This is a genomic window from Kitasatospora brasiliensis, assembly GCF_032654805.1.
GTDB classification, from domain to species: domain Bacteria; phylum Actinomycetota; class Actinomycetes; order Streptomycetales; family Streptomycetaceae; genus Kitasatospora; species Kitasatospora brasiliensis.
Map to the genome: position 1 here is coordinate 114,689 of NZ_JAUOOW010000005.1, position 57,671 is coordinate 172,359.

Below are 57,671 nucleotides of genomic sequence, written 5' to 3' on the forward strand. Positions count from 1 at the left end.
AGCCAGTCGGGGTACGGCTCGATGCTCATGGTTCCTCCCATACAGGCATCCTGGCGGCGCTCTCAGGCTACTCGGCGAAGCTTCCTCGGACGCCACCCTTTCGAGGGAGCGTGAGTGACCTGGTGGGGCGCAGGGGCGTGCATAGGCTGAAGGGTTCGGCGGATCGCGTGGAGCGGGGTGCGGAGTGGGCGAGCGGCGGCTGGAGGGGCTGGTCTGCGGGGGTGCGGCGGGGCTGGCGATGGGCGGGTACGCGCTGGCGGCGGGGCTGCGCGGGCGGTGGCCGGCCGGGGCGGAGGCGGTGGCCGTGCCGTACCACGCCCACCTGTGGGACCTGCTGCACGGGCGGGCCGCCGGGGACCTGCTGGTCAACTGGAACAGCGGCTACGGCTCCCCGTTCCTGGCGGACTTCTTCGCCTACCTGATGAACCCCTTCTCCTGGCTCACCGCGCTGCTCCCCCGCGATCAGGGCCGGCTCGCCGTCTTCCTGGTCACCCTGGCCACCATCGGCCTCGGCACCGCCCTGATGACCCGCCTGCTCGGCCGCCTCCACCCCGGTCCGGCCCGGCTGCGGGCGCTCGCCGCCGTCGGGTACGGGCTGTGCGCCTGGGTGCTGGACGTGGGCGGGGCCGCCCCGATGTGGCTCTGGGGCCTGGTCTCGCTGCCGCTGCTGGGTCTGGCCGCCGACTGGTGCCTGCGGGAGCGGCACTGGGTGGCCGGCGTGCTGTGCGTCGCCCTGGCCTGGGCGGGCAACCTGTACACCGCCGCGCTGGCCACCCTGGCGGCCGGGCTGCTGTTCGCCGTCCGGCTGTTCGCCGCCCCGCGCCCGCTGCGCCTGCGGGTCCGGGCCACCGGCCGGGCCGTCACCATGGCCACCGCCGGGGTGGCGCTCGCCTCCCCGGTGCTGTTCGTCGCGGTGTCGGCCGCCCGCCGGGCCCAGCCGGAGTCCCCGGTCGAGCCGCTCGGCCCGTCCGGCCTCGGCGGCCATCTCGCCCGGCTGCTGCCCGCCACCCACGGCGGGCAGCAGCTGCCGGACGTGGCGATCGGTGTGTTCGGGCTGCTGGTGGTGTGCGGGCTGCCGTTCAACCGGCGGGTGCGGCCGCGCGAGCGCGCGCTCTGGTGCGCGGCGCTGGTGCTGGTGGCGGCGGGCTTCCTGTGGACCCCGACCGTGCTGGTCTGGCACGGCCTGGCGATCCCGGCCGGCGGGCCGTACCGGGTGGCCTTCGTGCTCAGCGGGCTGCTGGTGCTGGCCGGCTGGGTCTCGCTGGCGCACCGCCCGGACCGGCTCACCGTGCTGGGCGGCGCCGCCGTGGTAGCGGTGATCGCGGCCGTGGCGGCGGGCCGCACCTCGGTGCGCCCGGCCACCTGGGTGCTGCTGGCGGTCGGCGGCGCCGTGCTGTCGGCCGCGCTGTGGCTGCTGGACCGCCGGCACCCCGACCGGCGGGCGACCGCCCTCGCCACCTGGGTGATCGCCGGCGCGGTGCTGGGCAACGCCGTCTGGTCGGGGTACGCGGCGTTCGGCGCGGCCCCCGCCGACGACGTCTCCCCGGCGGCCGTGCGGGCCGGGCACGCGGAGCTGCGCGCGGCCGCCGACTGGCCGCGGGGCCGCAGCGACCCCGGCCCGCACGCGTTCACCCCCAACGACCCGCTGTTGCTGAACGGCCAGGGCGGCGGCTACTTCAGCAGCTACCTGCCGACCGTCACCGCCCTGCTGCTGCACGACCTCGGCGCGGGCTGGACGGCCGGCGGGCGGCAGACCGGGAGCGTCACCGACCCGGTCGGGCAGGCGCTGTTCGGCATCCACACCCACCTGGACGAAGGGCCACCCCCGTACGGCTTCGCCCCGGTGCACGCCGCCGCCCCGCCGCTGGTCACCGTGCTGCCCCCGGGCGCCCGGCCGGAGACCTCCTCGGTCTGGTCCCGGCAGGAGTCGCTGCTCGGCAGCCAGGTGTACGACGCCCCGCTGCCCGTCCCGGCCGGCGGTCCGGCGCCCACCCTGCACGGCACCAGCGGCTGGTCGGTGCCGGGCGGCGCGGAAGGCGCGGAGGGCACGGTGTTCACCGCCGCCTGCACCCCGGGCGGCACCGCCTTCTTCCACGGGCTCTGGTACCGGGGCACGGTCAGCGGCCTGGGGACGAGCTTCCGCAGCGACGGCGAGCAGCCCACCACCGCCGTGCCGATCCACCGGCTGGGGCCCGTCCCGGCGGACGGGGTGGTCCGGGTGACCCTGCGGTCGGACGTGGTGAGCCAGGTCCCCGCCCGCCCGATCGGCTGCCTGCGGGCCGGCGCCCTGGAGGCCGCCGTGGCCCGGCTCACCGCCACCGGTGCCACCCGGGTCGAGGCCGGCGGGCACACCCTCACCGCGGTCCTCCCGGCCGGCTCCACCGGCACCGCGCTGCTCTCCGTCCCGGCCACCGAGGGCTGGACCTGCGCCGTCGACGGCGGCCGTGCCACCGCCCCCACCCCGGTCCTCGGCATGATCGGCGTCCCGCTGGGCGACGGCGCCTCCCGGGTCGCCTGCGCCTTCCGCCCGCCCGGTCTCACCGAGGGCCTCACCCTCGCCTCGGCCACCGCCGCCGTCCTCGCCCTGGCGGCCCTCTTCGCCCGTCTCTCCCGCCGCCACTCCGGCCCCTCGCGCCGCGAACGCCGCCGGGCGGCCCGGGGGGCCTGAACGCGATGGGGCGGCCCGCCGAAGTCGGCGGGCCGCCCCTCTCACCGGCGGGTCACGGCAGGTCGAGCACCTGCGCCCGTCGCTCGGCCGGGTTGAGGTGGTGCAGCAGCAGGAGCCGCGAGGTGTCGCCCTCGGCCCGGTGCACGGCGAGGACGCTGCCCGGCCCGGCCGGGGCCATCACCGCGGCCGGACCGGCCGGACCTTCCGGACCGGTGAGGCCGGACCGTACGGTGAGCGCCGGGTGCAGGACGTCCAGCGGGACGGTCGGGGTGGCGTCGTTCAGCCCGATGGTGGAGAGGGCCTCGGCCACGTCCGGGGTGCCGCCCCCGGCGTAGCCGGTCCAGACCCCGTAGCGGACGGTGCTGTGCCCGGGCGCGATGCCGGGCAGGGCGCTCAGCCGGACGGGCAGCACCAGCACGTCGCTGTCCAGCAGCCCGGTGTCGGTGTCGCCCCAGCGGGCGTTCAACGGCTGGACGTCGAGTTCCTCCCCGGTACGGGCGTCCAGGGCGCGGGAGACCAGCACGTCGCCGCCGCGCTGCCGGTCGGCCTTGAGGATGACGTCGGTGCTGCCGTCCCCGTCGGTGTCCAGCGCCACCCGCACCCCGTACAGCCCCACCGGGGTGGTCGCGGGCGCCCACAACCGCACTCCCACGTAGAGGAGTTCGGAGTCGACGGCGGCCCCGGCCGCACGCAGGTCGGCGGACCGCTCGCCGGGGTGCTCGACGCAGACCTCGTCGTCCGGGGCATCCGGCTCCCCCGCCTCCTTGGGCCGGATGCCCGCGCCAGGACCGGCCGCCGCGCCGCTGGTGCCGGGCGGGCAGTCGGGCCAGCGCGCCCCCTCGCCGCCGAGCGCGAACGCGCTGACCAGGCCGGGCTGTTCGCCGGGCGCGGCCCGGCCGCCGAGCGGGACGAGGATGCCGTCGCGGGCGGTGCGGACGGCGGCCGTCGCCGCGAGGTCGCCGACCGGGCGCGGCGCGGCGAGCACCGGGACGCGCAGCTGCGGCAGTCCGCCGTCCCCGACCGGGGTGAGCAGCACCCGCCCGGAGAGCTCGCCCCGGTAGCTGCGGGCCTGGCCGCCCTGCACGGTGTCGATGGTCGGGTCGGGCGCGCGCCCCAACTGCCCTGGTACGGACAGCGTCACCCGCACCCGGGCGGTCCCGCCCGCCGGGACGTTCACCCGGGCCGGCGCCACCCGGTAGGCGGCGCCCGGCACTTCGGTGGCCGCCGCGTACGAGGTGCGGTAACTCAGCGGTGTGGACGAGGTGTTGCGCACCTCGATCTCGCGGGTCAGCGCCGTCGGCCCGGCGATGTCGACCGGCCCGAAGGAGACCCCGACGCCGCCCTCCACCGCGCCCTCCCCCGCCGCGTAGGCGACGGCGGGGGTGCGGACCGCCCCGTCCACCCGGACCCGCCCGGCCCCGGTGCGCTCGGGCCCGTAGACCGGCCCGGTGCGATCGTCGCCGAGGTAGGTGTCCACGGTGGTGTTCATCAGCGCGGCCTTGACCTGCTCGGCCGTCCAGTCCGGGTGCGCGGCCCGGACCAGCGCGGCGAGCCCGGCCACGTGCGGGGTGGCCATCGAGGTGCCGCTCTCGCGCTGGCCGCCGGTGCCGCTGCCGACGAGGCTGGACCAGATGCTCTCGCCGGGGGCCGCCAGGTCGGGCTTGACCACGCCGGGCACGCCGATGCCGCGCGAGGTGAAGTCCGTCAGGGTGTCGACGCGGCCCGGCTGGTCCTGCGCGACGGAGCCGTGCAGCGGGTTGCCGGGCGTGGCGAGCCGGACCCGCACCGGCCCGGCGGCCAGGGCCTGCCGCAGTCGGTCGCCGTCCTCCCGGGCCAGCAGCGCGGCCGGAACGCGGTCGTTGCCGGAGATCTCGGCGAGGTGGTCGGAGTCGGCGGCGTACAGCGCGCCGATCGCGCCCGCGTCGGCCGCGTGGTCGGCGCGCGGGCCGGAGTTGCACGGCCGGTCGGCCTCCCGGGTGCGCCAGGTGAGCAGCGCGATCCGCCCCTTCAGCCGCTGCCGGTCGGCCTCGCTGAAGTCGGCGCAGCCGTCCGGCTGGTCGACGGGCAGGGCGAGTTCGCCGCTGACCTCGGCGGTGGACCAGCCCTGGTAGCGCTCGCTCCAGTGGGCCGGGACGACCCGGGCCTCGGCGGCGGGGGCGAGCACGGTGATGCCGTCCACGTCGGCGTGCCCGTGCACCGAGGCGGCGACGGTGATCGCCCGGGCGGCGGTGCCGGGGCTGCCGCCGATGGCGTACACGTCGCCGTCGTTGCCGGCCGCCGCGACCACGACGGTGCCCAGTTCGGCGAGCCGGTCGACGGCCAGCGCGTCGGTGTCGTCGGTGCTGCCGAAGTGGCTGCCGAGCGAGAGGTTGACGACGTCCAGGCGGTCGCTGAGGTCGCCGTCCCCGTTCGGGTCGGCGGCCAGGTCGAGCGCCTCGGCGACCCGGTCGGTGGAGCCGTCGCAGCCGAACACCCGGATCCCGTACAGCTGGGCGCCCGGGGCGGTGCCGGGGCCGATCCGGAAGCCGGCCGGGTCCAGCCCCGGTCCGTACGGACCGGTGTAGGTACGGCCGTCGGCGGTGACCCCGTAGCCGGCCGCGGTGCCGGCCACGTGGGTGCCGTGCCCGTTGCGCACGCAGTCGATCGGGTTGTCGCTGGGGTGCGGCACGGGCTGGTGGTGGGGGGAGGCCGGGTCGGGGTCGTAGTCGTCGCCGACCAGGTCCTTGCCGCCGACCACCTTGGCGTTGGGGAACAGCGCGGGTGGCGCGGGCTTGCCGCGCTCGACCGAGCGGAAGGCCTCCTCGGTGCCGGGGCCGCCGAAGTCGGCGTGGGTGTAGTCGATGCCGCTGTCGATGATCCCGATCCGCACGCCCCGGCCGGTGCCGCCGGCCGGGTCCCCGGCCCAGACCTGCGGGGCGCCGGTCAGCGGGACGGAGTGGGCGTTGTCGCGCCGCTTGTTGACGATCGGGTGGACGGCCCGGACGCCGGGCAGCGCCCGCAGGGCGGGCAGCCGGTCGGCGGGCACGCTGACCGCGAGGCCGGCCAGTACGGTGCGGGTGCGGTAGAGCTCGCGGGCGGCGGGTGCCGCCCGGTGGACGGCCCCGGCGAGCCGGTCGAGCGCGTCCCCGGCGCGGGCCCGCTGGGCCGCGCCGGCCCGGGCGGCCTCCCGGTGGACGGCCTCCGGGGAGCGCCGGGCCCGCCGGGCACCGTCGGCGGCGCGCCGCCAGGCGGGGCCGGCCGCCTCGGTGGTGAGTTCGAGCAGGACGGAGGCCGTTCGCCCCGGCCCCGGGGGGCCTGCGGACGGCGGCCCCGCGGCCGGTGGCCCCGCGGCCGGTGGGCTGCCCGCCGCCGGGGTGGCGGTGAGGGCGGCGCTTCCGGCCAGCAGGGCCAGGGTGAGGCCGATCCGGGCGGCGGGTCGACGGACGGATGGCAGGCGCACTGGGCCCTCTCCCCCGGCAGGGGGACTGATCCGCACACCGTGTCGCTGACGCCCGCCCACGCGAACGTCGATCACCCCTCCGAGGGCCCCTAAATTAGGATGATCGCGCCGCCGAGGACGAGCAACTTCCCTCGGACGGACCGAGGTTGCACTCTACTGGGTGACGTGACGCCAGCCCGTTCGGCCCATTCGACGGATGAACGCCACCGATCGGCGAATGATCGTCGGCGACGGCCCGCCCGGCACCGGAGCCGGTCAGTGGTGGCCGGTCTCGCCGCCGTTGTCCCGACGGTCCAGCGCCCGCTGGAGCGCGGCGGCCGCGAAGGGGTTCCGCTCGGCGGCCCGGCGGCGGCGCGGGGCACGGGCGGAGGCGGCGGCGGGGGCGGACGTGGCGTGGCGGTCGGCGGTCGGAGACATACCGGGCTCCTTGGAAAACGGCGCTGCGAGGAACCAGCGCGAGGAAGGTGAGGGGAGCGCGGGAGCAGGGATCGCCTGCTCGTGAAGGCGCACGCACACACGGGCCGCGAAGCCCTGGCTACAGGGGCGGCACACCGTATGGCCCTTCCAACGGTACGGCCCCGCCCGGGCCGTGTCTGCACGAATACTTGGATTTCCTACTATCTGAGACAGGAGTCACCCGGGAGCACGCAGCAGGGCCCGGACCGCCGCGCGAACGGCGGTCCGGGCCCTGCTCAGGCCTGGGGACATCAGCCCAGGGAAATCAGCCCAGGTCGACCGAGCGCGCGAAGCGGGCGCCGATCTCGGCGGCGATGGCCGAGAGCACCTCCTGCGGGATCTCGGTGTCCACGGTGATGGAGGCCAGCGCGTTGCTGCCGTCCCGGGCGACCTGCATGCCGGCGATGTTGATGCCCGCGTCGCCGAGGTGGCGGCCGAGCACGCCGACCACGCCGGGGCGGTCCTCGTACTTGAAGAAGGCCATGTGGTCGGTGAGCGCCACGTCCACGTCGAAGGCGTCCACGCCGACGATCTTCTGGGTCAGCTTGGGGCCGGCCAGCGTGCCGGAGATGGCGATCTCCTCGCCACCGGAGAGCGTGCCGCGGACGGTGATCACGTTGCGGTGATCGGGGCTCTCGCTGGAGGTGGTCAGGCGGACCTCCACGCCGCGCTCCTGGGCGAACAGCGGGGCGTTGACGTACGACACCGTCTCCGCCACGACGTCCTCGAACACGCCCTTCAGCGCGGACAGTTCGAGCACCTTCACGTCGTGCTGAGTGATCTCGCCGCGGACCTCGACGTCGAGGCGGACGGCCACCTCGCCGGCCAGCGCGGTGAAGATCCGGCCGAGCTTCTCGGCCAGCGGCAGGCCCGGACGGACGTCCTCGGCGATCACGCCGCCCTGGACGTTCACCGCGTCCGGCACCAGCTCGCCGGCCAGCGCGAGGCGCACCGACTTGGCGACCGCGATGCCGGCCTTCTCCTGCGCCTCGTCGGTGGAGGCGCCCAGGTGCGGGGTGGCGACCACGTTGTCGAAGGCGAACAGCGGGGAGTCGGTGCACGGCTCCTTGGCGTAGACGTCCAGGCCGGCGCCGGCCACCCGGCCCTCGCGCAGCGCGTCGGCGAGCGCCGCCTCGTCCACGATGCCGCCGCGGGCGGCGTTCACGATGCGGACGCTCGGCTTGACCTTGTGCAGCGCCTCGTCGCCGATCAGGCCGATGGTCTCCGGGGTCTTGGGGAGGTGGACGGTGATGAAGTCCGAGACCTCCAGCAGCTCCTCCAGGGTGACCAGCTTGACGCCCATCTGCGCGGCGCGGGCGGCCTGGATGTAGGGGTCGTACGCGACGATCTTCATCCCGAACGCGGACATCCGCTGGGCGACCAGGACGCCGATCCGGCCGAGGCCGACGACGCCGAGGGTCTTCTCGCTCAGCTCGACACCGGTGTACTTGTTGCGCTTCCACTCGCCCTGCTTGAGCGCGGAGTTGGCCGGCGCGATGTTGCGAGCGACGGAGATCAGCAGGCCGCAGGCGAGCTCGGCGGCGGTGACGATGTTGGAGGTCGGCGCGTTGACGACCATCACGCCGGCCTTGGTGGCGGCGGCGACGTCCACGTTGTCCAGGCCGACGCCGGCCCGCGCGACCACCTTGAGCTTGCGGGCGGCGGCCAGCGCCTCCGCGTCGACCTTGGTGGCGGAGCGGATCAGGATCGCGTCGACGTCGGCGATCGCGGTCAGCAGCTCGGTGCGGTCGGCGCCGTTGCAGTGGCGGATCTCGAAGTCGGGTCCGAGGGCGTCCACGGTGGCGGGCGACAGCTCTTCGGCGATCAGAACGACAGATTTGCTCACGACAGTGTTGTCCTTAACTGTCCGGCTCCCCAGCGCACGTGGCCGGCGCGTGAGGGCGGGGGGAAGGTGGCATGCCGCGTAGGTAGACGCACGACGCTGTGGGCCTGACGCGCACTCGGAGTGTATCGACGGGCTGGGTAGCGGGCTGCTCCCGTCCGGCGAAATCACCCGGACGGGAGCAGCCTACTTGTACAAGGCGCTTACGAAATCAGAAGGATCAGGCGTTCTCGTTGACCCAGCTCATCAGCGAGCGCAGCTTCTTGCCGGTGGTCTCCAGCAGGTGGTCCTCGTCGGCCTTCTTGTACTCGTTGTACTTGGGCAGACCGGCCTTGTACTCGGCGATCCAGGTGTTGGCGAAGGTGCCGTCCTGGATCTCGGCGAGGACCTGCTTCATCGCGGCCTTGGTGTCCGCGGTGATGATCCGCGGGCCGGTGACGTAGTCGCCCCACTCGGCGGTCTCGGAGACCGACCAGCGCATCTTCTCCAGGCCGCCCTCGTACATCAGGTCGACGATGAGCTTCAGCTCGTGCAGGCACTCGAAGTAGGCGATCTCCGGCTGGTAGCCGGCCTCGACCAGGGTCTCGAACCCGGCCTTCACCAGGGCGGCGGTGCCACCGCAGAGGACGGCCTGCTCACCGAACAGGTCGGTCTCGGTCTCCTCGGTGAAGGTGGTCTTGATGACGCCGGCCTTGGTGGCGCCCAGGCCCTTGGCGTACGACAGCGCCAGGGCGAAGGCATTGCCCGAGGCGTCCTGCTCGACCGCGACGATCGCGGGGACGCCGCGGCCCTCCTCGTACTGGCGGCGGACCAGGTGGCCCGGGCCCTTCGGGGCGACCATGCAGACGTCGACGTCCGCCGGGGGCTTGATGAAGCCGAAGCGGATGTTCAGGCCGTGGCCGAAGAACAGGGCGTCGCCGGCCTTCAGGTGCGGGGCGATGTCCGCCTCGTAGACGTCGGCCTGGATCGGGTCCGGCACCAGGATCATGATGACGTCGGCCTCGGCCGCCGCCTCGGCCGGGGTGACGACGCGCAGGCCGGCCTCCTCCGCCTTGGCGCGGGACTTGGACTCCGGCTTCAGGCCGACGCGGACGTCGGCACCCGAGTCACGCAGCGACAGCGCGTGGGCGTGGCCCTGGCTGCCGTAGCCGATGACCGCGACCTTGCGGCCCTGGATGATGGACAGGTCGGCGTCGTCTTCGTAGAACAGCTCGGCCACGGGGGCACATCTCCTTGCGTGATGGTTGCCGGGTACGCGGTACTCACCGTAATTCGTACCGGCTTGGGTGTGGGTCTTTGCTCAGGGGGGTGCCGCGCGCCAACGCGCCGTTGGAAGGGCGGTGGTGGGCGACGGGAGGGCGAGATGACGCCGATCAGGCGCTGCGGTCCAGGGCGCGCAGCGAGCGGTCCGTGATGGAACGCGCGCCGCGGCCGATGGCGACCAGGCCGGACTGGACCAACTCCTTGATGCCGTAAGGCTCCAGCATCTTGAGCATGGCCTCCAGCTTGTCCGAGCTTCCGGTGGCCTCGATGGTCACCGCTTCCGGCGACACGTCGACGGTCTTGGCACGGAACAGCTGGACGATCTCGACGATCTGCGACCGGGTCTCGTTGTCGGCGCGGACCTTCACCAGGACCAGTTCCCGCTGGATCGCAGCGGACTGGTCGAGTTCGACGATCTTTATCACGTTCACGAGCTTGTTGAGCTGCTTGGTGACCTGTTCCAGCGGGAGGTCCTCGACGTTGACCACGATCGTCATCCGGGACACGTCCGGATGCTCGGTCGAGCCGACGGCGAGGGAGTCGATGTTGAAACCCCGACGGGAGAACAGCGCGGCGATGCGGGCGAGCACGCCGGGCTTGTTCTCGACCAGGACGGAGAGGGTGTGCTTGGACATGGAGTTCCTCAGTCGTTCCGGGCGGGCAGGGGCTGTCAGTCGAGGTCGTCGCCGAAGTCGGGGCGCACGCCCCGGGCGAACTGGATCTCGTCGTTGCTGGTGCCGGCCGCGACCATGGGCCAGACCATGGCGTCCTGATGGACGATGAAGTCGATGACGACCGGGCGGTCGTTGATCTCCATCGCCTGCCGGATGACCGCGTCCAGGTCCTCGGGGCGCTCGCAGCGCAGGCCGACGCAGCCCATCGCCTCGGACAGCAGGACGAAGTCGGGGATCCGGGTGCCCTGGGCCGGCGGCTCGATGCCGTCGTGGCCGGGGCCGGAGTGCAGCACGGTGTTGGAGTAGCGCTGGTTGTAGAACAGCGTCTGCCACTGCCGGACCATGCCCAGCGAGCCGTTGTTGATGACCGCGACCTTGATCGGGATGTCGTTCAGGGCGCAGGTGACCAGCTCCTGGTTGGTCATCTGGAAGCAGCCGTCACCGTCGATGGCCCAGACCGCGGTCTCCGGCCGGCCGGCCTTGGCGCCCATCGCGGCGGGGACGGCGTAGCCCATCGTCCCGGCGCCGCCCGAGTTCAGCCAGGTGCCCGGCTTCTCGAAGCGGATGAACTGCGAGCTCCACATCTGGTGCTGGCCCACGCCCGCGGCGTAGATCGCCTCGGGGCCGACCAGCTTGCCGATCCGCTCGATGACCTGCTGGGGCGACAGCTTCCCGCCGGGAGCCTGCTCGTAGCCGAGCGGGTAGGTCTTCTTCCACTCGTCGAGCCGCTCCCACCACTCGGTGTAGTCGCCCTTGTGGCCGGCGTCGAACTCGGCCTGGACGGCGACGATCAGATCGGCCAGCACCTCGCGGGCGTCGCCGACGATCGGCACGTCCGCCGGGCGGTTCTTGCCGATCTCGGCCGGGTCGATGTCGGCGTGGACGACCTTGGCGTTGGGCGCGAAGCCGTCCAGCTTGCCGGTGACGCGGTCGTCGAAGCGGGCGCCGAGGGTGAACAGCAGGTCGGACTTCTGGAGCGCGGTGACGGCCGGGACGGAGCCGTGCATGCCGGGCATGCCCAGGTGCTGCGGGTGGCTGTCGGGGAAGGCGCCGAGCGCCATCAGGGTGGTGACCACCGGGGCGCCGGTCAGCTCGGCGAGGATCCGCAGCTCGGCGGTGGCCTGCGCCTTGATCACGCCGCCGCCGACGTACAGCACCGGGCGCTTGGCGCTGACCAGCATCTTCGCGGCCTCGCGGATCTGCTTGGCGTGCGGCTTGGTGACCGGGCGGTAGCCGGGCAGCGCGGGCTCGACCGGCCAGCGGAAGGTGGTGGTCGCCTGGAGGGCGTCCTTGGCGATGTCGACCAAGACCGGGCCGGGGCGGCCGGTGGCGGCGATGTGGAAGGCCTCGGCGATCACCCGGGGGATCTCGGCCGGGTCGGTGACCAGGTAGTTGTGCTTGGTGATCGGCATCGTGATGCCGCAGATGTCCGCCTCCTGGAAGGCGTCGGTCCCGATCGCCTTGGAGGAGACCTGGCCGGTGATCGCGACGATCGGCACCGAGTCCATGTAGGCGTCGGCGATCGGGGTGACCAGGTTGGTCGCGCCCGGACCGGAGGTCGCCATGCAGACCCCGACCCGGCCGGTGGCCTGGGCGTACCCGGTGGCGGCGTGGCCGGCGCCCTGCTCGTGCCGGACGAGGATGTGGCGGACCTTGACGGAGTCCATCAGGGGGTCGTACGCGGGAAGGATGGCCCCGCCCGGGATGCCGAAGACGGTGTCCGCGCCCACGGCCTCCAGCGAGCGGATGAGCGACTGGGCGCCGGTCATGGTCTCGACGACGTGCTGGGGAGCGGGAGCGTTGGCGGCCGGGTTGTCCCCGCGGCGGGGGGAAGCGGCGTGCTCGGTCATCTGCCTGTCTCTTCTCGGATTTTGCCGACCCGGTGCTGCGGGCCCCGGTGCTGCGAGGGTGGGGTCCCGGTCCGGGTCGATCGCCGGCTCTGCCTCAATCGTCCCGCTTGAGCCGACAAGTCGGACTTGCTCGGGCGGTCGAGGCCAGGGGTCTTGCGGAGGTGGAACAGCGTCAGTGCAACAAAAAACCCCTCGTGCCCAAGGGCATGCGAGGGGTGGCGCGTCGGTCTGTCACGAGCAGGGCGTAAGAGCCCACTCAGCCGACGCGCCCGCCAAGTACGAGAATTCGGGTGCGCATGGCAATGACCTTCCTCCCGTGCGGGGCGGCATGTCAAGCAGGTGGGACGGCCGTCTCGCCATGCGGACCACCCGACGGACCAGTAACGGCACGGTGTCCGGGCAGGTCAGAGCCGCCTTGGTGATCTACGCCACGTCCCGGCGTGGCGCCCGCCGGGCCGCTCGCGCGGCCACTCGTCCGGGTGTCGGCGGCGGCCGGGCACGGGCGGTGGGAGCCGGGCGCCGTGGCCGACGGGTAGCCGCGGCGGGCCAGCGCCCGACGCAGCCGGGGCTCGTCCAGCGGCGGGGCGAAGACCGAGCCCTGGGCCTGCCCGCAGCCCAGCTCCTGGAGGGCGGCGGCCTGCCGGGGCAGGTCCACCCCCTCGGCGGCGGTGGTCATCCCGAGGTCGCGGCCGAGCCGCAGCGCGTGCCCGGCCAGGGTGCGGCTGAGCGGGGAGTCGCCGAGGTCCTGGACGAGTGTGCGGTCCAGTTTGAGTCCGTCCAGCGGGAGCCGGGCGAGGGCGCCGAGCGAGCCGCCGCCGGCGCCGTACCCGGCGAGCCAGGTGGAGACGCCGAGGCCGCGCAGGGCGGAGAGCCGGCGGCCGAGCTCGTCGGCGAGCGAGTCCGGGCCCATCCGGGCCACCTCGATCACCAGCTCGTCGGCCGGCAGCCCGCTGTCCCGCAGCGCCGCGGCCACCGTCTCGTACAGGCCGGGTGAGCAGAGCCGCTCGACGGTGAGCCGCACCGACACCGGGACGGGCTCCGGCACGGCGCGGCCCCGGCCGGTCAGGCCGCGCCGCTCGGCGGCCGCGGTGACGGCCTCCATGACCAGCCAGCGGGAGAACCGGGTGGCCGCGTCGCCGTGGTCGGTGGAGCGCAGGAACTCCGCCGGGGTGAGCAGCAGGCCGCCCACCGAGCGCCAGCGGGCCTGCGCCTCGACGCTGGTCACGGCGCCGCTGTCGAGGTCCACCACGGGCTGGTGGAGCAGCGTGAAGCCGCCCTCCCGGACGGCCAGGCGCAGCCGCTCCTCCAGCTCGGTGCGGCGCTCCAGGTCGGCCCGCATCGCGGGGGTGTAGAGCACCACCCGGCCCTTGCCCTCGGACTTGGCCCGGTACATCGCCAGGTCGGCGTTGCGCATCAGCTCGTCGGCGGCGGCTCTCGGGTCGGCCGCCGGGCCGCGTTCGGGGGTGCCGAAGGCGATGCCGATGCTGGCGGCGACGCTGAGTTCGGCGCCGCCGATCCAGTACGGCTCGGAGAGCGCGAGTCGCAGCCGCTCGGCCAGCTCCTGGACCTGGAGGCGGCCGAGCGGGCCGCAGACCAGCGCGGCGAACTCGTCGCCGCCGAACCGGGCGACGGTGTCCCCGCTGCGGACGGCCGCCTGGAGCCGTCGGGCGGCCTGCACCAGCAGTTCGTCGCCGACCTGGTGCCCGGCGGTGTCGTTGACCGCCTTGAAGCCGTCCAGGTCGAGGAAGAGCACCGCGATCCCGGCGCCCGTCTCGCCCTGCTGCCCACGGGCGCCGAGGGCGCCGCGCAGCCGCTGGGTGAACAGCGCCCGGTTGGGCAGGTCGGTGAGCGGGTCGTGGAACGCGTTGTGCTGCAACTGGGCCTGGAGCATGACGCGTTCGGTGACGTCCCGACTGTTGAGCAGCAGGCCGTCACGGTGCCGGCTGACGGTCGACTCCACGTGCAGCCACTCGCCGGCGCCGGAGCTGATCCGGCACTCGACCCTGGTGGAGGGCTCGGCGGTACCGGGGTTGCGGTGGGTGGCGAGCCTGACCCTGGCGAGGTAGCGGCGGACCTCGGAGAGCACCCGGCCGACGTCCTCGGGGTGGACCAGGTCCAGCAGGTTGCCGCCGACCAGCCCCTCCGGGTCCCGCCCGTAGACGCCGAGCGCGGCCGGGGAGACGTAGGAGAGCACGCCGTTGCCGCCGGCGATCATGATGACGTCGCTGGAGCCCTGCACCAGGGAGCGGAAGTGCGCCTCCTTGTGGGCGAGTTCCTGGGCCAGCGACAGGTTGTCAAGCAGCATCACGCCCTGCCGCAGGATCAGCGCCAGCCCGACGGTGCAGGCGGCCGCGGCCACCACCCGGTCCAACTCCCGCCCGCCGAGGGCGTTGTAGAGGATTCCGGCGGTGCAGACCGCGGCGGCCGCGTACGGGGTCAGCGCGCTGAAGGTGGTGGCCACCCGGCGGCGCGGCAGGCCGCCGGCCGAGGGGTGCTCGCGGGTCGGGCGGCGCCAGCGCGGCGACCACGGCGCCCAGGCCAGCAGCAGGCTGCCGGCGAACCAGCCGGCGTCCAGGAGCTCGCCCGAGTGGTAGCTGCTGCGCAGCTCCGGGGTGGTGAACAGGGCGTCGCAGGTGACGGTGACGGCGAGCGCCACCATCGCGGTGTGCACGGCGGCCCGGTTGCCGTCCCGGCCGCCGAAGCGCAGCCCGACCACCAGGCTGACCAGCAGGATGTCCAGCACCGGGTAGGCCAGGTTGAGGGCCAGCCGCAGCGGGGATCCGTCCTCGCCGGCCGCGATCCGGCCGAGCGCCAGGCTCCAGCTGAGGGTGAACAGCGAGCCGGCGATCAGCCATCCGTCGAGCAGCAGGCAGAGCCAGCCGGCCGCCGTGCGCGGGTGTTTGGCGAGCACCAGGACGCCGGTGATGGAGAGCGGGGCGAACAGCAGGAAGGCGTACTCGGCGAGCGACTCCTGGGGCAGCGGGGTGCGCACCACCAGCTCGTACCAGCCCCAGGTGCCGTTGCCGAAGGCGACCATGAGCGAGGAGAGGCCGAACAGCAGCCAGGCCGGGCGGGCGTGCCCGCCGACCGTGCAGCCGTACACCAGACAGGACAGCGCGGCCGCCAGGGCCGCCGCGGCCAGGCCGAAGTCGCCCATGAAGACGGACAGTTGGCGCGATCCCCAGCCGACGGCGGCGCCGGCGGCGTAGGCCAGGCAGAGCACCCCCAGGACCGCGCAGGGCAGCGCGCGGCTCTCCCGGAGCCGGCGCAGCACACAGCAGCGCTCGACGGCGGGCACGTCGACGGCGGACGTGTCGGTGTGCGGCGCCCCCGGGCGTCCGGTTCCGGGCAGCACCGTTTCGGTGGAGCTCACTCGGCCTCTCCCCCTCCGGCCCGGGGCCTCGCGCCCCGGCCACGGGCCACCGGTCGCGCACCTCTCGGACGTACGCGGTGACCTGGCGCCCCGTCAGGACGGCGGCCCAGGAGGTGGGCGGCCAGCCGACCGCCACACCGTACCGATGCTCCCAAAAGGGACCCTACACCAATTCCGTCACTCAATGACACGCACACTCAACTTAGAGTAATGGCGAAAGGGTGGGGAAATGCCCACGATTCCTATGGATCGGCCCGATTGGCGGCGGCGCGCGGGTGGGGGCTCACGCGGCGCGCACGGGAGCACGCGGCGGCGCCCGAACACCGGTCGCAGGGTGGACGAACGATCGACCCGGACCGGTCGGGCCGGTCCGGGTCGATGGAGCGCAGGTGGGGCGCCGTTCGGCGCCGATTCAGCGGCGTCCGGCGGCGTTTCGGCGGGCTCCGGCGGCGCTCAGCGGCCCGAGGGGGCCAGGTCGTCCGGGAACAGCCGCAGCCGGTGGGCCAGCGCGGCCGCCTCGCCCCGGCCGCCGACCGCGAGCTTGCCGAGGATGTTGGAAACGTGCACGCTCGCGGTCTTCGGAGAGATGTACAGTTCCTCGGCGATCTGCCGGTTGGTCCAGCCGCGGGCGAGCAGCCGGAGCACGTCCCGCTCACGGGGGGTGAGGTTGAACGACTCCCCGGCGGTCGGGGCGGGCGCCGTCGCGGCGGCCGCCTTGCCGGCCGGGGCGAGGCTCAGCCCGGCCCGCTCGGCCAGCGCGGCGATCTGCCCGCCGAGCGGCCGGTCCTGCCGGACGGCCGCCAGTTCGGCCGCCTCGCGCAGCAGTTCGGCACCGGCCTCGCGCCGCCCGGCCTGCACCTCGGCCTCGCCGGCCCGCAGCAGGGCGAGCGCCAACGGGTACGGCAGACCGGTCGGCCGCAACGCCTCGACCGCGGCGGCCCACTGCTCGGGGGTGTCGGCGGCCTCGGCGCGGGCCAGTTCGGCCTCCAGCAGTCGGGCCCAGCCGTGCTGGAGCGGCGCCCGCGGTCGCAGCCCGGCGGCCGCCTCGGCGATCGCGGCCAGCGCCTGCGGCCGGCCCGCCTCGGCCTGCGGCAGGCCCCGGCTGTCCGCCTCCACCCCGGCGGCCTCGGCCAGCAGCGGGTAGACGTCGGACTCGGAGCCGGTCCGCCCCTCGTCGGCGAGGACGGCGAGCAGTTCGGCCCGGGCGTCCAGCGGCCGCCCGGCGTACGCGGCGGTCCGTACCGCCAGCCGGCTGATCGGCACGCTGTACTGCACCTGGCCGATCCGGTTGGCCGCCCGAGCCTGCGCCAGCATGGTGCTCGCGGCGTGCAAGTCCCCCTGGAGCAGGGCGAGTTCGCCGCGCATCCGGTCCAGGAACTCGGCGTGGGTGCCACCCGGGCTGGTCAGCTCGCAGGCGGCGAGCACCTCGGCGGCCTCCCCCACCCGCCCGAGGTCGGTCAGCGACTCGGCCAGGTTGCCGGTGAGGATGGTGCCGATGTTGCGCAGCAGGCCCTTGCCGTCCGCGAAGTCCAGTCCCTCCCGGCTCAGTCGGACGGCCTCCTCGGCCCGGCCCAGCCCGCGCTGCATGCTGGCCAGGTTGTTGATGCCACGCAGCAGCAGGTCGGGCACGCCGAGCAGGCGGGCCCGCTCGACCGCGCCGGTGAGTTCGGCCAGCCCGCCCTCGGCGTCGGCCTGCACGTCGTAGCGCAGGCTGCCGAGGGTCATCCGGGCGTGCACCTCGACCGAGGCCGCGCCGACCTCCTGGGCGATCCGGATCGCCCGCTCGGCCAGCTCGATGTGCTCGGGGCCGGGGTTCTTGAGCATCGCGGAGTTGGCGCTGAGCGCGAACACCTCGGCCTGCACGGCGGACGGCGGCAGGTGCTCCACCAGCCGGTGCGCGTGGGCGATCTCCTCGTCGTCCCCGGAGCGGCGCAGGTTGCCCAGCATCCGGGCCCGGTTGATCCGGAACCAGGCCGCGCGCACCGGGTGTTCGGCCTCGTCGACCAGCCGGATGCCGCGCTTGGCCAGGCTCAGGCCGCGCTCGCGGTCGCCGCAGCGCCGGGCCGCGACCACCGCCTCGGCCAGCACGTCGACCAGCTGGATCCGGCCGCTGTCCTCGCCGGGGCCGCCCTGCTCGTCGCAGGAGCCGGGCGGGTAGGTCTCGGCCCAGTCGTACGGGCGCAGGGTGTGCGCCAGCACCTCCTCGGAGACCTGGTCCCACAGCTCCAGGGCCCGCTCCAGCATGCCGAGTTGCTCGGCGAAGGCGTTGCGGCGACGGGCCGCGCGGGCGGCGTCCAGGGCGGTCGGCAGGGCGCGGGCCGGATCGTGCGCGTGGTACCAGTAGTTGGCCAGCCGGGCGGCCAGCGCGTCGGCCGGGACCAGCTGCGGCCGGGCCTCCACGGCGAGCGCGAACTTGCGGTTGATCCGGTGCCGTTCGCCGGGCAGCAGGTCGTCCGAGACGGCCTCGCGGACCAGCGCGTGCCGGAACCGGTAGCCCTCCCCCTCGCTGTCCGGGCGCAGGATGTTGGCGCCGACGGCCGCGCGCAGCGCCTCGATCAGCGCCTCCTCGTCGTCGGCCAGGACGGCGGCCAGCAGGGCGTGTTCGACGTGCGAGCCACCCTCGGCGGCGATCCGCACCACCCGCTGGGCCTCCTCGTCCAGGCCCTCGACCCGGACCAGCAGGATGTCCCGCAGCGAGTCGGTCAGCCCGGCGCCGCAGCCGTCCTGGAAGGAGGTGGCCAACTCCTCGACGAAGAACGGGTTCCCCTCCGAGCGGCGGTGGATGCGGTCCACCAGCTGGCGGTCGGGGGCGGCGGTGCCGAGGATGCCGGCCAGCTGGGCGGCCACCTCGCGGCGGTCGAACCGGGCCAGCTCCAGCCGCTGGACGGTGCGCAGCCGTTCGAGCTCGGCCAGGAAGGGGCGCAGCGGGTGCCGGCGGTGCAGGTCGTCGGTGCGGTAGGTGGCGACCAGCAGCACCCGGGAGCGGTGCAGGGTGCGCACCAGGAAGGCGAGCAGTTCGCGGGTGGAGCGGTCGGACCAGTGGAGGTCCTCGACGGCGAGGACGAGGGTACGTTCCGCGCCGAGCCGCTCGAACAGCCTCGCGGTGTGCTCGAACAGCCGGGCCCGGCCGTACTCGTCGTTGGGTTCGCCGTCCTCCTCGCCGAACTCGGATATCAGCTGGGCGAGGTGACTCTCGCTGCCGGCCGCGGCGGCCTCCAGTTCGGCGCCCAGCGAGCGGTGCAGTCGGCGCAGCGCGGCGGCCAGCGGCGCGTACGGCAGGCCCTCGGCGCCGACCTCCAGACAGCTGCCGAGCGCGGTGACCGCCCCCTGGGCGGCGGCCCGCTCCAGGAACTCCTCCAGCAGCCGGGTCTTGCCGACCCCCGCCTCGCCGCCGATCAGGACGGCCTGCGGGCTGCCGGTGCCCGCACGGCGCAGCGCGTCGGTCAGCTCGGTGATCTCGCTGCCACGGCCGACGAAGACGGGGCTGACCGATATCTGCTGCATGGAGGCGAGCATGCCATAGCCGGTGGGGCCCGGCCGAGGGGTTATCTCCCCTGGCGAACGGGTCGAAGGGCCCGAATGCCCGGAGGGGGAGACGCCCGTTCGCGGCGTCTCCCCCTCCGTGGCTCCGTCGGCACCGTCCTGGTGCCGAACCGTCAGCATTCGGTCTGACGCGCGGGGCGCCGCTGGAAGCGGGCGGCGACCGGACGCTGCCGCAGTCGGCGGGCCTCCTTCGCGGCGCGCACCAGGCGCTCGTGTTCGGCGCGGGCCGCGAGCTCGTGGGCCTGTTGCTGGAAGGTCTGGTACTCGATCACTTCGGTTCCCCCTGTGGGTCTCACTGCCTTGTCTCCCTGACGAGTAAGAGCCTCCTCTCCCAGTGGGGGGTGCCGCATCGGGAGCCTGCCGCATCTTCCGGGGCCGAGATGCCTTAGATCGGGCCCCAGGAAAGGTTTAAGGCCCGACCTCACCCCATTACAGAGGTGAGATCGGGCCTTAGGCCTTACTTAGAGGGCCTTAGATGCCTTAGATGCCTTAGGAAGACAGGCTCAGTAGCTTAGGCAGCGCCCAGCCGCTCCAGGCTGTGCTCACTGCCCTTCCACGGCAAGCCGCTCCAGGCTGTGCTCACTGCCCTTCCACGGCAAGCCGCTCCAGGATCAGGTCCTTCACGCGGGCGGCGTCCGCCTGACCGCGGGTGGCCTTCATGACCGCGCCGACCAGCGCGCCCACGGCCTGGACCTTGCCGTCGCGGATCTTGGCGGCGATCGCCTCGTTCTCGGCGATGGCCTGGTCGACGGCGGCGCCCAGCGCGGAGTCGTCCGAGACCACGGCCAGGCCGCGCTTCTCGACGATCTCGTCCGGCTCGCCCTCGCCGGCCAGCACGCCCTCGATGACCTGGCGGGCCAGCTTGTCGTTCAGCTTGCCCTCGGCGACCAGCGCGGTGACCCGGGCGACCTGCGCCGGGGTGATCGGCTGCTCGCTCAGCTCGGTGCCGGTCTCGTTGGCGCGGCGGGCCAGCTCGCCCATCCACCACTTGCGGGCCTGGTCGGCCGGGGCACCGGCCGCGATGGTCTCCTGGATCGGGGCGACGGCACCGGCGTTGAGCACCGACTGCATGTCCTTGTCGGACAGGCCCCACTCGGCCTGGAGCCGGGCGCGGCGCACCCGCGGCAGCTCCGGCAGGGCGGCCCGCAGCTCCTCGACCCACGCGCGGGCGGGGGCCACCGGCACCAGGTCCGGCTCGGGGAAGTAGCGGTAGTCCTCGGCGTTGTCCTTGATCCGGCCCGAGGTGGTGGTGCCGTTGTCCTCGTGGAAGTGGCGGGTCTCCTGGACGATGGTGCCGCCGTCGGTCAGCACGGTGGCGTGCCGCTGGATCTCGAACCGGGCGGCCCGCTCCACGCTGCGCAGGGAGTTGACGTTCTTGGTCTCCGAGCGGGTGCCGAACTTCTCGGTGCCGTTCGGGCGCAGCGACAGGTTGACGTCGCAGCGCATCTGGCCCTTGTCCATCCGGGCCTCGGAGACGCCCAGCGAGCGGATCACCTCGCGCAGCTCGGCGACGTACGCCTTGGCGACCTCGGGGGCCCGCTCGCCGGCGCCCTCGATCGGCTTGGTGACGATCTCGATCAGCGGGATGCCGGCCCGGTTGTAGTCGAGCAGCGAGTGGGTGGCGCCGTGGATGCGGCCGGTGGCCCCGCCGACGTGGCTGGACTTGCCGGTGTCCTCCTCCATGTGGGCGCGCTCGATCTCCACGCGGAAGGTCGAGCCGTCCTCCAGCTGCACGTCGAGGTAGCCGTTGAAGGCGATCGGCTCGTCGTACTGCGAGGTCTGGAAGTTCTTGGGCATGTCCGGGTAGAAGTAGTTCTTCCGCGCGAACCGGCACCACTCGGCGATCTCGCAGTTCAGCGCCAGGCCGATCTTGACCGCCGACTCCACGCCGATCGCGTTGACCACCGGCAGCGAACCCGGCAGGCCCAGGCAGGTCGGGCAGGTCTGGCTGTTGGGCTCGGCACCCAGCTCGGTCGAGCAACCGCAGAACATCTTGGTCTTGGTGCCCAGCTCGACGTGGACCTCAAGGCCCATCACCGGGTCGTACGACGCGAGAGCGTCCTCGTAGGAGACCAGGTTCATGACGCTCACAGCGTCCCTTCGTTCAAAAGACTTGGGAGGTACGGGCCCGGCCGCCACTCGTCGAGGGCGGCCGGGCCTGGGAGCTCAGCTCAGCTCAGCCCAGCAGCACGTCGTCGGAGCCCAGCTGGCGCAGCTCGCGCACCAGCAGGGCGGTGCCGGTGACCAGCGCGGCCGCGCCGATCAGGGCGTTGACCAGCTTGAGGGTGTCGCTCTCCTCGCGGGCCTTGCGGACCTCCTTGGCGATGGAGACCGCGCCGAACGCGCTGGTGCCGATGGACAGCCACAGGCCGGGCTTGCTGTGCTTGAAGCCCTTGAGCGAAGCGGACTGGGCCTTGGCCTTCTCGATCTTGCTCACAGTGCCGGTGCCTCCTCCAGCAGGGTGTGCCCCCACTTGTCGTTGAGTGCGGCCTCGACGGCGCCGCCCACGCGGTACAGGCGGTCGTCCGCCATCGCGGGTGCGATGATCTGGAGGCCGACCGGGAGATTGTCCTCCGGGGCCAGGCCGACCGGCAGCGACATGGCCGCGTTGCCCGCCAGGTTCGACGGAATCGTGCACAGGTCGGCCAGGTACATCGCCATCGGGTCGTCGGCACGCTCGCCGATCGGGAAGGCGGTGGTCGGCGTGGTCGGCGAGACCAGGACGTCCACGCCCGCGAAGGCGGCGTCGAAGTCGCGCGAGATGAGCGTGCGGACCTTCTGGGCCGAGCCGTAGTAGGCGTCGTAGTAGCCCGAGGACAGCGCGTAGGTGCCCAGGATGATGCGGCGCTTGACCTCGGGGCCGAAGCCGGCCTCGCGGGTCAGGGCGGTGACCTCCTCGGCCGAGCGGCTGCCGTCGTCGCCGACCCGCAGGCCGTAACGCATCGCGTCGAAGCGGGCCAGGTTGGAGGAGCACTCGCTGGGCGCGATCAGGTAGTACGCCGGCAGCGCCAGGGTGAAGGACGGGCAGGAGACCTCGACGACCTCGGCGCCCAGCTCGCGCAGCAGCTCCACCGACTCGTTGAAGCGCTGCATCACGCCGGCCTGGTAGCCCTCGCCGGCGAACTCCTTGACGACGCCGATCCGCATGCCGCGGATGTCGCGCATCTTGGCGGCCTCGACCACGGCCGGGACGGGCGCGTCGATCGAGGTGGAGTCCAGCGGGTCGTGCCCGGCGATGGCCTCGTGCAGCAGCGCCGCGTCCAGCACGGTGCGGGCGCACGGGCCGCCCTGGTCGAGCGAGGAGGAGAACGCCACCAGGCCGTAGCGGGACACCGAGCCGTAGGTCGGCTTGACGCCGACGGTGCCGGTGACGGCGCCGGGCTGGCGGATCGAGCCGCCGGTGTCGGTGCCGATCGCCAGCGGGGCCTCGAAGGCGGCCAGCGCGGCGGCCGAACCGCCGCCGGAGCCGCCGGGGATCCGGGAGAGGTCCCACGGGTTGCCGGTGGCGCCGTACGCGGAGTTCTCGGTGGAGGAGCCCATCGCGAACTCGTCCATGTTGGTCTTGCCGAGGATGACGACGCCCGCGTCCTTGAGACGGCTGGTCAGCGTGGCGTCGTACGGCGGGATCCAGCCTTCGAGCATCTTCGAACCACAGGTGGTCGGGATGCCCTTGGTGGTGAAGACGTCCTTGAGCGCGAGCGGGACGCCGGCCAGCGGGCCCAGCTCCTCGCCCTTGGCGCGCTTCTCGTCGACGGACTTGGCCGCGGCCAGCGCGCCCTCGGTGTCGACGTGCAGGAAGGCGTTGACCTTCTTGTCGACGGCGTCGATGCGGTCCAGGTGGGCCTGCGCGACCTCGACGGCGGACACCTCGCCCTTGGCGATGGCGCCCGCGGTCTCAGCAGCGGTGAAACGGATCAGCTCGGTCATCTCGGTCAGTCCTCCCCGAGGATCTGCGGCACACGGAAACGCTGCTCCTCGGCGGCGGGGGCGCCGGACAGCGCCTGCTCCGGGGTGAGCGACGGCCGCACCTCGTCCGCACGCATGACGTTGGTCAGCGGCAGCGGGTGGGAGGTCGGCGGGACGTCCTGTCCGGCGACCTCGGAAACGCGGGCGACCGCGCCGATGATCACGTCGAGCTGCTCGGCGAAGTGGTCCAGCTCTTCGGGCTTCAGCTCAAGACGCGACAGCCGGGCGAGGTGGGCGACCTCCTCGCGCGTGATGCCAGGCATGCAGCGATCCTCAGGGTGAGTTCTGGTGAGACCCGGCGCTGCCTTGCGGGCGGTGCCGGGCCCGGGCAGGAGCAGCCGGGTTCGGCGCTCCGTCCTCGTGGTCTTTGGACCCCATCCTATGGGGCCCGGCCCGCGCACCGGCCAACACCTGAGCCGAGGCGGCCCGGCGGAGGCCGCCGGAGGCTACTGCGGGCCGCTGCGGGCCCAGCCCTGCGGGCCGGGGGCCTTGGCCTCCAGGTGCCCGGTCGACACCGCCTGGGCCACCGGCGGCCGGGTCGGCGGGATGACCGGCGGCCGGACGGGCGGGAGCGTCGGCTGCAGCCCCGGCGGCCGGGCGCAGCTCTGGGTCGGCTGGAAGCCGGCGTGCAGCTGGGGCGGCACGCCGAGGCGCTCCACCGGCGGGGCGCCGGTGCGGTGCACCCGCAGCCAGGCGGTGGCCTGCTCGGCCGGCAGCGCGGCCGACACCAGCCAGCCCTGGACGGCGTCCACGCCCATGCAGTGCAGCCGCTCCCAGGTCTCGTCGTCCTCGACGCCCTCGGCGACCACGGTCAGGCCCAGCGAGTGGGCGAGCTCCACCGAGCAGCGGACCACCGCCGCGTCGTGGTCGTCGGCGACCATCCGGGAGACGAAGGAGCGGTCGATCTTCAGCTCGCCGACCGGCAGGCTGCGCAGCCGCACCAGCGAGGAGTGCCCGGTGCCGAAGTCGTCCAGGGACATCCCGACGCCGTAGCCGCGCAGCTCGGCCAGGGTGTCGGCGGCCCGGCGGGAGTCGTCCAGCAGCAGCCGCTCGGTGATCTCCAGCTGGAGCGCGTGGGCCGGCACCTGGTGGCGCACGAGGTGGCCGGCCACCCGCTGGGCGAAGCCGGGGTTGAGCACGTCGCGCGGCGAGACGTTGACCGCGACCTGCACCTGCAGGCCCTGGTCGCGCCAGTACGCGAGCTGGCCGACGGCCGCCTCCAGCACGTAGTCGGTGAGTCGGGGCATCAGGCCGCTGGACTCGGCGAGCCCGACGAACTCGTCCGGCGAGACCTTCCCCTGGCCGGGCCGCTCCCAGCGCAGCAGCGCCTCCAGGCCGACCACCCGGCCGTCGAAGGCCACCTTGGGCTGGTAGTGCAGCTGCACCTCGCCGGTCTCCAGCGCCCGGCGCAGGTCCCCCAGCAGCCCGATCCGGTACGGGGTGTCGGCGTCCTGGGTCTCGTCGTACTGGGCGACGCCGCTGCATCCGCGCTGGGCGTGGCCCATCGCGACGTCGGCGCGGCGCAGCAGCGACTCGGCGTCCTGGGCGTGCTGCGGGTAGACGCAGACGCCGCCGCAGGCCTCCAGGACGAGCAGCAGCCCGTCCAGTCGGATCGGGGCGGCGAGTTCGGCGATCAGTGCCTTGGCGACCCGTTCCAGGCTGTCCGGGCAGTTGATGCCGGGCAGCAGGACGGCGAACTCGTCGCCGCCCATCCGGGCCACCATCGGGCGGCCGCGGCGGTAGTGCCGGGGCAGGCCGGCGAAGACGTCGTCGATGGACTCACGGGTGGCGCTGCCGGCCGGGCCGCCGGAGCGCAGGGCCCGGTGCAGCCGGCGGGCGATGTGAACCAGCAGCCGGTCCCCGGCCGTATGACCGAGTGTGTCGTTGAGAGATCGGAAGCGATCGAGGTCGAGCAGGATGAGACCGACGCTGTAGCCCTGTTCGCACTCCGCGATCGCCTCCTGGGCGGCCAGCAGCAGGGCCTGACGGTTGGGCAGATCCGTCAGCGGGTCGGTCAGCTGGTCGCGGGCGCGGTCCCGGGCGATCCGCCAGGCCGCCACCAGCACCGCCAGGGGCACGGCGAACAGCGGCAGCAACTCGGGTTCGTACCGGTAGACCAGGACGGCCAGCGGGATGAGCGGCGCGGCTCCGGCCAGCAGCACGCCGAGCAGCAGGACCGCACCCGCCACCCCCTGCGGCGGGCGTGTGGGCGCACCGCCGGTCGTACGATCCATAAGCCCTGTCCTCCGTCGGGCCCGCCCCGTCAGGCCGCCTTACGGTGAGGCACCGTGCAGGTACCGACAGCTGCCGGGCATGGAGCGACCCCGAGGAGCACCGGCCCAGCCGGTGCCCCCACCCCTGCTGACACTCTGTTGCGCTCCAGGGTAAGCCGGGGTCCACCCGGTGGGCAGACTTTCGGACAACCGGAAACGCGCCACCTCGTACGGGTGTCACACAGTGACACAATGCCCGCTTTCACCGCCCGGCACCCGATGACGTTGCATCAGGACGATAACAACAACGATCGGGCCGACGGCCGCTCGGGTCGGCCCGGAGTCAGCCCTCGGCGGGCTCCTCCTTCGCCTCCTCGGCCACCTCGGGCTCCGGAAGTCCCAGGTGGGCACGGGCGGCGGCCGGACCGTCGGCGAGCAGCACGGCGAACCCGGCGTCGTCCAGGACCGGCAGGCCGAGCTGAACAGCCTTGTCGTACTTGGACCCGGGGTTGTCACCGGCGACCACAAAGTCGGTCTTCTTCGAAACCGAACCGGTCACCTTCGCTCCGCGCGAGGTCAGCGTCTCCTTGGCGCCGTCCCGGGTGTGCCCGGCCAGGGTGCCCGTCACCACGACCGTCAGGCCCTCCAGCGGGCGGTCCGCCTCGTCCTCGTCCGCGAACTCCTCGGTGAAGCGGACGCCGTCCGCCTTCCAGTTCTCCAGGATCTTCTGGTGCCACTCCTCGGCGTACCACTCCTGGATCGAGCGGGCGATGGTCGGACCGACCCCCTCGACGGCCGCCAGCTGCTCCTCGCTCGCCTCGAAGATCTTCTCCAGGTCGCGGAACTCCCTGGCCAGCGCCTGCGCGGCCACCGGGCCGACGTGCCGGATCGACAGCCCGTTGACGAACCGCCACAGCGGCCGCTCCTTCGCCGCCGCGAGGTTGTCGAGCAGCAGCCGGAGCGACTTCTTCGGCTCGCCCTTGGTGGTGGCGAAGAAGAAGACCTCCTTCTCCTTGCCCGTCCGGTCGTCCAGCTTGGGCATGCCCGTCTTCGGGTCCCGGACCAGCACCTTGATCGGCAGCAGCTTCTCCTCCGTCAGCCGGAAGATGTCCGCCTCGTTCCCCACCGGGGCCTCGGCCGGCTCCAGCGGCTGGGTCAGCGCCGTGGCCGCGACGTAGCCGAGCCCCTCGACGTCCAGGCAGGAGCGCCCGCCGAGGAAGGCGATCCGCTCCCGGATCTGCGCCGGGCAGTGCTGGGCGTTGGGGCAGCGCAGGTCGATGTCCCCCTCGGACATCGGGCGCAGCTCCGTACCGCACTCCGGGCAGTGCGAGGGCATCACGAAGGCCTGCTCGGTGCCGTCCCGCAGGTCGTAGACCGGGCCGAGGATCTCCGGGATGACGTCGCCGGCCTTGCGCAGCACCACGGTGTCGCCCAGCAGCACGTCCTTGGCCTTGACGATCTCCTGGTTGTGGAGCGTCGCGTACTGCACCATCGAACCGGCCACCTTCACCGGCTCGGCCAGCACCGCGAACGGCGTGGCCCGGCCGGTGCGGCCGACGCCGACCCGGATCTCGGCGAGCTTGCCGGTGACCTCCTCCGGCGGATACTTCCAGGCGATCGCCCAGCGCGGGGACTTGGAGGTGGCGCCGAGCCGGCCCTGGAGGGCGATCTCGTCGACCTTCACCACGACGCCGTCGATCTCGTGCTCGACCGAGTGCCGCTGCTCGCCGAAGTGCTTGATGAACGCCCGCACCTCGGCGAGCGTCCCCACCACCTTGTTGTGCCGGGCGGTGGGCAGACCCCAGTCGTGCAGCAGCTGGTAGGCCTGCGACTGGTTGTGGATGTCGAAGCCGACCCGGGCACCGATCCCGTGCACCACCATGTGCAGCGGACGGGAGGCGGTGACGTGCGGGTCCTTCTGGCGCAGCGAACCGGCGGCGGCGTTGCGGGGGTTCATGAACAGCCGGATCATCGCCCGCGGCCGCTTGCCCTCCTTGGCGCGCTCCTCGTTCTCCTGCCGGCGGCGCTCGTTCTCCTCCGCGAAGGAGGCGTTGAGGGCGTCGAACTCCTCCGTCGGGAAGTAGACCTCGCCGCGGATCTCCACCAGCGCGGGGATGTTCTCGCCCTTGAGCCGGTGCGGGATCTCCTTGATGGTGCGGACGTTGGCGGTGATGTCCTCGCCGACCCGGCCGTCGCCGCGCGTCGCCGCCTGCGTCAACTGGCCGTTCTCGTAGGTGAGGTTGACGGCCAGGCCGTCCACCTTGAGCTCGCACAGGTAGTGGTAGTCGATGCCGTGCAGCTCGGTGGCGACCCGCTCGGCCCAGGCGGCCAGCTCCTCGTCGTCCATCGCGTTGTCCAGGCTGAGCAGCCGCTCGCGGTGCTCGACCTCGGCGAACAGCCCGACGGCGGCCCCGCCGACCTTCTGGCTCGGCGAGTCCGGGGTGACCAGGGCCGGGTGCTCGGCCTCGATCGCCTCCAGCTCCCGCATCAGCGCGTCGAACTCGGCGTCGCTGATGACGGGAGCGTCCTGCTCGTAGTACCGGGCGCGGTGGTCGCTGATCTCCTGCGCCAGCTCCACGTGCCGCCTGCGCACCTCCGCCGGGACGTCCTCCCAGCCCTCGACAGCCGTCACCGCAAGCCCTCCTACGTTCTCATTCCGGGTTGTCCACCAGGCTCTGTGCCGCCCGGACGCTCTGGGACAACGCCTTGCGCGCGTACGCCGGGGACGCCCCGGACAGCCCGCAGGTAGGCGTCACCAGCAAGCGGCGGCCCAGCAGCTCCGGAGCGAACCCGAGCCTGCGCCACAAGGTCCTGACACCCTGGACACTACCGGCAGGGTCGGACACCGCCTGGTCAGTGGCGGGGACGACACCAGCCAGGATCATCGTGCCGTCCTCCACGGCCTCGCCCAGGTCGTCGTCCTGGCGCTCGGTGAGGAGCGAGAAGTCGAGCGAGATCCCGGCGACACCGGCCCGGCGCAGCAGCGGGATCGGGACCTCCGGCGCGCAGCTGTGCACCACCACCGGCGCGTCCAGCCCCCGGATGGTCTCCCGCAGCACCTCCTCGGCGACCTGCCGGTCGACCGCGCGCAGCCGCTGGAAGCCGCTGGCGGTCTTCACCGAGCCGGCCAGCACGGCGGGCAGCGAGGGCTCGTCCAGCTGGAGCACGACGTCGGCGCCGGGCACCCGCTTGCGGACGTCCGCGAGGTGGCGGCGCAGGCCCTCGGTGAGCGAGCCGGCGATGTCCCGGCAGGCCCCCTGGTCGGAGAGCGCCTTCTCGCCGTACTTGAGCTCGATGTTCGCCGCCAGCGTCCACGGCCCGACGGCCTGGACCTTGAGCGCGCCCTGGTAGCCCTGGGTGAACTCCTCCAGCGCGTCCAGGTCCTCGCCGAGCCAGGAGTGGGCGCGCCGGGTGTCCCGGCCGGGGCGGTCGGTGAACCGCCAGCCGCTCGGCTCGGTCTGCGCGAACAGCTCGACCAGCAGGCCGGCGCCGCGCCCGATCATGTCGGCGCCCGGCCCGCGCGCGGGCAGCTCGGGCAGGAACGGCAGGTGCTCCAGCGCACCGGTCGCGGTCTTGGCGGCCTCCCGGGCGTCGGTGCCGGGCAGCGAGCCGACGCCGGTGGCGGCGCCGCGCAGGTCGGGGAAAGGATGTGGGGTGCTCACCCGCCCGAGCCTACTCAGCCGGACGGCCCCGGCGCCGAGCGCGGGGCTCGGTGCCGGGGCCGTCGGTGCCGCGGTCTACCGCCCGGGGCGGACGGTGATGTCGGTGATCTCCGCGTCGCGGGAGGCGTCCAGGGCGGCCAGGATCGCCTTGGCGACGGACTCGGGCTCGATCCAGCGGTCGGCGTCGTACTCCTTGCCCTCCTGCTGGTGCACCTTGACCTGCATCGCGGTGGCGGTACGGCCCGGGTAGACGGAGGTGACCCGGACGCCGTTGGGCCGCTCCTCCTGGCGCAGCGAGTCGGCCAGCGCCTTCAGCCCGTGCTTGCTGGCCGCGTACGCGGACCACTCGGCGTGGGCGTTCAGGCCGGCGCCGGAGTTGACGAACAGCACGTGCCCCTTGGCCAGCCGCAGCGACGGCAGCAGCAGCCGGGTCAGCTCGGCCGGGGCGATCAGGTTGACGTTGAGCGTCTCCTGCCAGGCCTTGGGCGTCAGGTCCCCGACCGTGCCGAGCTCCACCACGCCCGCGACGTGCAGCAGCGAGTCCAGCTTCACGGGCAGCTGCTGGTGCCCGAAGGCCCAGGACAGCTTGCCCGGGTCGGCGAGATCCCCCGCCAGGGTCTTCGCCCCGGGGAACCGCTCCCGCAGCTCGGCGGCCCGACGGGCGTCGCGGGCCAGCAGCCAGAGCTCGTCCCCGCGCTCGGCGAGCTTCTCGGTCAGGACGGCGCCGATGCCGGAGCCGGCGCCGGTGATCAGATGTGCAGCCATGGCCCCGATCCTCTCAGGCCTTGAGCTGCGCAAACACCTCGGCGGGCGTGTCCGCGAAGGAGATCAGCTCGGCGAGGGGCCGGGGCAGGAAGCCCTCGGCGTCCATCCGCTCCATCTGGGTGCGCATCCCCGAGTAGAAGCCCTCGGTGTCCAGCACGACCACCGGCTTGTCGAACCGCCCGTGCTTCTTGAGCTCCAGCACCTCGGTCACCTCGTCCAAGGTGCCCAGCCCGCCGACCAGCACGACGATCGCATCCGCCCGAGCGGCCAGCTCCGCCTTGCGCTCCGGAAGGTCGGCGGTCCACACCAGCTCGTCCGCCCCGACGTACGCCTTGTGCCGCAGCATCTCGACCATCACCCCGACGGTCCGACCGCCCGCCGCCTTCACCTCATCGGCCAGCAGCCCCATCAGCCCCGCGTTCGAGCCGCCCCAGACCAGGGTGTGCCCACCCTCCCCGAGAAGCCTGGCGAACTCCGCGGCGGGGGCGGAGTAGCGGTCATCGAGCGAGTACGCGGAGCAGAAGACACAGATATTCATAATGTCGTCTGGTCTATCACGCCCGGCAGCGCCCCTTCACCGCCATGACCCCGGCGGCCTGCTCACAGCAGGTGCCGGCCGTCGTGGGTGCGGATCGCCGGTGCCGGGTCGTCTCGCAGCGCGTCCAGCACGCGGACGGCGTAGACCTCGGCCATTCGGTCAGCGACCTCGGTCGGGGTGAGCCAGGCGACTTCGGCCGTCTCGTCCGAGAGTTGCTCGGACCCGCCCTCCGGTCGGCAGCGGAAGATCAGGGCGACGACTCCACGGTTCACGTTCTTGTAGACGCCGGTCAGCCGCTCCACCCCGGCTTTGATGCCGGTCTCCTCGTAGACCTCCCGGCACACACCACTCTCGATGGATTCCATCAGCTCCAGCACCCCGCCCGGCGGCTCCCAAGTCCCGTTGTCGGCACGACGAATCGCCAACACCCGACCGTCCGTACGGACCACCACCCCCGCGACGGACACCGAGTGGAGGGTTCCCGCACCGTCACTCATGGGCAGGAACGCGCTTCTCTTCCGCCACTGGACGGAGCAGGTCGAGGACGTGAGTCCAGTCGTAGTTCTCGCGGCCACCACCGGACTTGGGCTTGTGCGGCACGTAGTCGCCGATCAGGACGCCCATCGAGCGGAGGCGGGCCAGGCTCTCCGGGTAGGCCGGGTGGGCGGCCTGAGCGGAGTTGACGTAGGGCTGGACGGCTACAGGGATGCCGAGCCCGTACGCCTCGCAGAGTATGCCGAGCGCGAGCGTGTCGCAGATGCCGGCGGCCCACTTGTTGACGGTGTTGAACGTGGCGGGCGCGACCGCGATGGCATCGGCCGGGGGCAGCGGCTGCGGGATCTTCGGCGTGCGCCAGGCCGAGCGGATCGGATAGCCGGTCTGAGCCTCGATGGCTTCCTGGTCTATGAAGCCGAGGGCATTGGGCGTGGCGATCACGCCGACCTTCCAGCCTTCGGCATGGGCTGCGGTGATCAACTCGCCTACTCCGTCGGCGATTCCCGAGGCGCAGACGACGACATAGAGGAACGGCTCGCGGTGCGAGGTCAAGTCTGAACTCCCAACTCCTGGCAGAAACGGCGCAGTTCCGGGGCGCCTTCACCTGGAGCGTTCCCGTCGCCGAAGAGGTCCCGCCACCTTCGGCGAGTATCGTCCGCAGTGGTCGCTACGAACGGAGTTCCAGCATGCCCAGGCACGTCTCCGAGCACACCGGCGAACGCATCGCCCAGTATCGCAAGCTCCGCCACCTGACACAGCGCGAACTCGCTGCTCGCGCGCACATCTCGTACAGCATGCTCACCAAGGTCGAGCAGGGCGCCAAGCCGGCCACACCCGCCGTGCTGGCCGCCGTCGCGCGGGCGCTCTCCGTGCAGACGGTCGACCTCACCGGCCAGCCGTACCTGACCGAGCTGCGGCAGGACGAGCTCGACGTGTTGATCCAGCCGATCCGCGAAGCGCTCGACCTGTACGACCTGGGCGCCGACCCCGAGGTCGCCGCCCGCCCGGCGGGTGAACTCCACTCCGCTGCCGAGCAGTTGTGCGCGCTGGTCCGCGAGACGCGCATCAAGGATGCTGCTCGCGCCCTGCCGGCCCTGATCGCCGAGGTGACGACGGCCGCGCACGCGGCGCCCTCCGAACAGGCGTGGCGGGTGCTGGCCAGCACCTATCGCACGGCCTACGACATCACCACGAAGCTGGGCTTCACGGACCTGTGCGTGGTGGCCCTGGACCGGATGGCCTGGGCGGCCGAGCGCGGTTCCGACCCCGTGCTCGCGGGAGTGCGCCAGTACCTCCGCTCGCTGATCTACCTGCGCTCCGGCCAGTACGAGATCGGGAAGCGGCTCGTCGCGGTCGGCATGGACACCCTCGGGCAGGCGGATCCCGGCCGGGTCCGGGATGTCACAGTGGGCCAACTCCACCTTGGTGCAGCTGTCCTGGCCGCGCGCTCCGGAGACGGCGACAGGGCCACGGAGCACATCGCGGAGGCGACCCGGATCGCCGAGGTCACCGGCGAGGCTACCCAGGTGCACTGGCTGTCGTTCGGCCCGACCAACGTGGCCGTGCACCAGGTGGCGACGCTCGCCGAGCAGTACCGGTACGCGGAAGCCGTGCGGGCCGCCGAACAGGTCCGGGTGCCGGCGGAATGGCCCGCCTCACGGGCCGCCGCGCACCTCGCCGAGGTGGCCCGAGCCCAGCTGTGGATCGGCCGCTCCGAGGAGTCGTTGAAGTCCTTGCAGCGCGCACGAGAACTCGCGCCGCAACAGATGCGCTACCACCCGATGGTGCGCGAGACGGTCACCGGTCTCGTCTCGGCACATCGGTCGACGCCGGGCACGCTCAGCAGCATGGCGCACTGGGTCGGCATCTGATTATCACTTATTGGAGTCGGGCTATCACCAGAGAGTGATAGCCCGACCCTTCTCCTGTGGCGATGCTCTGGGTAGCGAGATGACTACGCCAAGGAGAAGCACCGATGATCCTCCTCTCGAACGTGACGAGAGGCGACTCCACGCCCCGGCAGGACATCGAGCCGGCGACCATCCGCCTGCCGTACCAAGCCGAATCGGTGGGGGCCGCACGCCGCTTCGTCGTGGCGAAGCTGCGGGAGTGGGGGCTGGACGGACTCGTGGACGATGCCGCGCTGATCGTCAGCGAGTTGGCCACGAACGCGGTCAAGACCGGGTGCCTGACGCGCATGGTCGTCGCCGTGCGGCGACCGAGTGACCGCACCATCCGCATCCTCGTCGGGGATGGCTCCCGCGTGATTCCGGTGCTGGTCAAGGCCGCGCCCGGAGCCGTCTCCGGGCGCGGGCTGGCGATGATCCACCAACTCACCAACGGCCGTTGGGGCGTCACGCCCCTCCCCTTCGGCAAGGTCGTTCACGCCGACCTCGCCGCACCCCGCTGATCCCCCGCCCGCGCCGCCGGGCCGGCGGCGCGGGCGGGTTCACCAAAACCCCTCCGCAGCCGACAACCACCAAGGAGCACCGCCGTGCCCTGGCGCGAGCCGAAACGGCCCCCTCCGAGACCGCCGCACCCGCCCACGCCCCGGCCGCCGGACCGGTAGCCAGCAACCACAAACCGACAACCACCAAGGAGCACCCATGGGTTGGGGAACCGACAAGCCCAGCGGCGGCCAGCACGGCGGCAAGAAGGACCCGGGCACGACCAAGCCTTCCCCCGACAGCGCCCGGCCCGCGCCCGAGCCGAAGCACAAGCAGAAGGACGACAAGAACAAGTGACGGACCCCGTGCATCGACCGGAGCAGGGCGCCGCACGCGCCCTGCTCCGGGCCGTCGACAACTCCCTCGACGGCCCGGTCCCCCGCGAGTGGCAGCAGGCCGTCAAGGCCGTCCCCCGCCACCGCTTCCTGCCCCGCCGCATCTGGTTGGCCACTGACGACGGCTACGAACCGTGCGACCTCTCCACCGACCATGACCGCTGGTTCGAGGCCGCCTACTCGGACGTCCCCATCGTCACCCAGGTCAACGACGGCGACCCGCCGCCCGACCCCGCCGACGTCTGGCCGTCCTCCTCCGCCTCGGCCCCCTCGATCGTCGTCCGCATGCTCCGCGACCTCGACGTCCGCCCCGGGATGAACGTCCTGGAGATCGGTACCGGCACCGGCTGGAACGCCGCGCTCCTGGCCCACCGCCTCGGCGCCGGCCATGTGGCCTCCGTCGAGATCGACTCCACCGTCGCCCGTCAGGCCTGGGCCTCCCTCAACGCGGCCGGCCTCAACGTCGAGGTGGTCTGCGGCGACGGCGCCGACGGCTGGGCCCTCCGGCAACCGTACGACCGGATCGTCTCCACCTGCTCGGTCCGCCGCGTGCCGTGGGCCTGGATCGCGCAGACCCGGCCCGGCGGCGTCATCCTCACCCCCTGGGACACCCCCATGCTCTGCTGGGGCCTGCTCAGGCTCACCGTCGAACCCGGCCGCGCCCTCGGCCGGTTCAGCCCGCACTCCGCGTTCATGCTCATGCGCAACCAGCGGCAGGACCTGCGGATCTTCCGCGACGTGGTCCGTGACGAGCACGTTCCGGACGAGTTCGAGACGGTCCTCTCCCCGCACGACATCACCGGCGACAACCGGGAGGCCCGGTTCGCCCTCGGCCTCTACCTCGACGACGTCTGGACCGCCTGGGACGCCGACGCCGAGCGGCTCTGGGTCGCGACCACCGACGCCCGGTCCTGGGCCGCCGTCGACGCGGACGGCGACCATCCCACCGCCTGGCAGTACGGCCCGCGTCGGCTCTGGGACGAGGTCGAGGCCGCCCACCGCTGGTGGGAGGAGCACGGCTGCCCCGGCCCGGAGCGGTTCGGGCTCACGGTCACCGAGGAAGCGCAGTGGGCCTGGCTGGACCGGCCCGCTCAGGTCCTGCCGATCAGGCGGTGAAATGGCGAACGGGCCGACGAGCGGCCCGTTCGCTGGTTGGTACCGAAGGGGTTAGCTGGCGAGCATCAGCGCCTTCCGGTTGCGGTCGATCACGCCGGGGGCCGCCTTCCTCCAGCCGTCGCCGGGCTCGGGGCACGGCGGGACGGGAATGCAGGTGCTGGCCGGGGGCGAGGTGACCGGGCCGTTCGGCGTCTGGCCGGTGGCGGTGGCGGTGTTCTCCACGAAGCCGGCCTTACGGTCCGCGTCGGTCACCTTGTACGTCGCCGTGCAGGTCATCGAGGCGCCCGGGGCCAGCGTGGTGCTGGGGCAGCTGACCGGGCCGACCGTCGGGTCGTTCACCACGATGTCCGTGACGGTCTGGTCGGTCGGGTTGCCGACGGTGAAGGTGTAGAGGATCACGTCGTCCTTGAGCGTCCCGTCCTTCTCCAGGGTGAGTTGCTGGGCCGCGGAGACAGTGACCGTCGCGCTGGCCGGCGGCGAGGTGACAGTCGACCCGTCAGGCCCGGTGCCGGAGGCGACGGCCGTGTTGGTGATCCGGCCGCTGGCGATGTCCTCGGCGGTCACCGTGTACGTCGCCGTGCAGGTGACAGAAGCACCCGGGGCCAGGCTCGTAGACGGGCAGTTGACCGTCGGCGCACCACCCGAGCCCGAGAACGCGGTGTCCCGCACCGAGATCCCGTCGATCGGCACGTTCCCGGTGTTGGTCACCCGGAAGCTGTAGGTGACGACCTGCCCGGCGGTCTGCACGACCGACGGGTCAGCGGTCTTCACCACGCTCAGCGACGCGGTCCGCTCGGCGGTCACCGTCGCGCTGGAGGGCGGCGAGGTGACGGTCGAGCCGTCCGGCGCGTCTCCGGTGGCGACCGCCGTGTTGGTGATCTGCCCGCTGTCGATGTCCGCCTGGGTCACGGTGTACGTGGCCGTACAGGTGACAGAAGCACCCGGGGCCAGGCTGGTGGACGGGCAGTTGACCGTCGGAGCACCGCCCGAGCCGGAGAACGCGGTGTCCCGCACCACGATCCCGTGGACCGGCACGTTCCCGGTGTTGGTCACCTGGAAGGTGTACGTGACGACCTGCCCCGCGCTCCGCACGGTGCTCGGGGACGCCGTCTTCGCCACGCTCAGCGCGGGCGCCGGCACGACCGGCACCGTCACGTCGGCGCTGGACGGCGGCGAGGTGACGGTCGCCCCGTCGGGCCCGGTGCCGGAGGCGACGGCCGTGTTGGTGATCCGCCCGCCGGCGATGTCTGCCGCCGTCACCGTGTACGTGGCCGTACAGGTCATCGAGACACCCGGAGCCAGGCTGGTCGACGGGCAGTTGACCGTCGGCGCACCGCCCGAGCCCGAGAACGCGGTGTCCCGCACCGTGATCCCGCTGACCGTCGTGTTGCCGTCGTTGGTCACCACGAAGTCGTAGGTGACCACCTGCCCGGCCGTCGACACGCTGGTCGGGGTGGCGGTCTTCGCCACCCGCAGCGCGTTGTTCCGCTGGGCGGGCACCGTCACCTCGGAGGGCGGCGAGGTGACGGCAGGGCCGGTCGGCGGGGTTCCGGTGGCAACAGCGGTGTTGGTGATCTGTCCGCTGTCGATGTCCGCCTGGGTCACCGTGTACACGGCCGTGCAGTCCATGAAGGCCCCGGGCGCCAGGGTGGTCTCCGGGCAGGTGATCGTCGGCGCGCCGCCCGAGCCGGAGAACGCCGTGTCCTGAACAGTGACCCCGTTCAGCGTGACGTTGCCGGTGTTGGTCACCCGGAAGGTGTAGGTGATGGTCTGCCCGGCGGCCCGCGCGGTGGTCGGGTTGGCCGACTTCACCACGCTCAGCGAGGGGACCGGCGCAACGGTCACCGTCACGTCGGCGCTGGACGGCGGCGAGGTGACGGCCGAGCCGTCAGACGCGGTGCCGGTGGCGACGGCCGTGTTGGTGATCCGGCCGCTGGCGATGTCAGCCGCCGTCACCGTGTACGTGGCCGTACAGGTCGTCGACTCCCCGGGAGCCAGGGTGGTGACCGGGCAGTTGACCGTCGGCGCGCCGCCCGAACCGGAGAACGCGGTGTCCTGCACCGAGATGCCGTGAACCGTGTCGTTGCCGGTGTTGGTCACCACGAAGCGGTAGGTGACCTGGTCCCCCGCGTTCTGCACGGTGGACGGGGCCGCGGTCTTGACCACGGTCAGTGCGGGGGCCGGTGTGGCGGTCACCGTCGCGGTGGAGGGCGGCGACGTGACGGCCGAACCGTCCGGCGCGAGACCGGTCGCGACAGCCGTGTTGATGATCTGTCCGGCGTCGATGTCCGCCAGGGTCACCGTGTACGTGGCCGTACACGTCGTGGATTCGCCGGGCGCAAGGGTGGTCACCGGGCAGCTGATCGCCGACGGAGTACCCGTCCCGGTGAAGGCGGTGTCCTGCACCGAGATCCCGTGAACCGTGTCATTACCGGTGTTGGTCACCACGAAGGAGTAGGTGACCTGGTCCCCGGCGTTCTGCACGGTGGACGGGACCGCGGTCTTGACCACCGTCAGCGCCGGAGCCGGTGTCACGGTCACCGTCGCGGTCGACGGCGGCGAGGCGACGGCCGACCCGTCCGGCGCGGTGCCGGAGGCGTGGGCGGTGTTGGTGATCTGCCCGGCGTCGATGTCCGCCTGGGTCACCGTGTACGTGGCCGTACAGGTTGTCGAGGCACCGGGAGCCAGCACGGTGTCCGGGCAGCTGACCGTCGGCGGAACGCCCGTCCCGGTGAAGGCGGTGTCCTGCACCGAGATCCCGTGAACCGTGTCGTTGCCGGTGTTGGTCACCAGGTAGCTGTAGGTGACCTGCTGCCCGGCGTTCTGCACGGTGGACGGGGCCGCGGTCTTGACCACGGTCAGTGCGGGGGCCGGTGTGGCGGTCACCGTCGCGGTGGAGGGCGGCGACGTGACGGCCGAACCGTCCGGCGCGAGACCGGTGGCGACAGCCGTGTTGGTGATCTGCCCGGCGTCGATGTCCGCCTGGGTCACCGTGTACGTGGCCGTACAGGTCGTCGACGCACCGGGAGCCAGCACGGTGTCCGGGCAGCTGACCGTCGGCGGAACGCCCGTCCCGGTGAAGGCGGTGTCCTGCACCGAGATCCCGTGAACCGTGTCGTTGCCGGTGTTGGTCACCCCCAAGTGGTAGGTGACCTGGTCCCCGGCGTTCTGCACGGTGGACGGGACCGCGGTCTTGACCACGGTCAGCGCGGGGGCCGGTGTCACGGTCACCGTCGCGGTGGAGGGCGGCGACGTGACCGGGGGGCCGGTCGGCGGGGTCCCGGTCGCGACAGCCGCGTTGGTGATCTGCCCGGCGTCGATGTCCGCCAGGGTCACCGTGTACGTGGCCGTGCAGACCATCGAGGCGCCGACGGCGAGGTCAGCGGACGGGCAGGTGATCGTCAGCGGACCGCCCGCCCCGGAGAACGCGGTGTCCTGCACCGAGACGCCGGTGAGCGGGACGTTGCCGTCGTTGGTCACCAGGAAGCTGTAGGTGATCTGCTGCCCGACGTTCTGCACGCTGGTCGGGTCGGCGGACTTCAGGATGCTCAGCGAGGGCGCCGGCGCGGCGGTCACGGTCACCACCGCGTCCGCGGGCGGCGAGGTGACGCTCGGCCCGTCGGGCGCGGTGCCGGTGGCGACGGCCCTGTTGGTGATCTGCCCGCTGGCGATGTCGGCGGCGGTCACCGTGTAGGTGGCCGTGCAGGTCATCGAGCTGCCGCCGGCCAGGGTGTCGGTCGGGCAGGTGATCGTCGGTGCCCCGCCGGAGCCGGAGAAGGCCGTCTCGGTCACGTTGACGCCGGTGAGCGTGGCCGTACCGGTGTTGTTCACCACGAAGCTGTAGGTGACCACGGCCCCGGCGTTCTGCACGACGGCCGGGTCGACGCTCTTCTCCAGGGTGAGCGAGGCGGTGCGGACGCCGACCACCGCGCTGCTCGGCGGCGAGGTGACGGCGGAGCCGCCGGGGCCGGTGCCGTTGGCGACGGCGGTGTCGGTGAGCGACTGCTGGGTCAGGTCCGCGGCCGTGACCTGGTAGGTCGCGGTGCAGGTGACGCTGGCGCCCGGCGGGACCGAGGCCGCGTCGGCCGGGCAGGTGATCACGGAGAGGGGGCCCTGGCGGTTGCTCTGGGTCTCCGTCGGCGCGACGTCGGTGAGTGTGGTGTTGCCGGTGTTGGTGATCACGAAGGTGTACGTCACGGTGCTGCCGGCCGTGGTGACGGTGGTCGGGTCCGCGGTCTTGGCGATGGTGAGCGCCGGCGACTGGGTGGCGGTCACGGCGGCGCTGTCCGGCCCGGACTGCACGGTGGTGCCGGCCGGGTACTCGCCGTGGGCGGTGGCGGTGTTGGTGAAGCCGCCGTGGTCGATGTCCGTCTGGGTCACCGTGTACGAGGCGGTGCAGGTCATGCTGGCGCCCGGTGGGAGCGTGGCGGCGCGGCTCGGCGGGCAGGCGACGGCGGAGATGCTGCCGCTGCCGGTGAAGGCGGTCGGGTCGTCGGTGATGCCGACGCCGGTGAGCGTGACGTTGCCGGTGTTGGTCACCACGTAGGTGTAGGTGACGGTCTGCCCGGCGGTGGTGACGGTGGTCGGGTCCGCGCTCTTGCGCACGGTGAGCGAGGGGGCCGCGTCGGCCGGGATCACCACGGTGGACGGCGGCGAGGTGATCGGGGGGCCGGTCGGGGGTGTGCCGGTGGCGGTCGCGGTGTTGCTGACGGTCCCGTTGTCGATGTCCTGCTGGGTGAGCGTGTACGTCGCGGTGCAGGTCAGCTGGGCGCCGGGGTCGAGGTTCGCGGGCGACGGGCACTGGATCGGCGACATGGTGCCGCTGCCGGTGAAGGCGCCGGGCGTCTCGGCGACGGTGACGCCGGTGAGCGGCACGTTGCCGGTGTTGGTCACCACGTAGCTGTAGGTGATCAGCTCGCCGACCACGTAGGTCGCGCTGCCGGACGGGCTGGCCGCCTTGACCAGGGAGATGCCCGGCTGGGCGTTCGGCGAGTTGGTGATCGTGCACACGTAGCCGTCGTTGCTGGTGACCGGGAGGGTCCAGGTCGGACTGCTGCCGCCGACCGGCACGTTGGCCCCGGTTGCGGAGTCCTGGCAGACGATCGAGGTGGCGTAGGCGCCCAGGGTGGAGCCGGAGCCGGCGGCCAGCGCGTCGGACAGCTGGTACGTCGAGCCGTTGCTCACCGGCCAGTTGACGGTGCCGGTGCTGGTCTGGGTGCCGGTGGTGGTGGCCGAGGTCAGCACGGTGCCGGCCGAGTCGGCCAGCGAGACGGTGAACTGGTCGCTCGGCTGGAGCCGCCCGGCCACCGACTTGTTGAGCGTGATGGTCGGCGTCCCCGCCAGGAGGCACCGCGCACCGTCGCTGTAGACGGCCTTCGGACCGTTCGACAGGGCGATCTGGGTCCGGGCGACCGGGTCGATCCGGTAGATCACGCCGGTCGCGTTGTTGGACACGTAGAGGTAGCCATTGGCGTCCGAGTAGCTGGCGCCGTACGCCGAGGAGGAGGGCAGGCCGGGCACCGCGCCGAGGTCGTTCATGGTGCCGGAGGCCGGGTCGAACCGGAACAGGTGGGCGTTGCCGGTGCCGCTGACGGTCTCGCCGGCGCCGTAGAAGCCCACCGGGCCCGGCCCGGCGATGTAGGACCAGTCGGACGGCAGCATCAGGCCCGCCGGCTGGACCATGGTGCCCGAGCCGATCACCTGGCCGAAGGTCGAGGATCCGGGGGCGAAGTCCACCTCCCGCCAGAGCGGCGGGGTGGCGTTGCCGTTGGCGATCCAGAGGTGCCCGGCGAGGTCGAAGTCGCCGACGTTGTAGGCGGTGTTCGGGAAGCCGGTCGGGAGGCCGAGCTGCTGGAGGGTCATGTCCGCGTTGACCCGGACGAGTTGACTGGTGGTGGAGTCCCAGCCGTAGATGTAGTTGTCCAGGGTGTTGTAGCCGAGCCCGTTGAGCGCGCCCGAGGTGGTGCCGATCTGGGAGTAGGCCCCGGTGGCCAGGTCGACCTTCTGGACGGTGTGCGGTTTGACGTTCTGGCCGCTCGGGCTCTGGAAGAGGTAGGCGAAGGGGTCGCAGGTCCAGGGGATGGTCGCCGCCTCGGCCGGTGTCGCGCCCATCGGCGCTCCCAGGGCGATGCCGACCGATCCGACCAGGGCCGCCAGCGAGGTGAGCATCGCTCTCAGTCGCTGTCTGTGACGTCTCATTGCCGCTACCTCAATCGTCGCCGGAGGTCCGGCGCCCGTCGGCAGCTGCCGCCGTACCGCCCCCCGACCGGACGCGGCGAGAATACGTCACACTTTGCACCTATACCAGCACTTTATGTGACCGCGCGTGTCATCGACAGACCGCGCGGTCACCCCGTACGGGATCAGGCGGTGACGGCCGGGCGCTCCGTGGTGGCGATGGTGGCCGAGCCGACGACCCTGGTGCCGTCGTACAGCACGACCGCCTGGCCGGGGGCGATGCCGCGGGCCGGGGTGTCCAGGCTGACGTGGAGGGTGCCGTCCACGACGGAGGCGGAGACCGGGACCTCCTCGCCGTGGGCGCGCAGCTGGGCGGTGTAGCGGCCGTCGGCGAGCGGCTCGGTGCCGCACCAGCGGGGGCGGATGGCCGTCAGCCCGGTGACGTCGAGGCCCTCGACCGGACCGACCGTCACGGTGTTGTTCACCGGCGAGATGTCCAGCACGTAGCGGGGCTTGCCGTCGGCGGCCGGGCGCCCGATCCGCAGGCCCTTGCGCTGGCCGATGGTGAAGCCGTACGCGCCGTCGTGCTCGCCGAGCTTGGTGCCGTCGACGTCGAGGATGTCGCCGGGCGCGGTGCCCAGATGCTTGGCCAGGAAGCCCTGGGTGTCACCGTCCGCGATGAAGCAGATGTCGTGGCTGTCGGGCTTCTTGGCGACGGCCAGGCCGCGGCGCTCGGCCTCCTCGCGGATGGCTTCCTTGGTGGTGTCGCCGAGCGGGAAGAGCGAGTGGGCGAGCTGCTCGGCGTCGAGCACGCCGAGGACGTACGACTGGTCCTTGGCGGCGTCGACGGCGCGGTGCAGCTCGCGCGAGCCGTCCGGCAGGTCGACGATCCGGGCGTAGTGGCCGGTGCAGACGGCGTCGAAGCCGAGGGCGATCGCCTTGTCCAGCAGCGCCGCGAACTTGATCTTCTCGTTGCAGCGCAGGCACGGGTTCGGGGTGCGCCCGGCCGCGTACTCGGCGACGAAGTCGTCGATCACGTCCTCGCGGAAGCGCTCGGCGAGGTCCCAGACGTAGAAGGGGATGCCGATCACGTCGGCCGCGCGCCAGGCATCCCGGGAGTCCTCGATGGTGCAGCAGCCGCGCGCGCCGGTCCGGAAGGACTGCGGGTTGGCGGACAGCGCCAGGTGGACGCCAGTCACCTCGTGCCCCGCTTCGACCGCGCGGGCGGCGGCGACGGCGGAATCGACTCCGCCGGACATCGCCGCGAGCACGCGCAGTCGGCCGGTGGAGGGAGTGGTCGGGGCACCCGGGAAGTCAGTCATGGTGACTACAAGCGTACGGGGCCCCCGTCCATGCCCGGGACCGACCGACGGACCTACCGACGGACCGAAGCCAGCCCCGCGTTGCGCGCCCGCTCGACGACCGGACCGATCGCCCGCGCGAGCGCCGCGACGTCCTCCTTGACCGAGGTGTGCCCCAGCGAGAACCGCAGCGAGGCGCGCGCCAGCAGCGGGTCGACGCCCATCGCCAGCAGCACGTGGCTGGGCTGCGGCACCCCGGCGGAGCAGGCCGAGCCGGTGGAGCACTCGATGCCCTGGGCGTCCAGCAGCATCAGCAGCGCGTCGCCCTCGCAGCCGGGGAAGGAGAAGTGCGCGTTGGCGGGCAGCCGGCCCTCGGCCGACGGGTCGCCGTTGTACACCGCGTCCGGGACGGCGGCGAGGACGGCGGCCACCAGCTCGTCCCGCAGCGCGCCCAGGGCGAGGGCGTGCTCGGCCCGCCGCTCCACCGCGAGCGCCGCGGCGGCCGCGAAGCCTGCCGCCCCGGGGGCGTCCAGGGTGCCGGAGCGCACGTCGCGCTCCTGCCCGCCGCCGTGCAGCAGCGGTACGGGCGTGGCGCCCCGGGAGAGCAGCAGCGCGCCGATGCCGAACGGGCCGCCGATCTTGTGCCCGGTGACGGTGAGCGCGGTGAGGCCCGACTCGGCGAAGGAGACCGGGACCTGGCCGAGTGCCTGCACCGCGTCGGCGTGCACCGGGATGCCGTACTCGGCGGCCACGGCGGTCAGTTCGCGCACCGGCTGGACGGTGCCGACCTCGTTGTTGGCCCACATCACGGTGACCAGCGCGACCGACTCGGGCGAGCGCTCGATCGCCTCGCGCAGCGTCTGGGGGTGCACCCGGCCGTAGCCGTCCACGGGCAGGTACTCGACGTCGGCGCCCTCGTGTTCGGAGAGCCAGTGCACCGCGTCCAGCACCGCGTGGTGCTCGACCGGGCTGCACAGCACCCTGGTCCGGGCCGGGTCGGCGTCCCGGCGGGCCCAGTACAGGCCCTTGACCGCCAGGTTGTCGGACTCGGTGCCGCCGCCGGTGAACACGATCTCGCTGGGGCGGGCGCCCAGCGACTCGGCCAGCGACTCCCGGGACTCCTCGACCACCCGGCGGGCCCGGCGGCCGGCCGCGTGCAGGGCCGAGGCGTTGCCGACCACCCCCAGGTGCGCCGACATCGCGGCGATCGCCTCGGGCAGCATCGGCGTGGTCGCCGCATGGTCCAGGTATGGCATAACCATCCGATTGTAGAGCGCGGCACCGCCCGCCCTTCCAGGGCTGCGCATCGATCCGGCCACCACCGGGGGCGCCTCCGCCGAAGGGCACCGGTTTGTACCACTGCGTCACCCAGGGGTTAGCCTGACGCCACCAGTCAGCCGGATCCACGGGATACGCCATGTCGCAGTCGGTCGACCGCGCGCTGACCCTGCTCGACGCACTCGGCGACGCGCCGCTCTCGCTGGAGCAGGCCGCCAGCAGCCTCGGGGTGCACAAGTCCACCGCCCTGCGGCTGTTGCGCACCCTGGAGGAGCACGGCTTCGCCCGCCGCCAGCCGGACCTGCGCTACCGGATCGGCGGCCGGGTGCTCTCGCTGGCGCACCGCGCGCTGGAGGACTTCGACGTCCGGCAGGTCGCCGCGCCCTACCTGGCCGCGCTCGGCGCCCGCTCGGGCCTCACCGTCCGGCTCGCGGTGCTGCACGACGGCGAGGTGCTCTACCTGGACGAGGTGGCCGGGCCCTCGGGCGCCGAGCCGTCCCGGATCGGGCGCCGGGCCCCCGTCGAGGGGACGGCGGTCGGCCGGGTGCTGCTCGCCGGGTTGTCGGCCGACGACCGGGGTGAGGAGCCGGAGTTGGCCGCGGTGCGCCGCCGGGGCTGGGCGGCCGAGTCCCGCGAGCACCGGGAGCCGGTGACCTGCGTGGCCGCGCCCGTCGCGGGCAGCGGCGGTCGGACGGTCGCGGCCTGCGCGTTGAGCGCCCCGGCGAGCGAGGTGCCGCCGGCCGCCCTGGCCCGGCTGGTGCCCGAACTGCTCTGCACCGCCGAGGCGATCTCCCTCGCGTACGGCGGCTCGCCTACTCCTCGCTGGTGCGAGAACCGTTGCGGTTCCAGGCCCGTGGTGCCCGCCAGCCGTACTTCAGGGCGAGCATCCGCAGCCCGAAGGCGGTGAGCGCGGCGGCGGTGCCGGTGACGCCGGTGAGCTGGTCGGAGGCGATCAGCAGCGCGACCACGGTGGCGCCGACCAGGGCGGGGACGGCGTAGATCTCACGGTCCCAGCGCAGCAGCGAGGGGATCTCCCCCGCGAGCATGTCGCGGATCACACCGCCGCCGGCCGCGGTCACCATGCCGAGCGCTATCGCCGCGACCGCGCCGAGTCCGAAGTCGTGCGCCTTGGCGGTGCCGGTGACGCAGAACAGTCCGAGTCCGAGCGCGTCCAGGGTCTGCACCGCCCGGTTGATCCGCTCGACCTCCGGGTGCAGGAAGAACACCACCAGCGCGGCGGCCAGCGGGGTCACGAAGTAGCCGAGGTTGGTGAACGCGGCGACCGGTGTCGCCCCGATCACCAGGTCGCGCATCACGCCGCCACCGAGCGCGGTGACCTCCGCGAGCACACAGATTCCGAAGATGTCCATGTTCTTGCGGACGGCGAGCAGACCCCCGGAGAGGGCGAAGACGAAGATGCCGACGAGGTCCAGCGACTGCTGCACGTCGGACGGGAAGAGCTGGGATGTCACCGGTCATGTGTACCTGATCGCCCGGAATCTCCGGTGAACGGTCCACGGCCGCATCCGTACGGTGAGCAGGGAGGGTTTCCGCTAGCCTCCGCCTGTGAAGCTCGCGAAGCCCCCCGCCTCCGTCCGGCTCGGTTGGCTCGACGCGCTGCGCGGCATCGCCGCCCTCGCCGTCGCCATGCACCACTTCGGGCTGCTCGACAAGATCCCGCACGCGGCTCCGGTGGCGCGGTACCTGGACCTCGGCTTCTTCGGCGTGATGCTGTTCTTCCTGGTCAGCGGCTACATCATCCCGGCCTCGCTGGAACGCCGCGGCGACGTCCGGGCGTTCTGGACCGGCCGGATCTTCCGGATCTACCCGGCGGTGGCCGTCGCGGTGCTGGCCAGCCTGCTGGTGCTCCCCCGGGGCGACCAGATCGTGCAGGACTTCGCCTTCGACCACCCGGTACTGTCGCTCGGCGCCAACGGCCTGCTGCTCCAGGACCTGCTGGGGGTGCCCAGCGCGCTCGGGGTGATGTGGTCGCTCGGCTACGAGATGGTCTTCTACTACTTCGTGTCCGCCCTGTTCGTCCAGGGCTGGCACCGGCACAGCGCGCCGATCACCGTCGGCTTCGCGGCCGCCGCCCTGCTGATCGGCGCCTGGCTGCCGATCGGCACCATCTCGGTGGACCTGGCGGCGACCAGGAACCTGGTGGCGGCGGCCGGGATCGTGGTGCTGATGGCGCTGGCCTGCATCGCCACCGCCCGCCCGGACCTGACCCGTTGGGGCGCGCTGCTGCTCGGCGGGCTGGGCCTGGCGCTGGTCCTGCTGAACAGCCGCAGCACCGGCTTCGAGACCCTGCTGATCTTCGCGACGATGTTCGCCGGCACCGTGCTCTACCGGCTGGAGCACCGCCAGCTCGACCGGGCCCCGGCCCTGATCTGCTGCGCCTTCGTCATCATCTGCGGCGTCGCCGTCGGCTACCTGTACAACCGCGACACGGCCCTGTGGCACACCTGGACCCCGTCCTGGCAGGCCTTCTCCTACGCCTACCTGGCCGCCTGGGCCCTGTTCGCGGCCGCCATGCTGCTGCGCCACCGCCGCTTCCCGCGCTGGCTCAGCGGGTTGGGCACGATCAGCTTCTCCGTCTACCTGCTGCACGGCCCGCTGATGTACGTCATCGGCCGGCAGCTGCGGAGCCACCCGCTGCCGGTCGCCGGGTTGAAGGGGCAGGCTGTTCTCACCGTGGGCTACCTCGCGGCGCTCGTGGTGTTCGGCTACCTCTCGTACCGGCTGGTCGAGATCCCGTTCCAGAACCTGGGGCGGCGCGTGACGAAGGCCGTGAACCGCCGCTTCCCGGCGGCCGACGGGGCTCGGGTGGAGCGGGTTCCGCTAGCCTCCCGCCTGTGAAGCTCATCGAACGCGCGTCCCTGCGCCGTACGAACGCCCGCGGGGCCGCGGGCGGCGCGGCCGGTGCCTCGTCGAGGCTCGGCTGGCTCGACGCCCTGCGCGGGATAGCCGCGCTCTCGGTGGCGGTCTACCACCTGGCCCTGCCGTTCGTCTGGCTGAACGCCAACCACGTGCCGCGCTATCTGGACCCGGGCATCTTCGGCGTGATGCTGTTCTTCCTGGTCAGCGGCTACATCATCCCGGCCTCGCTGGAACGGCGCGGCGATGTGCGCTCGTTCTGGGCGGGCCGGCTCTTCCGGATCTACCCGGTGGTCATCGTCACCGTGGTGCTGAGCCTGCTGGTCCTGCCGCGCGAGCACACGGTGATCCAGGGCTGGGCCTTCGACCACCCGCTGCTCACGCTGGCGGGCAACGGGCTGATGGTCCAGGACATGATGGGCGTCACCAATGTCGTCGGGGTGATGTGGACCCTCACCTACGAGATGGTCTTCTACTACTTCGTGACCACGCTGTTCGTCCGCGGCTGGCACCGGCACAGCGCCCCGATCTCGATCGGCTTCGCGGCCGCCGCGCTCGTCCTCGGCGCCTGGCTGCCGCTCGGTACCATCACCGGCAGCGGACTGCCGGCCACCCGGAACCTGGTGGCGGCGGCCGGGATCGTCGTGGTCGCGGCGATGGTCTGCATCTTCACCGGCCGGGCCGACCTGACCCGTTGGGGCGGCACCCTGCTCGGCGGACTGGGCCTGACGCTGATCCTGTTGAACGGCCGGGCGGCCGCCTTCGAGACCCTGATCATCTTCGCCACGATGTTCGCCGGCACCGTGCTGTACCGGCTGGAGCACGGGCAGCTCGACAAGGTGCCGGCCCTGATCTGCTGCGGCTTCGTGCTGACCGCGGGCGTCGTCTCCGGCTACCTGTACAACCGCGGCACGGCGCTGTGGCACACCTGGAGCGAGTCCTGGAAGGCGTTCTCCTGCGCCTACCTGGCCGCCTGGGCGGTGTTCGCGGTCGGCATGCTGCTGCGCCACAAGCGGTTCCCGCGCTGGCTGTCCTGGCTCGGTACGGTCAGCTACTCGGTGTACCTGCTGCACAACCCGGTGATCCACGGGATGGAGTGGCTGCTGGAGGGGCACGAGCCGTTCGAGTCCTGGCAGGGTCGCGGGGCGCAGTTCCTCGCCTTCATGGCCGCCCTGCTGCTGATCAGCCACCTCTCGTACCGGCTGGTCGAGATCCCGTTCCAGAATCTCGGCCGCACGGTGATGACGGCCGTGAACCGCCGCTTCCCGCGCGAGCTGCCGCCGGTCGCGGCGGATCCCGTCCGGGCGGAGCCGACGACGGCCTGAACGACGAAGAGGCCGCCCGCCCCGGATTCCCGGGAGCGGGCGGCCTCTTCCATGCTCACGCCTTGGCGGTCTCAGGAGCGTTCTCCGGGAAGTGGCAGGCCACCTCGTGCCCGGTCTTCAGCGCCACCAGCGGCGGCTGCTCGCTCGCGCACACCTCCTGCGCCTTCCAGCACCGGGTGCGGAAGCGGCAGCCGCTGGGCGGGTTGATCGGCGAGGGGACGTCGCCGGTGAGCAGGATCCGCTCGCGGCCCGAGCGCTGGCGCCGACGGGGGTCGGGCACCGGCACCGCGGACATCAGCGCGTTGGTGTACGGGTGCATCGGGCTGCGGTAGAGCGAGTCCCGGTCGGCGATCTCCACGACCTTGCCGAGGTACATCACCGCGACCCGGTCCGAGACGTGCCGGACCACCGAGAGGTCGTGGGCGATGATCAGGTACGTCAGCCCGAGCTCCTGCTGGAGGTCGTCCAGCAGGTTGACCACCTGCGCCTGGATCGAGACGTCCAGCGCCGAGACCGGCTCGTCCGCGACGATCATCTTCGGCTTGAGCGCGAGCGCCCGGGCGATGCCGATGCGCTGGCGCTGGCCGCCGGAGAACTCGTGCGGGTAGCGGTTGTAGTGCTCGGGGCTGAGCCCGCACAGCTCCAGCAGCTCCTGGACGGCCTTCTTCAACCCGCCCTCGGGCACCGCGTCCTGGAGCTTGAACGGCGCTCCGACGATGGTGCCCACGGTGTGCCGGGGGTTCAGGGAGGAGTACGGGTCCTGGAAGATCATCTGGATGTCGCGGCGCATCGGCCGCATCGCCCCGACGCCCAGGTGGGTGATGTCCTTGCCGTCGAACTCGATGGTCCCGCCGGTCGGTTCGTCGAGCCGGGTGACCAGTCGGCCCATGGTCGACTTGCCGCAGCCGGACTCGCCCACGACGCCGAGCGTCTCACCGGCGTTGACGGCGAAGTCGATGCCGTCGACGGCCCGCACCGCGCCGGTCTGGCGCCGCAGCAGCCCGCTGCGGATCGGGAAGTGGCGGGTCAGGCCGGCCACCTTCAGCAGCGGCCGGCCGCCTTCGGCGGGTGCCGGGGACAAGGTCCGCGCCGTCTGAGTGTCCGTCATCGGTTGTCTCCAGAAAGGTGGTACGAGGCCGGGCTCACAGCCGGGGCGCGATCTCTTCGGCGAAGATGCGGTGCCGCTCCCCGGGCGCCAGGTGGCAGGCCGCGAAGTGTCCGGGCTCGCCCTCGGTCAGCACCGGGAGTTCGCTCGTGGAGCGCCCCTCGGTCAGCGAGGCGTACGGGCAGCGCGGGTGGAAGGCGCAGCCGGACGGCACGTTGATCAGGCTGGGCGGGGTGCCCTTGACCGGCACCAGCCGGTCCTGGAGCTCCCGGTCCAGTCGCGGCATCGAGCCCAACAGGCCCCAGGTGTAGGGGTGTTCGGGCGAGTCGAAGAGGGTCTCGGCCGGGCCGCGCTCGACGCACTTGCCGCCGTACATGACCAGGACGTCGTCGGCCAGCTCGGCGACCACCCCGAGGTCGTGGGTGATGATGATGACGGCGGAGCCGAACTCCTCCTGGAGGTCGCGGATGAGGTCCAGGATCTGCGCCTGGACGGTGACGTCCAGGGCGGTGGTGGGCTCGTCCGCGATCAGCAGCGAGGGGTCGTTGACCAGCGCCATGGCGATCATCGCGCGTTGGCGCATGCCGCCGGAGAACTGGTGCGGGTAGTCGTCCACCCGGCGGTCCGGCTGCGGGATGCCGACCCGGTCGAGCATCTCGACGGCGCGGGTGCGGGCCTGCTTCTTGGTGGCCTGGGGGTGGTGCACCCGGTAGGCCTCGACGATCTGCTGCCCCACCGTGTAGTAGGGGTGCATCGCGGTCAGCGGGTCCTGGAAGATCATCGCCAGTTCGCGGCCGCGCAGTTGGCGCACCCGGTCCGGGCCCGCCGCGATCAGGTCCTCGCCGTCCAGCCGGATCTCGCCGCTGATCCGGGCCCGCTTGGAGCGGTGCAGGCCCATGATGCCCAGCGAGGTGACGGACTTGCCGGAGCCGGACTCGCCGACGATGCCGAGGGTGCGCCCCTTGTGCAGGTCGAAGCTGACCCCGTCCACCGAGCGGACCAGGCCGTCGTCGGTGTCGAAGTGGATCCGCAGGTCCCGTACGGAGAGGTAGGGCTCTCCGGACGGGGCCGGCGCGGCGTCCGCCGGGGTGTTCTGGAGGTCGGTCACGAGATCCTCACCCGGGGGTCGACGAAGGCGTACAGGAGGTCGACCACGAGGTTGCAGACGACGATGAAGAAGGCGGCGAGCAGGGTGACGCCGAGGATCTTGGGCAGGTCGTTGTCGGAGATCGCCTGGACGGCGAACTGGCCGACGCCCTGGAGCGAGAAGACCTGCTCGGTGATCAGCGCGCCGCCGAGCAGCAGCCCGAGGTCCATGCCGAAGATCGTGACGATCGGGGTGAGCGCGGCGCGCAGCCCGTGCCGGGTGACGACCTTGCGCTCGGCCAGGCCCTTGGCCCGGGCGGTGCGGATGTAGTCCTCGCTCATGGTCTCCAGCATCCCGGCGCGGGTGAGCCGGGCGTAGAGCGCGGAGTAGAGGAAGGCCAGCGAGATCCACGGGAGGATCAGGTTGCGGGCCCACATCAGCGGGTTCTCCGTGAAGTCCACGTACTGGAGGTTGTCCAGGATCGGCCACTCGTAGCTGAACAGCGTGAGCAGCAGCGCGCCGGTGAAGAAGACCGGCAGCGAGACGCCGGCGAGCGCGATGCCCATGGCGGCCCGGTCGAAGATCGACTTCGGCTTGAGGGCGGAGACGACGCCGGTGGCGACGCCGGAGAGCAGCCAGAGCACGGCCGCGCCGGCGGCGAGCGAGATGGTGGTCGGGACCCGCTTGGACAGCTCGGGCCAGACTTCCAGGTGGTTCTTGAAGGAGTAGCCGAAGCAGGGCACGTGGCAGGTGGCCGGTTCCGGCCCGAAGTTGTACTCGGCGCCGGCGACCAGGCCCTTGAGGAACTTCCAGTACTGGGCGTACAGCGGCTGGTCGAGGCCGAGGTTCTGCTTGACCGCCGCGATCGTCTCGGGGGACGGGCTCTTCCCGATGAACTGGGCGGCCAGTTGGTCGGCCGTCTCGCCGGCGATGCGCGGGAGCAGGAAGAAGATCGCGAAGGTGACCGCGCTGACGACCAGCAGCAGTATCAGGGCCGCGAAGATCCTGCGGATGATGTAGGCAAACACAGTAGGGCGGCTCCGGCGGCCCGCCGCCGTCCGGGATCCTCCGGACGGCGGCGGGCGCCGCTGCCTTCACCTGCCTTCAGGGATGCGAGCCAGGCTCTTACTTGGTGGTGCCGATGTTCAGGTAGTCGTACTGACCGGAGAACGCCGACGTGGAGGCCAGGTTGGTGGCGTTGTTCGGGCGGTACAGGAAGACCTTGAAGTAGGTCAGCGGGACGTAGACCGCCGAGTCCATGACCTTCTTGTCGATGTCGGCGTAGATCTTCTCGCGGGCCGACTTGTCCGAGTTGGTGGCGGCGTCGTCGATCAGCTTGTCGACCGCCGGGTCCTGGAGCTGGCCCAGGTTGCTGTTGCCGGTGTCCTTGATCGCGCGACCGTCGACGATCTGCTGGAGGAAGCCGTAGCCGGTCGGCCAGTCGGCGCCCCACTGCATCATCATCAGACCGATGTTGTGGTCCGCCGCGAACTTCGGCGAACCGGCGTTGTCGGTCAGGTACTTGGACGACGGGTACTGCTGGATCTCGGCGTTGATGCCGACCTTCTTCAGCGCGGCCTGGATCGAGGTCGCCGCGGCGATCTCGGTGCCGCGCTCGGTGCGGGCCGAGATGACGGTGTTGAAGCCGCCCTCCTTGCCGCAGGCCTTCAGGGCGTCCTTGGCCTTGGCCTCGTCACCCTTGTTGTCCTTGGTCTCGAAGGTGTTGAAGTCCTGGTGGCCCGGGATGTCCGGCGGGAGCACCGTGTTGGCGATCTGGCCGCGGATCGGCCCGCCCAGCGCGGTCTGCACCGAGACCTTGTCGATCGCGTACTGGACGGCCTTGCGGCACTCGACGTTGTCGAACGGCGCGAGCTTGGAGTTGATCGCCATGTAGACCAGGCGGCCGCCGTAGGCGTTGTCCGTGTTGGCCTTGAGCTTCGGGTCCTGGAGGATCTGCGCCTGGGTCTGCGGGTCGACACCGAGGCCGCCGAGGTCGACCTGGGCGTTGCCGGCCAGCAGGTCCTTGTCGATGGTGGCCTGGTCGATGTTGAAGCGCAGCACGATCTTGTCGCCGAGCTGCTTGCGGATCGGGTCGCTGGCCTTGTCCCAGTTGGGGTTCGGCACCAGGACGGCCTGCTTGCCGTCCTCGTAGGACTCGAACTTGTAGGAGCCCGAGGAGGCCACGTGCTTGACGTAGTCGGCGCCGGTGTCCTTCGCCTGCGGGACGGGCGCGGTCTGCGGGGTGGCGACCAGGTAGTCGAAGTCCGCGAACGGGTGCTGGAGGTGGAAGACGATGGTGAGGTCGTCCGGCGTCTGGATCGAGTCCAGGCCGCCCTCCTTGTCCTTGTACGGACCCTGGTACGGCGTCGCGTTGTCGACCAGCAGGTTGCGGAAGTACGTCGGGCCGTTGGTGAGCACGTCCGTGAAGTTGGAGCGCTCGACGGCGTACTTGACGTCCTTCGAGGTGATCGGGGTGCCGTCGTCGTACTTCAGACCGGCGCGCAGCTTGTACGTCCAGGTCAGGCCGTCCGCGCTCGGCTGGCCCGCCGACTCGGCGAGGTCCGGGACGGTCTTGTTGCCCTCCTCGCCGGGCGCCGGGTTGAAGGTGATCAGCGAACGGGCGTACAGGCGCGAGAAGTTGTAGACGTACGCGTAGTAGGTGTTGCCCGGGTCGAGCGAGTCCGGGGTGCCCTTCATCTCGAAGGTGACCGTCCCGCCCTTCTTGTCCGAGGCGTTGACGATGCTCTTGGTGGCCGCGTTGGCGCCGGAGCCGCCCGCGGAGCCGGAGGACGACGCGTCGCCGCCGCTCTTCGACGAGCTGGTGCAACCGGTCACGACCAGGACCGCGGCGGCGGCCGCCGCGGTCAGGGCGACGGTACGGGACCTACGCATGGGTGAGATCAACCCCTTGGGGATGTGGAGGCGGTATGAGGGTCCTGGCGCGGGGCCAACGGGTGACGCGGCGCCAGTGGCTGACGCTGGGTCAGTTGTTCTTCGGGTCGAGGGCGTCGCGCAGGCCGTCGCCGAGCAGGTTGAAGGCGAGCACGGTGATGAAGATCGCCAGACCCGGGACCACCATGTACTGGGGGTCCACCTGGTAGTACCGGATCGCGTCCTGGAGCATGCCGCCCCAGGAGGCCTGCGGCGGCTGGATGCCGACGCCGAGGAAGCTCAGCCCGGCCTCGAAGAGGATGTTGGTCGGGATCAGCAGGGTCGAGTAGACCAGGATCGGACCGACCAGGTTCGGCAGCAGCTCCTTGAACAGGATGAACGGGCCGCGGGCGCCCAGGCTGCGGGCCGCGTGGACGAACTCCCGCTCGCGCAGCGACAGCGTCTGGCCGCGCACGATCCGGCCCATGTAGGGCCAGTTGAAGAAGCCGATCACGAAGATCAGCACCATGATGTGCAGCGGCAGGCCGTGCAGGCCGAACGCGCCGCCCTGGAGCGAGGTCGAGATCGCGATGGCGAAGAGCAGCAGCGGGAACGCCAGGAAGACGTCCATCACCCGGCTGATCAGGGTGTCCACCCAGCCGCCGTAGTAGCCGGCCATGATGCCGAGCACGGTGCCGATGGTGTTGGACAGGACGGTCGCGCCGAAGGCGACCAGCAGGGAGACCCAGGAGCCCTCGATGATGCGGGTGAGCAGGTCACGGCCCTGGAGCGGGTCCACGCCGAGCGGGTGGTCCAGGCTCATGCCGCCCCAGTCGCCGAGCGGCAGTCCACCGAGGTCGGCGTCCAGCAGGTCCTGGTGGAGGGCGTCCGGGTCGAGCCCGAACATCGACTCGATCGGCTTGGCCAGCACGGCGAGCAGGATCAGGACGATCACCACGACGCCGCCGGCGACGGCGGCCTTGTCCCGCTTGAAGCGGGTCCAGGCGATCTGCCCGAGGGAGCGGCCCTCGATCTTCTTGGCCGGGCCGGCGGCGGCGGGCGCCTCCGGTTCGTTCCCGGCGGTGGTCACGGATGCGGTCATGGTCAGTTGGTCCCCTCGCCGACGGTGGCCGGCCCACGGGTGCCGGCCGTCGGCTTCGGCGGTGCGGCTACGGACGTGCGGAGGTGCTTAGGAGGAGCGAGTGTTGACGGCAGCGCGTCGTGCACAGGCGCTGCCAACACGCGGGATGGGCTTCGCGCGGGCGGGCTGTCGGCGGCCGCGCTCACCTTTGTGGGGTTCGAGTACGCGCGGTGCGTTGCGCAGAACTCTCTGCCATCCGAACTGGCTTGCGCCAGCCCTGACAACCGACAGATGCCCAACTGTGATCTGCGCGCATGCACCTCGGCGATCTTCGGCATATGACTCTTCACATTGCTGTAACGATCATGTCAAGATGATCCGAGCACGTGCCGGAAAATTCGTCCGGAAAGCATCGAAGCCGACTCGACGGACAGTCAAGTCGGCTTCGGGGAATTGGTTTTGCGATTCAGCGCCCAGGGTACCCGGGCCACGGCCGCTGCGACGGCTGCTGCTGTTGCTGCCAGCCCGTCGCGGGCGGCTGGGTGCCGTAGGCGTAACCCGGCATCGACTGCCCCGGGTAGGCCGGCGGCGGCACCGGCGGGTACGGGCCGGTCGGCGGGCGGCCCGCCTCCCGGTCGAAGAACGGCCGCGCGTTGGCGCGCATCCACAGCGCCACCGGGTCGTACTCGTCCGACATCGCCACCGTGGACACCGCGAGCCCCTCCGGGGCCACCGCGATCGCCCGCTGCATCAGCGCCCGCACCGCCTCCACGGCCTGCGGCGAACTCTCGTACAGGTCAAGGCCGATGGCCAGGTACGACTCCCCCACCGCGGGCTGCACCCAGGCCCGGCGCAGCGCCCGTACCGCGCGCACCTCGGCGGCCTGGCGCTCCAGCAGCGCGAAGAACGGCTGGGCGTTCAGCTGCGGCTCGCTCAGCTTCAACGGCCCGGCGGGCAGCCGCTCCAGGCCCGCGGCGATCCGCCGCAGGTCCGCCCAGGGCACCCCGACGCCGCCGCCGGGCGCGTGCGGATTGAGCCACAGGCCCCAGCGGGTGCGGTACAGCGAGGCGGCGATCTCCCGGCCGGAGATGACCTCGTGGGCCCGGCCCCAGCCGGAGGAGGTCAGCTGCTCGGACGAGGTGACGGCCGGCGCGTAGCCGTGGCCGCTGATCTCCATGTTCCCGTACTGGGCGTCCGGGCTGCCCGGCGTGCCGTGCCACAGCAGCATCCAGACCTGGCCGTCCGCCAGCGCGTGCAGCAGGCGCTCGTACGCGTCGTAGCGCTCCGGCGCGACCTCGCGCAGGGCGCGCTCCAACGCGCCCGGGTCAGCTCCCGGGCGCCCGGCCGGTGCCTGGCCCCAGGGCCCCGGCACACCGCCCGCTCCTGCTCCCGCACTCATGCGCCCACCTCGCCGCGCCTCTTTCCTCGAACCCGCCGGCCCGTCGGCCGTCTGCACGCACCCTATGGCGCGGCACCGGCCACCGCCACGGCGACGTGCCTGTCATACGAACCGCTCAGGCCCTGGCGTAGAAGGGCATCACCCGGGTGAGCAGCCACTCGACCACCGGGTCGTCGGCGAGGTCGAGCAGTACGAGGTGGACGCCTCCGGGCAGCGGCGCGGTTCCCAGCGCTCGCCCGAGTGCCTCGTTCACCGCGGCCGGTTCGGCCGGGGCCGCCGGGTCCAACTGGACGCCCACGAACATCACCGTCGGCTCGCCCTCGATGCTGGCCAGCGCCCTACGGGCGGTCAACACCCCGGGCAGCGCCGTCAGTTCGGCCCGGCAGGCGGCCAGGAAGTGCTCCGGGTCCTCGCCCGGCACCGGCTCGCGCAGCGCCACCCGCCCGCCGGTCGGCGCCGCCGGGTCCTCCCAGCGCTCCTCGCGCGGCCCCCGGCGCAGCTCGGCGACCCCCTGCGGCGGCACCGGGATGCCCACCGCGGCCTCCGGGTTCACCGCGATGCCCACGCCCAGCGGCAGCCCGCGGGCGAACTCCCAGACCGGTGCGATCGCGAAGGCCATCCCCGGTGCGTGCCGGAGGAACACCTCCTGCGAGGAGAACACCGGGACGTACGGGTCGCCGCCCAGCTCGATGGTCGGCAGGTCCAGCGACTGCCCCTGCGGATCGGCCCCGGCCGGCAGCGGCACCCACACCTGACTGCGGGCCAGCACCTCGACCACCCGCGGGGTCGCGCCCGGATCGCCCAGGGCCGCGGTCAGCACCTGCTCCAGCTCGTTGGCCGGCCAGGAGCCGCCCGCCGGCGCCTCCTCCGGTCCGCCCCACCCCTGCTGCTGCTCCACCGGGTATCCCATGCGCCGCCGATTCCGCCCTCATGCCGGTCGGCCGCCCTCTGCTGCGCCGACGCGCAGCAGTCTAGGGCCCGGGGCTCCCGACGTTAGGGCTCCTGTTCGGGACCACGCCGTGTGAGCGGGCCTCATGTGACCGGGTCCCCTCTCCCCCTCGCTACCGGGGACGTGCCATGATGTGCGCGTCCGACGGCATGCGCCGCGGGCCCCCACAACTCCATACCGGCCGCTCGAACCCGCGCGGGAGAGCCCGGAATGCCCCGCCCGGGGCACAGCCGGCGCCGAAGGAGCAAGTCCTCCCCGGAATCTCTCAGGCACCCCTACCGCACGGGTTAGGCACATCTGGAAAGCGGCGCCCGGCCCTGTCGGACGCCCACCCACGGTGCAAGCCGCCATGCTGTCCCCCAAGCTGAAATCAGCTTCGGGCAGGCGGGCGGTGAAGCTCTCAGGTTCGACGACAGATGGGGAGACCCACGCCGCCGCATGCCCGCGCGCAGGGTCGGCCCCCGAGCGGGACCGGTCCGTCGCGTGCACCCCTGAGTGCCCCGACCGAGGAGTTCCTGGCCATGTCCCTCCGCCTGACCGCGCTCGACGCGCTGCACCGCAGCCTTGGCGCCACCATGACCGACTTCGCCGGCTGGGACATGCCGCTGCGCTACGGCAGCGAGCGCGAGGAGCACCTCGCCGTCCGTACCAAGGCCGGCCTGTTCGACCTTTCGCACATGGGCGAGATCACCGTCACCGGGCCGCAGGCCGGCGAGATGCTGGACCACGCGCTGGTCGGCTTCGTCTCCGCGCTGGGCGAGCTGCGCGCCCGCTACACCATGATCTGCGCCGAGGACGGCGGCATCCTGGACGACCTGATCGTCTACCGCCTGCGCGAGGACGCCTTCCTGGTCGTCGCCAACGCCTCCAACGCCCAGCTGGTCCTCGACGAGCTGATCGCCCGCGCCAAGGGCTTCGACGCCGTCGTCACCGACGACCGCGACACCTACGCGCTGATCGCCGTCCAGGGCCCGGAGGCCACCGGCATCCTGGCCGCGACCACCGACGCCGACCTGCCCGGCCTGAAGTACTACGCGATCCTCCCGGCCCAGGTGGCCGACCGCGACGTGCTGCTCGCCCGTACCGGCTACACCGGCGAGGACGGCTTCGAGATCTTCTGCCACCCGGTCGACGCCGAGCACGTCTGGCAGGCGCTGACCGCCGCCGGCGAGGGCCACGGCCTGGTCCCGTGCGGCCTGTCCTGCCGCGACACGCTGCGCCTGGAGGCCGGCATGCCGCTGTACGGGCACGAGCTGTCCACCGAGCTCACCCCGTTCGACGCCGGCCTGGGCCGGGTCGTCCGCTTCGACAAGACCACCAACGAGGGCGCCTTCGTCGGCCGCAAGGCGCTGGAGCAGGCCGCCGCGGCGGCCGAGGCCAACCCGCCGAAGAAGCTGGTCGGCCTGGTCTCCGAGGGCAAGCGGGTGCCGCGCGCCGAGTACACCGTGGTCTCCACCGAGGGCGAGCCGATCGGCCGGATCACCTCCGGCGCGCCGTCCCCGACCCTGGGCCGGCCGATCGCGATGGCCTACGTGGACGCCGCCCACGCCGAGCCCGGCACCACCGTCGCGGTGG

General features: G+C 72.4%; 40 protein-coding genes, 1 pseudogene and 1 riboswitch (2 of these 42 running past the window's edge). Of the genes and pseudogenes, 9 read left to right on the forward strand and 32 right to left on the reverse strand.

Going from position 1 to position 57,671, the window contains the following annotated elements; all coding sequences use genetic code 11:
- A protein-coding gene (locus tag QWJ13_RS20175; RefSeq protein WP_316526140.1) for a Uma2 family endonuclease crosses the window boundary here: on the reverse strand, positions 1 to 29 show its 5' portion. Its footprint begins 535 nt before the window's first position; only the first 29 of its 564 coding nucleotides appear in the window; its start codon is at positions 27 to 29; the stop codon falls past the left edge of the window.
- A 155-nt stretch (positions 30 to 184) separates the two neighbouring features.
- Between QWJ13_RS20175 and QWJ13_RS20180 the strand changes: the two genes are divergently transcribed.
- Positions 185 to 2,668 (forward strand): YfhO family protein, encoded by a 2,484-nt coding sequence (locus QWJ13_RS20180; protein WP_316526141.1) that lies wholly within the window; start codon positions 185 to 187, stop codon positions 2,666 to 2,668.
- Positions 2,669 to 2,720: 52 nt separating this feature from the next.
- Here QWJ13_RS20180 and QWJ13_RS20185 read toward each other — a convergent pair whose 3' ends face one another.
- From QWJ13_RS20185 to QWJ13_RS20280, 20 genes and pseudogenes are all read right to left on the reverse strand, one after another.
- Positions 2,721 to 6,107, reverse strand: a complete 3,387-nt coding sequence (locus QWJ13_RS20185) for a S8 family serine peptidase (protein WP_316526142.1) — start codon at positions 6,105 to 6,107, stop codon at positions 2,721 to 2,723.
- 255 nt (positions 6,108 to 6,362) lie between these two features.
- A complete protein-coding gene (locus tag QWJ13_RS20190) occupies positions 6,363 to 6,524 on the reverse strand; it encodes a hypothetical protein (protein ID WP_316526143.1) in 162 nt (53 codons plus the stop codon).
- A gap of 304 nt (positions 6,525 to 6,828) precedes the next feature.
- Positions 6,829 to 8,409: a phosphoglycerate dehydrogenase gene (gene serA / locus QWJ13_RS20195; protein ID WP_316526144.1), complete on the reverse strand. Its 1,581-nt coding sequence runs from the start codon at positions 8,407 to 8,409 to the stop codon at positions 6,829 to 6,831.
- A 217-nt stretch (positions 8,410 to 8,626) separates the two neighbouring features.
- Complete coding sequence (ilvC, locus tag QWJ13_RS20200; protein ID WP_316526146.1) at positions 8,627 to 9,625, reverse strand: ketol-acid reductoisomerase; 999 nt, start codon at positions 9,623 to 9,625, stop codon at positions 8,627 to 8,629.
- Between the two features lie 154 nt (positions 9,626 to 9,779).
- Positions 9,780 to 10,304 carry an acetolactate synthase small subunit gene (gene ilvN / locus QWJ13_RS20205; protein ID WP_316526147.1) on the reverse strand — a complete coding sequence of 175 codons (525 nt, stop codon included), beginning with the start codon at positions 10,302 to 10,304 and terminating at the stop codon, positions 9,780 to 9,782.
- A 35-nt stretch (positions 10,305 to 10,339) separates the two neighbouring features.
- Positions 10,340 to 12,193, reverse strand: coding sequence for an acetolactate synthase large subunit (locus tag QWJ13_RS20210; protein WP_316526148.1), 1,854 nt, complete (start codon positions 12,191 to 12,193; stop codon positions 10,340 to 10,342).
- Between the two features lie 331 nt (positions 12,194 to 12,524).
- Entirely contained in the window at positions 12,525 to 15,467 is a 2,943-nt protein-coding gene (locus QWJ13_RS20215) for a putative bifunctional diguanylate cyclase/phosphodiesterase (protein WP_316526689.1), read from the reverse strand.
- Positions 15,468 to 16,019: 552 nt separating this feature from the next.
- The gene (locus tag QWJ13_RS20220) at positions 16,020 to 19,070 is read right to left on the reverse strand and encodes a helix-turn-helix transcriptional regulator (RefSeq protein WP_316526149.1); all 3,051 of its coding nucleotides are present in this window, start codon (positions 19,068 to 19,070) and stop codon (positions 16,020 to 16,022) included.
- Positions 19,071 to 19,222: 152 nt separating this feature from the next.
- Positions 19,223 to 19,381 (reverse strand): hypothetical protein, encoded by a 159-nt coding sequence (locus QWJ13_RS20225; RefSeq protein ID WP_316526150.1) that lies wholly within the window; start codon positions 19,379 to 19,381, stop codon positions 19,223 to 19,225.
- A 307-nt stretch (positions 19,382 to 19,688) separates the two neighbouring features.
- The gene (gene gatB / locus QWJ13_RS20230) at positions 19,689 to 21,200 is read right to left on the reverse strand and encodes an Asp-tRNA(Asn)/Glu-tRNA(Gln) amidotransferase subunit GatB (RefSeq protein WP_316526151.1); all 1,512 of its coding nucleotides are present in this window, start codon (positions 21,198 to 21,200) and stop codon (positions 19,689 to 19,691) included.
- 85 nt (positions 21,201 to 21,285) lie between these two features.
- Positions 21,286 to 21,546 carry a hypothetical protein gene (locus QWJ13_RS20235; protein ID WP_316526153.1) on the reverse strand — a complete coding sequence of 87 codons (261 nt, stop codon included), beginning with the start codon at positions 21,544 to 21,546 and terminating at the stop codon, positions 21,286 to 21,288.
- Entirely contained in the window at positions 21,543 to 23,036 is a 1,494-nt protein-coding gene (gene gatA, locus QWJ13_RS20240) for an Asp-tRNA(Asn)/Glu-tRNA(Gln) amidotransferase subunit GatA (protein WP_316526154.1), read from the reverse strand. The genes QWJ13_RS20235 and gatA overlap by 4 nt, the downstream gene beginning before the upstream one ends.
- Before the next feature lie 5 nt (positions 23,037 to 23,041).
- Positions 23,042 to 23,338 carry an Asp-tRNA(Asn)/Glu-tRNA(Gln) amidotransferase subunit GatC gene (gene gatC / locus QWJ13_RS20245; RefSeq protein WP_030057414.1) on the reverse strand — a complete coding sequence of 99 codons (297 nt, stop codon included), beginning with the start codon at positions 23,336 to 23,338 and terminating at the stop codon, positions 23,042 to 23,044.
- 420 nt (positions 23,339 to 23,758) lie between these two features.
- Positions 23,759 to 25,246 (reverse strand): annotated as a pseudogene (locus QWJ13_RS20250) (putative bifunctional diguanylate cyclase/phosphodiesterase); the annotation flags it as partial.
- Positions 25,247 to 25,631: 385 nt separating this feature from the next.
- Complete coding sequence (ligA, locus tag QWJ13_RS20255; protein WP_316526157.1) at positions 25,632 to 27,920, reverse strand: NAD-dependent DNA ligase LigA; 2,289 nt, start codon at positions 27,918 to 27,920, stop codon at positions 25,632 to 25,634.
- 19 nt (positions 27,921 to 27,939) lie between these two features.
- A complete protein-coding gene (locus QWJ13_RS20260) occupies positions 27,940 to 28,950 on the reverse strand; it encodes a methionine synthase (RefSeq protein WP_316526158.1) in 1,011 nt (336 codons plus the stop codon).
- Positions 28,951 to 29,025: 75 nt separating this feature from the next.
- The gene (locus QWJ13_RS20265; RefSeq protein WP_316526159.1) at positions 29,026 to 29,715 is read right to left on the reverse strand and encodes an SDR family oxidoreductase; all 690 of its coding nucleotides are present in this window, start codon (positions 29,713 to 29,715) and stop codon (positions 29,026 to 29,028) included.
- A 13-nt stretch (positions 29,716 to 29,728) separates the two neighbouring features.
- Complete coding sequence (locus QWJ13_RS20270; protein WP_316526160.1) at positions 29,729 to 30,253, reverse strand: LOG family protein; 525 nt, start codon at positions 30,251 to 30,253, stop codon at positions 29,729 to 29,731.
- 62 nt (positions 30,254 to 30,315) lie between these two features.
- Entirely contained in the window at positions 30,316 to 30,750 is a 435-nt protein-coding gene (locus tag QWJ13_RS20275; RefSeq protein WP_316526161.1) for an NUDIX hydrolase, read from the reverse strand.
- Entirely contained in the window at positions 30,743 to 31,300 is a 558-nt protein-coding gene (locus tag QWJ13_RS20280; protein ID WP_316526162.1) for a flavoprotein, read from the reverse strand. Before QWJ13_RS20280 ends, QWJ13_RS20275 begins: the two co-directional genes overlap by 8 nt.
- A 134-nt stretch (positions 31,301 to 31,434) precedes the next feature.
- Here QWJ13_RS20280 and QWJ13_RS20285 point away from each other — a divergent pair, with 134 nt between their 5' ends.
- The 4 genes from QWJ13_RS20285 to QWJ13_RS20300 all read left to right on the forward strand — a co-directional run bounded on the left by QWJ13_RS20285 (position 31,435) and on the right by QWJ13_RS20300 (position 34,646).
- On the forward strand, positions 31,435 to 32,619 hold the full coding sequence (locus tag QWJ13_RS20285; RefSeq protein WP_316526163.1) for a helix-turn-helix domain-containing protein: 1,185 nt from the start codon (positions 31,435 to 31,437) through the stop codon (positions 32,617 to 32,619).
- 104 nt (positions 32,620 to 32,723) lie between these two features.
- The gene (locus QWJ13_RS20290) at positions 32,724 to 33,158 is read left to right on the forward strand and encodes an ATP-binding protein (RefSeq protein ID WP_316526164.1); all 435 of its coding nucleotides are present in this window, start codon (positions 32,724 to 32,726) and stop codon (positions 33,156 to 33,158) included.
- Between the two features lie 196 nt (positions 33,159 to 33,354).
- Positions 33,355 to 33,492, forward strand: coding sequence for a hypothetical protein (locus QWJ13_RS20295; protein ID WP_316526165.1), 138 nt, complete (start codon positions 33,355 to 33,357; stop codon positions 33,490 to 33,492).
- On the forward strand, positions 33,489 to 34,646 hold the full coding sequence (locus tag QWJ13_RS20300; protein ID WP_316526166.1) for a methyltransferase domain-containing protein: 1,158 nt from the start codon (positions 33,489 to 33,491) through the stop codon (positions 34,644 to 34,646). The genes QWJ13_RS20295 and QWJ13_RS20300 overlap by 4 nt, the downstream gene beginning before the upstream one ends.
- A gap of 51 nt (positions 34,647 to 34,697) precedes the next feature.
- Here QWJ13_RS20300 and QWJ13_RS20305 read toward each other — a convergent pair whose 3' ends face one another.
- From QWJ13_RS20305 to QWJ13_RS20315, 3 genes are all read right to left on the reverse strand, one after another.
- Positions 34,698 to 40,844 carry a DUF7507 domain-containing protein gene (locus QWJ13_RS20305; RefSeq protein WP_316526167.1) on the reverse strand — a complete coding sequence of 2,049 codons (6,147 nt, stop codon included), beginning with the start codon at positions 40,842 to 40,844 and terminating at the stop codon, positions 34,698 to 34,700.
- Between the two features lie 164 nt (positions 40,845 to 41,008).
- Positions 41,009 to 42,145: a tRNA 2-thiouridine(34) synthase MnmA gene (mnmA, locus tag QWJ13_RS20310; protein WP_316526168.1), complete on the reverse strand. Its 1,137-nt coding sequence runs from the start codon at positions 42,143 to 42,145 to the stop codon at positions 41,009 to 41,011.
- 53 nt (positions 42,146 to 42,198) lie between these two features.
- Entirely contained in the window at positions 42,199 to 43,380 is a 1,182-nt protein-coding gene (locus QWJ13_RS20315) for a cysteine desulfurase family protein (RefSeq protein ID WP_316526169.1), read from the reverse strand.
- Between the two features lie 161 nt (positions 43,381 to 43,541).
- On the opposite strand from QWJ13_RS20315, the gene QWJ13_RS20320 reads away from it, so the two are divergent.
- On the forward strand, positions 43,542 to 44,309 hold the full coding sequence (locus tag QWJ13_RS20320) for an IclR family transcriptional regulator (RefSeq protein ID WP_316526171.1): 768 nt from the start codon (positions 43,542 to 43,544) through the stop codon (positions 44,307 to 44,309).
- Here QWJ13_RS20320 and QWJ13_RS20325 read toward each other — a convergent pair.
- The gene (locus tag QWJ13_RS20325) at positions 44,215 to 44,874 is read right to left on the reverse strand and encodes a trimeric intracellular cation channel family protein (protein ID WP_316526172.1); all 660 of its coding nucleotides are present in this window, start codon (positions 44,872 to 44,874) and stop codon (positions 44,215 to 44,217) included. The two genes, QWJ13_RS20320 and QWJ13_RS20325, sit on opposite strands and share 95 nt — an antisense overlap.
- 94 nt (positions 44,875 to 44,968) lie before the next feature.
- Here QWJ13_RS20325 and QWJ13_RS20330 point away from each other — a divergent pair, with 94 nt between their 5' ends.
- The gene (locus tag QWJ13_RS20330; RefSeq protein ID WP_316526173.1) at positions 44,969 to 46,261 is read left to right on the forward strand and encodes an acyltransferase family protein; all 1,293 of its coding nucleotides are present in this window, start codon (positions 44,969 to 44,971) and stop codon (positions 46,259 to 46,261) included.
- The gene (locus QWJ13_RS20335) at positions 46,258 to 47,604 is read left to right on the forward strand and encodes an acyltransferase family protein (protein ID WP_316526174.1); all 1,347 of its coding nucleotides are present in this window, start codon (positions 46,258 to 46,260) and stop codon (positions 47,602 to 47,604) included. The genes QWJ13_RS20330 and QWJ13_RS20335 overlap by 4 nt, the downstream gene beginning before the upstream one ends.
- Positions 47,605 to 47,659: 55 nt before the next feature.
- Here the strand turns inward: QWJ13_RS20335 and QWJ13_RS20340 are convergent, their stop codons facing one another.
- From QWJ13_RS20340 to QWJ13_RS20370, 7 genes are all read right to left on the reverse strand, one after another.
- Entirely contained in the window at positions 47,660 to 48,712 is a 1,053-nt protein-coding gene (locus tag QWJ13_RS20340; RefSeq protein WP_316526176.1) for an ABC transporter ATP-binding protein, read from the reverse strand.
- 34 nt (positions 48,713 to 48,746) lie between these two features.
- Positions 48,747 to 49,817 (reverse strand): ABC transporter ATP-binding protein, encoded by a 1,071-nt coding sequence (locus tag QWJ13_RS20345; protein ID WP_316526177.1) that lies wholly within the window; start codon positions 49,815 to 49,817, stop codon positions 48,747 to 48,749.
- A complete protein-coding gene (locus QWJ13_RS20350) occupies positions 49,814 to 50,824 on the reverse strand; it encodes an ABC transporter permease (protein WP_316526178.1) in 1,011 nt (336 codons plus the stop codon). Before QWJ13_RS20350 ends, QWJ13_RS20345 begins: the two co-directional genes overlap by 4 nt.
- Positions 50,825 to 50,921: 97 nt before the next feature.
- Complete coding sequence (locus QWJ13_RS20355; RefSeq protein ID WP_316526179.1) at positions 50,922 to 52,688, reverse strand: ABC transporter substrate-binding protein; 1,767 nt, start codon at positions 52,686 to 52,688, stop codon at positions 50,922 to 50,924.
- A 91-nt stretch (positions 52,689 to 52,779) separates the two neighbouring features.
- Positions 52,780 to 53,769: an ABC transporter permease gene (locus QWJ13_RS20360; protein WP_316526180.1), complete on the reverse strand. Its 990-nt coding sequence runs from the start codon at positions 53,767 to 53,769 to the stop codon at positions 52,780 to 52,782.
- A 445-nt stretch (positions 53,770 to 54,214) separates the two neighbouring features.
- The gene (locus QWJ13_RS20365) at positions 54,215 to 55,147 is read right to left on the reverse strand and encodes an enhanced serine sensitivity protein SseB C-terminal domain-containing protein (protein WP_316526181.1); all 933 of its coding nucleotides are present in this window, start codon (positions 55,145 to 55,147) and stop codon (positions 54,215 to 54,217) included.
- 115 nt (positions 55,148 to 55,262) lie between these two features.
- On the reverse strand, positions 55,263 to 56,057 hold the full coding sequence (locus QWJ13_RS20370; RefSeq protein ID WP_316526182.1) for an enhanced serine sensitivity protein SseB C-terminal domain-containing protein: 795 nt from the start codon (positions 56,055 to 56,057) through the stop codon (positions 55,263 to 55,265).
- 225 nt (positions 56,058 to 56,282) lie between these two features.
- Positions 56,283 to 56,387, forward strand: a riboswitch (glycine riboswitch).
- Between the two features lie 230 nt (positions 56,388 to 56,617).
- Here QWJ13_RS20370 and gcvT point away from each other — a divergent pair.
- Positions 56,618 to 57,671, forward strand: partial view of a glycine cleavage system aminomethyltransferase GcvT gene (gene gcvT, locus QWJ13_RS20375; protein WP_316526183.1) — the 5' portion only. Its footprint extends 65 nt past the window's final position; 1,054 of the gene's 1,119 nt are visible here — the first part of the coding sequence; it begins with the start codon at positions 56,618 to 56,620; its stop codon lies beyond the right edge, outside the window.

Coding starts and splice junctions, on each gene's coding strand:
- QWJ13_RS20190 (WP_316526143.1), bottom strand. CDS start 6,524: ATGTCTCCGACCGCCGACCGCCACGCCACGTCCGCCCCCGCCGCCGCC.
- ilvN (WP_316526147.1), bottom strand. CDS start 10,304: ATGTCCAAGCACACCCTCTCCGTCCTGGTCGAGAACAAGCCCGGCGTG.
- QWJ13_RS20210 (WP_316526148.1), bottom strand. CDS start 12,193: ATGACCGAGCACGCCGCTTCCCCCCGCCGCGGGGACAACCCGGCCGCC.
- QWJ13_RS20220 (WP_316526149.1), bottom strand. CDS start 19,070: ATGCAGCAGATATCGGTCAGCCCCGTCTTCGTCGGCCGTGGCAGCGAG.
- gatA (WP_316526154.1), bottom strand. CDS start 23,036: ATGACCGAGCTGATCCGTTTCACCGCTGCTGAGACCGCGGGCGCCATC.
- gatC (WP_030057414.1), bottom strand. CDS start 23,338: ATGCCTGGCATCACGCGCGAGGAGGTCGCCCACCTCGCCCGGCTGTCG.
- QWJ13_RS20265 (WP_316526159.1), bottom strand. CDS start 29,715: ATGGCTGCACATCTGATCACCGGCGCCGGCTCCGGCATCGGCGCCGTC.
- QWJ13_RS20270 (WP_316526160.1), bottom strand. CDS start 30,253: ATGAATATCTGTGTCTTCTGCTCCGCGTACTCGCTCGATGACCGCTAC.
- QWJ13_RS20275 (WP_316526161.1), bottom strand. CDS start 30,750: ATGAGTGACGGTGCGGGAACCCTCCACTCGGTGTCCGTCGCGGGGGTG.
- QWJ13_RS20285 (WP_316526163.1), top strand. CDS start 31,435: ATGCCCAGGCACGTCTCCGAGCACACCGGCGAACGCATCGCCCAGTAT.
- QWJ13_RS20290 (WP_316526164.1), top strand. CDS start 32,724: ATGATCCTCCTCTCGAACGTGACGAGAGGCGACTCCACGCCCCGGCAG.
- QWJ13_RS20295 (WP_316526165.1), top strand. CDS start 33,355: ATGGGTTGGGGAACCGACAAGCCCAGCGGCGGCCAGCACGGCGGCAAG.
- QWJ13_RS20305 (WP_316526167.1), bottom strand. CDS start 40,844: ATGAGACGTCACAGACAGCGACTGAGAGCGATGCTCACCTCGCTGGCG.
- mnmA (WP_316526168.1), bottom strand. CDS start 42,145: ATGACTGACTTCCCGGGTGCCCCGACCACTCCCTCCACCGGCCGACTG.
- QWJ13_RS20315 (WP_316526169.1), bottom strand. CDS start 43,380: ATGCCATACCTGGACCATGCGGCGACCACGCCGATGCTGCCCGAGGCG.
- QWJ13_RS20320 (WP_316526171.1), top strand. CDS start 43,542: ATGTCGCAGTCGGTCGACCGCGCGCTGACCCTGCTCGACGCACTCGGC.
- QWJ13_RS20340 (WP_316526176.1), bottom strand. CDS start 48,712: ATGACGGACACTCAGACGGCGCGGACCTTGTCCCCGGCACCCGCCGAA.
- QWJ13_RS20355 (WP_316526179.1), bottom strand. CDS start 52,688: ATGCGTAGGTCCCGTACCGTCGCCCTGACCGCGGCGGCCGCCGCCGCG.
- QWJ13_RS20360 (WP_316526180.1), bottom strand. CDS start 53,769: ATGACCGCATCCGTGACCACCGCCGGGAACGAACCGGAGGCGCCCGCC.
- QWJ13_RS20365 (WP_316526181.1), bottom strand. CDS start 55,147: ATGAGTGCGGGAGCAGGAGCGGGCGGTGTGCCGGGGCCCTGGGGCCAG.
- QWJ13_RS20370 (WP_316526182.1), bottom strand. CDS start 56,057: ATGGGATACCCGGTGGAGCAGCAGCAGGGGTGGGGCGGACCGGAGGAG.